This is a genomic window from Nostoc sp., from assembly GCF_036918015.1.
Lineage (GTDB): Bacteria > Cyanobacteriota > Cyanobacteriia > Cyanobacteriales > Nostocaceae > Nostoc.
The window spans coordinates 115,343-173,013 of record NZ_JBALEO010000063.1; the positions used below are offsets into that span (position 1 = coordinate 115,343).

Annotated in this window: 40 protein-coding genes and 2 pseudogenes (2 of these 42 running past the window's edge); 30 read left to right on the plus strand and 12 right to left on the minus strand. The window is 40.4% G+C overall.

Going from position 1 to position 57,671, the window contains the following annotated elements:
* Positions 1–3,102, minus strand: partial view of an AAA family ATPase gene (locus V7K61_RS15545; protein WP_335054383.1) — the 5' portion only. It extends 2,907 nt beyond the left edge of the window; only the first 3,102 of its 6,009 coding nucleotides appear in the window; the start codon lies at positions 3,100–3,102; the stop codon falls past the left edge of the window.
* Between the two features lie 95 nt (positions 3,103–3,197).
* Between V7K61_RS15545 and V7K61_RS15550 the strand changes: the two are divergent.
* Positions 3,198–3,332: pseudogene (locus tag V7K61_RS15550) on the plus strand (IS5-like element ISMra2 family transposase); the annotation flags it as partial.
* Between the two features lie 26 nt (positions 3,333–3,358).
* On the opposite strand, the gene V7K61_RS15555 reads toward V7K61_RS15550, so the two are convergent.
* The 11 genes and pseudogenes from V7K61_RS15555 to tnpC all read right to left on the minus strand — a co-directional run bounded on the left by V7K61_RS15555 (position 3,359) and on the right by tnpC (position 18,275).
* Positions 3,359–3,817 (minus strand): hypothetical protein, encoded by a 459-nt coding sequence (locus tag V7K61_RS15555; protein WP_335054385.1) that lies wholly within the window; start codon positions 3,815–3,817, stop codon positions 3,359–3,361.
* Positions 3,818–4,952: 1,135 nt separating this feature from the next.
* Entirely contained in the window at positions 4,953–6,809 is a 1,857-nt protein-coding gene (locus V7K61_RS15560; protein ID WP_335054387.1) for an ABC transporter ATP-binding protein, read from the minus strand.
* A gap of 72 nt (positions 6,810–6,881) precedes the next feature.
* A complete protein-coding gene (locus V7K61_RS15565) occupies positions 6,882–8,642 on the minus strand; it encodes an ABC transporter ATP-binding protein (RefSeq protein ID WP_335054477.1) in 1,761 nt (586 codons plus the stop codon).
* Positions 8,642–9,637: a sucrase ferredoxin gene (locus V7K61_RS15570; RefSeq protein ID WP_335054389.1), complete on the minus strand. Its 996-nt coding sequence runs from the start codon at positions 9,635–9,637 to the stop codon at positions 8,642–8,644. The genes V7K61_RS15565 and V7K61_RS15570 overlap by 1 nt, the downstream gene beginning before the upstream one ends.
* A 109-nt stretch (positions 9,638–9,746) precedes the next feature.
* Positions 9,747–10,706 (minus strand): iron-siderophore ABC transporter substrate-binding protein, encoded by a 960-nt coding sequence (locus V7K61_RS15575; RefSeq protein WP_335054391.1) that lies wholly within the window; start codon positions 10,704–10,706, stop codon positions 9,747–9,749.
* A 41-nt stretch (positions 10,707–10,747) separates the two neighbouring features.
* Positions 10,748–13,318 carry a TonB-dependent receptor gene (locus V7K61_RS15580; protein ID WP_335054393.1) on the minus strand — a complete coding sequence of 857 codons (2,571 nt, stop codon included), beginning with the start codon at positions 13,316–13,318 and terminating at the stop codon, positions 10,748–10,750.
* A 163-nt stretch (positions 13,319–13,481) separates the two neighbouring features.
* Complete coding sequence (locus tag V7K61_RS15585) at positions 13,482–14,462, minus strand: helix-turn-helix transcriptional regulator (RefSeq protein ID WP_335054395.1); 981 nt, start codon at positions 14,460–14,462, stop codon at positions 13,482–13,484.
* A 502-nt stretch (positions 14,463–14,964) separates the two neighbouring features.
* Positions 14,965–15,390 (minus strand): class I SAM-dependent methyltransferase, encoded by a 426-nt coding sequence (locus tag V7K61_RS15590; RefSeq protein ID WP_335054397.1) that lies wholly within the window; start codon positions 15,388–15,390, stop codon positions 14,965–14,967.
* Between the two features lie 63 nt (positions 15,391–15,453).
* Positions 15,454–16,893: an aspartate aminotransferase family protein gene (locus V7K61_RS15595; protein ID WP_335054398.1), complete on the minus strand. Its 1,440-nt coding sequence runs from the start codon at positions 16,891–16,893 to the stop codon at positions 15,454–15,456.
* Positions 16,894–17,018: 125 nt separating this feature from the next.
* Positions 17,019–17,462, minus strand: coding sequence for an SDR family oxidoreductase (locus V7K61_RS15600; RefSeq protein WP_335054479.1), 444 nt, complete (start codon positions 17,460–17,462; stop codon positions 17,019–17,021).
* Positions 17,456–18,275 (minus strand): annotated as a pseudogene (gene tnpC / locus V7K61_RS15605) (IS66 family transposase). The gene V7K61_RS15600 and the pseudogene tnpC overlap by 7 nt, the downstream one beginning before the upstream one ends.
* A gap of 234 nt (positions 18,276–18,509) precedes the next feature.
* On the opposite strand from tnpC, the gene V7K61_RS15610 reads away from it, so the two are divergent.
* From V7K61_RS15610 to V7K61_RS15750, 29 genes are all read left to right on the plus strand, one after another.
* Positions 18,510–20,816, plus strand: a complete 2,307-nt coding sequence (locus tag V7K61_RS15610; protein ID WP_335054400.1) for a TOMM precursor leader peptide-binding protein — start codon at positions 18,510–18,512, stop codon at positions 20,814–20,816.
* Positions 20,817–21,187: 371 nt separating this feature from the next.
* Positions 21,188–21,451 carry a hypothetical protein gene (locus V7K61_RS15615; RefSeq protein WP_335054402.1) on the plus strand — a complete coding sequence of 88 codons (264 nt, stop codon included), beginning with the start codon at positions 21,188–21,190 and terminating at the stop codon, positions 21,449–21,451.
* A 130-nt stretch (positions 21,452–21,581) separates the two neighbouring features.
* Entirely contained in the window at positions 21,582–22,520 is a 939-nt protein-coding gene (locus tag V7K61_RS15620; protein ID WP_335054404.1) for a glycoside hydrolase family 25 protein, read from the plus strand.
* Between the two features lie 81 nt (positions 22,521–22,601).
* A complete protein-coding gene (locus V7K61_RS15625; RefSeq protein ID WP_335054406.1) occupies positions 22,602–23,522 on the plus strand; it encodes a peptidoglycan-binding domain-containing protein in 921 nt (306 codons plus the stop codon).
* A 29-nt stretch (positions 23,523–23,551) separates the two neighbouring features.
* The gene (locus V7K61_RS15630; RefSeq protein WP_335054408.1) at positions 23,552–24,640 is read left to right on the plus strand and encodes an amidohydrolase family protein; all 1,089 of its coding nucleotides are present in this window, start codon (positions 23,552–23,554) and stop codon (positions 24,638–24,640) included.
* A gap of 28 nt (positions 24,641–24,668) precedes the next feature.
* Positions 24,669–25,829 carry a hypothetical protein gene (locus tag V7K61_RS15635; RefSeq protein WP_335054410.1) on the plus strand — a complete coding sequence of 387 codons (1,161 nt, stop codon included), beginning with the start codon at positions 24,669–24,671 and terminating at the stop codon, positions 25,827–25,829.
* 126 nt (positions 25,830–25,955) lie between these two features.
* Positions 25,956–31,757 (plus strand): AAA family ATPase, encoded by a 5,802-nt coding sequence (locus V7K61_RS15640; protein ID WP_335054412.1) that lies wholly within the window; start codon positions 25,956–25,958, stop codon positions 31,755–31,757.
* 172 nt (positions 31,758–31,929) lie between these two features.
* A complete protein-coding gene (locus V7K61_RS15645) occupies positions 31,930–33,312 on the plus strand; it encodes an AAA-like domain-containing protein (protein WP_335054414.1) in 1,383 nt (460 codons plus the stop codon).
* Between the two features lie 489 nt (positions 33,313–33,801).
* Positions 33,802–34,182, plus strand: a complete 381-nt coding sequence (locus V7K61_RS15650) for a hypothetical protein (RefSeq protein ID WP_335054416.1) — start codon at positions 33,802–33,804, stop codon at positions 34,180–34,182.
* A 158-nt stretch (positions 34,183–34,340) separates the two neighbouring features.
* Positions 34,341–34,907, plus strand: coding sequence for a ferric reductase-like transmembrane domain-containing protein (locus V7K61_RS15655; RefSeq protein ID WP_335054418.1), 567 nt, complete (start codon positions 34,341–34,343; stop codon positions 34,905–34,907).
* Positions 34,908–34,984: 77 nt separating this feature from the next.
* Positions 34,985–36,010: a WD40 repeat domain-containing protein gene (locus tag V7K61_RS15660; RefSeq protein ID WP_335054420.1), complete on the plus strand. Its 1,026-nt coding sequence runs from the start codon at positions 34,985–34,987 to the stop codon at positions 36,008–36,010.
* Positions 36,011–36,432: 422 nt separating this feature from the next.
* Entirely contained in the window at positions 36,433–38,046 is a 1,614-nt protein-coding gene (locus V7K61_RS15665) for a phage tail sheath family protein (RefSeq protein WP_335054422.1), read from the plus strand.
* Between the two features lie 10 nt (positions 38,047–38,056).
* The gene (locus V7K61_RS15670; protein WP_334841267.1) at positions 38,057–38,524 is read left to right on the plus strand and encodes a phage tail protein; all 468 of its coding nucleotides are present in this window, start codon (positions 38,057–38,059) and stop codon (positions 38,522–38,524) included.
* A 257-nt stretch (positions 38,525–38,781) separates the two neighbouring features.
* Positions 38,782–39,594: a hypothetical protein gene (locus V7K61_RS15675; RefSeq protein WP_335054424.1), complete on the plus strand. Its 813-nt coding sequence runs from the start codon at positions 38,782–38,784 to the stop codon at positions 39,592–39,594.
* A 120-nt stretch (positions 39,595–39,714) separates the two neighbouring features.
* Positions 39,715–40,452 (plus strand): T4 family baseplate hub assembly chaperone, encoded by a 738-nt coding sequence (locus V7K61_RS15680; protein ID WP_335054426.1) that lies wholly within the window; start codon positions 39,715–39,717, stop codon positions 40,450–40,452.
* Positions 40,452–44,003, plus strand: coding sequence for a hypothetical protein (locus tag V7K61_RS15685; protein WP_335054428.1), 3,552 nt, complete (start codon positions 40,452–40,454; stop codon positions 44,001–44,003). The genes V7K61_RS15680 and V7K61_RS15685 overlap by 1 nt, the downstream gene beginning before the upstream one ends.
* Before the next feature lie 3 nt (positions 44,004–44,006).
* Positions 44,007–45,254, plus strand: a complete 1,248-nt coding sequence (locus tag V7K61_RS15690; RefSeq protein ID WP_335054430.1) for a DUF4255 domain-containing protein — start codon at positions 44,007–44,009, stop codon at positions 45,252–45,254.
* Positions 45,251–47,353, plus strand: a complete 2,103-nt coding sequence (locus V7K61_RS15695) for an ATP-binding protein (protein ID WP_335054432.1) — start codon at positions 45,251–45,253, stop codon at positions 47,351–47,353. The genes V7K61_RS15690 and V7K61_RS15695 overlap by 4 nt, the downstream gene beginning before the upstream one ends.
* Complete coding sequence (locus V7K61_RS15700; protein WP_335054434.1) at positions 47,350–47,607, plus strand: hypothetical protein; 258 nt, start codon at positions 47,350–47,352, stop codon at positions 47,605–47,607. Before V7K61_RS15695 ends, V7K61_RS15700 begins: the two co-directional genes overlap by 4 nt.
* Entirely contained in the window at positions 47,604–48,080 is a 477-nt protein-coding gene (locus V7K61_RS15705; protein WP_335054436.1) for an N-acetylmuramoyl-L-alanine amidase, read from the plus strand. Before V7K61_RS15700 ends, V7K61_RS15705 begins: the two co-directional genes overlap by 4 nt.
* Before the next feature lie 72 nt (positions 48,081–48,152).
* On the plus strand, positions 48,153–49,805 hold the full coding sequence (locus tag V7K61_RS15710; protein WP_335054438.1) for an eCIS core domain-containing protein: 1,653 nt from the start codon (positions 48,153–48,155) through the stop codon (positions 49,803–49,805).
* Between the two features lie 543 nt (positions 49,806–50,348).
* Positions 50,349–50,774 (plus strand): hypothetical protein, encoded by a 426-nt coding sequence (locus V7K61_RS15715; protein WP_335054440.1) that lies wholly within the window; start codon positions 50,349–50,351, stop codon positions 50,772–50,774.
* A gap of 129 nt (positions 50,775–50,903) precedes the next feature.
* A complete protein-coding gene (locus tag V7K61_RS15720) occupies positions 50,904–51,560 on the plus strand; it encodes a hypothetical protein (protein WP_335054442.1) in 657 nt (218 codons plus the stop codon).
* A 97-nt stretch (positions 51,561–51,657) separates the two neighbouring features.
* Positions 51,658–51,942, plus strand: coding sequence for a LysM domain-containing protein (locus V7K61_RS15725; RefSeq protein ID WP_335054444.1), 285 nt, complete (start codon positions 51,658–51,660; stop codon positions 51,940–51,942).
* A 12-nt stretch (positions 51,943–51,954) separates the two neighbouring features.
* On the plus strand, positions 51,955–53,115 hold the full coding sequence (locus V7K61_RS15730; protein WP_335054446.1) for a phage late control D family protein: 1,161 nt from the start codon (positions 51,955–51,957) through the stop codon (positions 53,113–53,115).
* Complete coding sequence (locus tag V7K61_RS15735) at positions 53,112–53,663, plus strand: phage baseplate assembly protein V (protein WP_335054448.1); 552 nt, start codon at positions 53,112–53,114, stop codon at positions 53,661–53,663. The genes V7K61_RS15730 and V7K61_RS15735 overlap by 4 nt, the downstream gene beginning before the upstream one ends.
* Complete coding sequence (locus tag V7K61_RS15740) at positions 53,663–54,067, plus strand: GPW/gp25 family protein (protein WP_335054450.1); 405 nt, start codon at positions 53,663–53,665, stop codon at positions 54,065–54,067. Before V7K61_RS15735 ends, V7K61_RS15740 begins: the two co-directional genes overlap by 1 nt.
* Positions 54,064–56,598 carry a putative baseplate assembly protein gene (locus V7K61_RS15745; RefSeq protein WP_335054452.1) on the plus strand — a complete coding sequence of 845 codons (2,535 nt, stop codon included), beginning with the start codon at positions 54,064–54,066 and terminating at the stop codon, positions 56,596–56,598. The genes V7K61_RS15740 and V7K61_RS15745 overlap by 4 nt, the downstream gene beginning before the upstream one ends.
* A protein-coding gene (locus V7K61_RS15750; RefSeq protein ID WP_335054454.1) for a putative baseplate assembly protein crosses the window boundary here: on the plus strand, positions 56,595–57,671 show its 5' end (the start). It continues 1,806 nt past the right edge of the window; the window shows 1,077 of its 2,883 coding nt (coding positions 1–1,077); it begins with the start codon at positions 56,595–56,597; the stop codon falls past the right edge of the window. The genes V7K61_RS15745 and V7K61_RS15750 overlap by 4 nt, the downstream gene beginning before the upstream one ends.

A 57,671-nucleotide genomic window follows, 5' to 3' on the forward strand; every position in this document is an offset into this window, starting at 1 on the left:
AGGGAACGTCTCTTTCAGGTGGTCTTTCCAGTGAATGATATGAAAATTCACCATCAGCAATGCTTTGCAGTTACCTTTCTTATTACTTAATCTTTTCGCTAAATTTAAGGATAGTTTGCCAAATCGATAGCCCAGTTCAATATTTTGTACAACTCCACATAGCATCATGCCATAAGCAGCATAACCGAGAAGTGACCAGATAGCGTTTCCATTGGCGATCGATAAATTCACCATCTTGCACACAATCAGCACCATCAGAGCCGGTGACACATTAAAAGCCGCACCCACTGTGCTTACTAAAATGTGGATTGCCGCCAGTGGTACAGGTTCAGTCATCTCTGGTAGATCGATCAAATCTTCGATTTCCCGCCCAGCGAATTGTGAAGCTGTTTCCTCTAATCCTGCTTGAACATCTAACTGACTTGGAGCTTCCACTAAACTAATTCCCAAGAGTTGCAGCACTTCCAAGCCAGTTTTAAGTGCTTCTTTAGGGTCGCCCTGCGACAGCCATGCTTGAATTCTGCTATCGTAAGCTTTCACTTTATCGAGCGCTGTCTTCGCACAGTTAAGCACTTCTTCTACAAGCCGCTCCATTTCGTCAAAGTGACCACTGAGGTATGCTGCCTCTGCTGCCTCTGAATGCAACACCAAAGTTAGGTCATACTCACGCTGCCAACTTTCCACATCAAGGAGTTTAAGCCCTGCATTGTAATACTTGAAAGCTGCTTCATAAGCCGTCGCTGCCAACGCTTTCTGACCTGCTTGCAAATTCAGTTTGGCAATCTCATTCCGTTCAGATTGCTCACTGATTAACTCAGTTCCATAATTCAGTTGGTCAACAATTTCAAACAACCGCTCTGCTAGATGCTCCGGCGAAGTCTTTTGGAGTAAATTGCGACCGATTTGCAGATGTACCCCAAGTTTTTGCGACTCATCGATTAAGGTGTATGCTGCTTGCTGTACGCGATCGTGCAAAAACTTATATTCTTGAACTAATAGGTTTTCGTCTAATTCAGATATAGGTTGAATTAATCCAGCTTGAATGGCTACTAGTAAATCTAGAGAAATTGCTTTAGGAGATTGTTCGCAAACGATCGCTAACGTATTTAAATTAAATTCAGCACCGATACAAGCTGCTAACTGGAGAATTTGTTGTGTGTTTTCTGGTAATTTATTTAACTGGATCAGTAGCAACTCCACCACATTATCAGTGATATTTTGAGCTTGAATATCAGCTATGTTCCATTGCCAGCATAAGTTTTGTGCATCAAAGGTCAGTAGATTTTCGCTATGCAGCATTCTCAAAAATTCACCGACAAAGAACGGATTGCCCTCAGTTTTACGCAAAACTAACTCAGTTAAGGGACGAACGATGTCTGCATTCTGATGTAGCGTCTCGGCAATCAACTGATTCAACGGGCCCAGCGTTAATGGTGCTAAAATGATTTCTTGAAGCACTGCCCCTTGTTTTCGCAGTCTTTCTAGCGTTAACATCAACGGATGAGTTGGATTTACCTCATTATCTCGATAGGCTCCAATTAAAAATAGGAATTGGGTTTGTTCATCAAGCAACATCAGCTCGATTAACTTCAGCGTTGCTGAGTCTATCCATTGCAAATCATCTAAAAAGATCACAAGCGGGTGTGACTCTGAACAAAACACCCGTACAAACTTCTGAAAAATTAGATTGAAGCGATTTTGAGCTTCAGTTGCTCCAACTTCTGATACAGGCGGCTGCTTGCCGATAATTAATTCAACTTCCGGGATAATATCAATGATAATTTGTCCGTTGGTTCCCAAAGCCGTTAACAAGCGCGATCGCCATTGTTGAAGTTGCTCATCCGGTTCACCCAGCAATTGTTGTACCAATTTTTGCAGGGCATCTGCGATCGCGCTGTAGGGAATATTACGCTGAAATTGATCGAATTTACCCCAAATAAAATAGCCGCGCTTTACGGTGATTGGTTTATAAAGTTCCTGCACTAATGCTGATTTTCCAATTCCCGCATAGCCAGAAACCAGCATCATTTCGACTTTGAAGGCTTGATTGTCTGTTAGTTTCTGTTCTGAAGTTTGTTGTACAATATTTTCTAAAGCAACGCGACTGTCCTTTTCTGCGGGAGGCTGCGCCAACGGACACGCTACGCGCTCAAAAGCCGCTAGTAACATTGCAACTTCCTGATCTCGTCCATAAAGTTTTTGGGGAATTTGAAACTGATTCCAAACATCTAATACACCCAGTTGAATGCTATTAATTTGCCCGATTTTTTTTAATTGGTCAGCACAAACTTCTAAATCTGCTTTGATACCCCAAGCACTCTGATAGCGATCCTCCGCATTTTTGGCCATTAGTTTCAAAACGATATCTGAAACTGCTTTGGGAATTGTTGCGTTCAGTTCATGAGGCGGAACAGGTGATTTGGCAAGATGACAATGGACAAGTTCAAGAATATCTCTTGTGGCAAACGGTAACTGTCCAGTGAGCAGTTCGTAGAACGTTACGCCAAGGGAGTAAAAATCAGTACGATAATCAAGCAAACGGTTCATCCGCCCGGTTTGCTCTGGAGATAAGTATGCAAGAGTGCCTTCTAGAACATGAGGGTTTTTGAAGGTTGGATTGGTGCGGTTAAATCGAGTAGCAATTCCGAAATCAATAAATTTAACGACCCCAGTATCTAGATTGAAGACAATATTGCTAGGGTTGATATCTTTATGAATGACACCAGCAGCATGAATTCTGCCCAGAATACCTGTGAGTTTAATGGCAAGGGATAGAAAAGCTGATAAGGGCATAGGGCAGAAATCTGGACGCTGCTGTATCCATCTCTCCAGAGACTCTCCACCGAAATCTTCTAAAAGAATAATGAGTGTGCGCTGATATTCCTGCTGACTATATGCCTCGATCGCGCCTTCTAAGTTAAGCGATCGCGTAATTTCATATTCCTGCCTGTAGCGGATGATTTCCGATGCCGTAGGATAGTCCTGTTTGAGAATTTTGAGAATAACAGGCGTGCGATCTGACAGCTTGATGCCACGATACACCACAGAATTCTTGCTGGAATATATCTGAGCATCAACCGCAACGTCAGGTAGCGTAATCATTCTTATCACCTTGTCAAAGCATAAAAAGAACCGCAAGCCCAAATAGAATTAATGCTTATTATTCAAGTTCTACTTTGAGAAGTCAATCTACCTATTATCGCCAAAGTAATCAGGTCGAGAGATGTTTCAACCGTTTAAATCAATTTCGTCGCATTGCTACACGGTATGACAAAAAAGCTGATAACTATCTTGCAATGCTAACACTCGCTTCTATCATCCTGCGGCTCTAGTTTTAAAACAGACCCTAATAATCCCCTCACTCCAGACGAAATCCTGCATCAACTTCTATTTCTGCCTTAGCAATTGGGTCATCCTCCTCATCATTAAAGAACCCATCATCTTCGGAATCTTCTCCCAAAACATTTGATCCGACTGGTTCTGTCGCAACAGCTAACGACACAGAACTTGGCTCAGTGGCATCAAAAAAAGAAACCGAAGGAGGAACTAAATTAGCTGAAACAGGAGTTATTCCTACTCCGTTAGTTCCAATTGTTGGTTGTAAGCCAATTGCACCTTGCGAGAAAACTCCACTATGAGGATTAACAAGAACTATCTGGGGCAACCCCTCCATCCCAAACGTCCGTTTCATCTTAATGATCTGAACTTCAAGTTGCGCGATCGCATCATGGAGGGCTGACTGCAATTCAACACCAGATACCCCCGCAGCAGATAGCGCAAACGGTAGGTAATACGCCCGCAGCGCCTCATATCTCATATACTAACTCAGTTTGCCCTCGCTTCTTTGACTGGAGATAGCTAATTACTATACCGTCCTCCATATCTTTATTCCGCATGATACGCGCCAACTCAACCGAATCAGCTGGCTTACTCGCTCTCGCCATAACTTCTTTTCTATATAACGTGCAAATCAAGCTTCTCAGTAAGCTATTTGTCAATACTCTTACTTTAACCATACGGTGGGAGAACTCACCCCCGTATTTACTCCTAACTACCCCAATTTATACACTAATTACCCCAATTAAGTGAAATTGGGTTTGATTTTTGTCAATCAAAATAAATAATTAACTGAAAAATAAACTCTAACAATCCCCATAATTGAGGTATTCTGAGGGCAAATTAACCCAATTATTTCAGCATTACGTCGAAGTTAATCAACTTAGGATAGAACCCCACAATCCGCTCTGTATCTGATTTACTACAGTTGCACTCCACAACAGACTATTGCTGTCACCGTACAGTCCTGTAACTAAGACAAGGTATGTTTAGTAGGGTCATTTTATTACTAAGGCTATTATCAATAAACTAGATTAATTGACAGTGCCTTTAATACCAATCGTCTTATCTTGTATCACAAAATACTACCTTTGTAATATATCTACTGTTTGATAAATAAACAGATTGAAAAATAATACCTATAAATAATTGTAATTACGTATAATTTAATTCACGATAATGGATACCACCCACTACGCGATAGCGAAGCGCCGACCTGTCGGTTCGCACGCTGGCGACATAACCATACAATCTCTACAACCCAACAATTGCATCATTAAAAACAAGGTTTACGGCTTCAGTGTCAGTTACAAGACGAACCATAAGATATTACCTTGTATTAAGCTGTCGCGCATTTAAATTTGATAATTTAGCGCCAGAAAACGTTTCCTGTATTAGATTGTCTTGTAAAACTAGATGCCGAACAACTTATGAGCAATAATACTAACCATAATTCATGTCTTCGTCCCCGGATATGCCTATAGTCTGGGACTTGCTGCAATTGTTCGACGAGATTCATACTTGTTAGCTATCCATTTTTCTCCACCCTCTACAAATCATTATTATTTTTCTCTCGCTGTATGAAACCACCCTGATCCTGCACCTGGGGCGATCGCTTAAAAAATCCAATTAGCTTCCCTACGACTGAGAATTTCATCTAACTTCCCTTGCGCTTCTACTCTCCCTGCTTTCAAAACAATCACTTGGTCAGCGCGACGCAAAACTGAATTCCGATGAGAAACCACAAGACAGGTCGGTGTCCAATTATCTTGATCTGATTTTGTACTGTTAACAAATATCCGCGACCACAACGCCAATTCTGTTTCCACATCCAAGGCGCTGGAAAGGTCATCAAAAACCAACAATTCCGATTGACGCACAAACATCCGTGCTGCTGCTACCCGTTGTATTTGTCCACCAGAAAGCCGCACACCTTTAGAACCAACCAAAGTTTCTAGCCCTTCATTCATAATCGCTAAATCTTGCTCAAACACAGCCATTTTTAAAGCTGTGGCGATATCTTGATCATCTTTAGACAAACCCAACAAAATATTTTCTCGCAGGGTGTAGCTAAACAATTGAGGAATTTGGGGAGTATAAGCACTGCGAGGCGGAACAAAGAAATTAGCAGGATTTTCAACTATACGCCCATTCCAGTAAATTGCCCCGCTTTGCATAGGTAATAATCCTAACAATAGCCGCAGCAATGTAGTTTTACCACAACCAATCTGACCAGTAATCACAGTCAAACTACCGCGCTGCATTTCAAAGCTAATATCTGTAATTCCTTGAGTTGTACCAGGATAATAATAAGTTAAATTAGATACTCTCAATGATTGCAAACGGTAAGCGCTAGCCATACCTTCAGGCTTATCGCTCTCATTCTTCAAAGCTTGTTTTAATGGTGGCAAGGATTTCTTGCGAACATTTAGGTCATTAAGATAAAGACGATTAGGAGTCACCAAAGTCTCTGCTGATACACCAGACAGTAAGCTAGCCATACGTTCAAAAGAAACTTCTGTGTGTTTATACAACGTCATGAAGTTGCCTAGAAAATTAAAAAAGCTAGTTACAAAAGAGAGGTTATAGACAAACAAGGCAAAGTCACCCACTGTCAATTTACCAACCTTATTTTGCATTAATTGAGAAGCTAGCAACAGAATTATCCCTGTTCCCAGACTTACCATATTTTGAAAGGAAGAATTGAGAATAGCATTGAACAGGCTATCCTTAATCATCATCTGGCGGCGTTTATCATTCAGTGTGCGAAAATAATCCAGCACATTTTCTTCTGCTCCAGCTACCTTAATCGCTTGTACTGAGCCAAATATTTCACCTAAAATTCCTGTTACTTTTTCAGTAGCTTCGCGGCTGGCTTTTCTATATTTTTTAATCCGAGTTTCTGCTCGTTGAACAATCACTACCATCCCCACCACAGGCAGAAACACAAACAATGTCATTTGGACATTGATACTTAATAAAATTATTAAACAAATAACAGAAAATATTCCTTGTCCTAAAATCTCTGATATCAATGCTACATTTTCTTCTACTTGTTCGGCATCATCACGAAAGTAGCTAATTATTTCACCCTGAGATACAGTTGTTTCACCATCTTTACTAACAACCATCGGCTGTGCTGTAGGGTTTTTGAAAAGGCGGTCTAACAAATTATGTCGTACTAATGACCGCATAATGAAACGGTGCTGAGTTTTGGTAACACGCCCTGCAAATATAACTGCGATGTGTCCCAAGTTCAGAGCTAGTAATAATTCAATTAAAGTCAAAGGTGATAATCCGAATTTTGCCTCGTTAGTCAAACTGTTGAAGAATTCCCGAATAATTAATCCAGGTAAGGCAGGCAAGCCCATAATGAGAATCCAGAAGCAGCTATCAATTATGTATAATTTTGGTTTGTAACAAATAAGTTGCCATAATAATTCCCAACCTCTGAGCTTTTTTGGTGACACCATGATATTTTATAATGGGGTACGCCCCGCTACGCTAACGTAATTCGTAATTCGTAATTTACAAAGAGAAGAGTATTAGTTTAATAAATCGGTCAAACCAGTTTGTAATAATTGTGAAAAACGCGATTTAGGATTTTTAATTAATTCTTGTCGTTGACCATATTCACTAACTTGACCTTGTTCTAAAATTAAAATTTGATTTGCTCTTTCTATAGTGGCTAAACGATGGGCAATAATAATCCCTGTACGCCCAGTTAATAACTTCTCTACAGCCTTTTCAATCAGTTTTTCTGTCATGGGATCGAGGCGAGAAGAGGCTTCGTCTAGAATTACTAAACCAGGGTCTTTGAGAAACACGCGAGTAAATGCTAGTAACTGTGCTTGTCCCGCAGATAAGCCGCTACTATCTGTCCCCAAATTTGTATCTAAGCCTTGGGGTAATGAATGCAACCATGCTGATAATCCCAATGTTTCTAAGGTTTCATATATGCGTTCATCACTGATATTCTGGTTAAAAAAGGTGAGATTGTTACGGACTGTAGTTTGAAACAGTTGGACATCTTGAGTAACTAATCCCACTTTTTGAGGCAAATCTGTTAAAGAAGTTTGGTTAATCGGGACTCCTCCCAAGCAAATTGAGCCTGATTGGGGATCATATAACCTCAGTAATAAACGTGCCAGGGAAGACTTACCGCTACCTGTACGTCCCAGTAAACCCAGTAAATGACCAGCAGGTAAATTAAAAGATATATCTTGCAGTACCAAATCCCCAGTCCCTGATTCTCGTTCATTGTAGCCAAATGAGACATTCTCAAAAGTTACGGAAAGTGCGCTTTGAGGAAGTTGCTGTTCGCCTCCTGTACTGAGTTGAGATTTAACTTGGAGTAAATCTTGAATGCGGTAAATACTGGCTTCTGCTTGTTGCAGGTCTTCAAATTGGTTGCGAATTTGCTCAATCGGTTCACTGAGTAAATTGGTGTAATAGTACAGTAGATATACTGTGCCGATGGTAATAATATTTTGACTCCAAAGGTAAGCACCGACGCTTAAAGCGATCGCAGTCCCTAAAGTAAAGATACCGTTTGTTGTACCCCAAAGAATAGTACTGGCAAAACGCGCTTTGTGAAAGATGGGCAACCAGCCTTGCAAAATTTGGTGGAAGCGTTGCATAACATAGCTTCTAGCTCCATTCGCCCGCACATCTTCTATTCCCGCTAATTGTTCACCGACGAAACCAAAAAAATCGGCACTAATTTGGCGGTAACTTCCCCAATGGGGAACGGCAATGGAACGTAGGCGAATTAAAGTGGATAATGCCGTTAGGGTAAAAAATCCGATCGCTATTCCTGCACGCCAATCTTCTGCAAACAAAATTACAATTACACCCAACATCAGCAGCAAATTGCCCAAGATGTAAACGGTGAAATTGGAGAAGAATTGCGAAAGAGTCTGAACGTCTCCATCTACCCTCTCCAATAATTCACCAGGTGTGGATAATTTATGAAAGGATAAATCTAGTCTCAAACAATGCTCAACCAAGTCAGCACGTAAGGCATTGGTGGCTCTCCAGGCAAGGTTTTCACCGTAGTAAGTAGCAGCAATTGTGATCAGTTGAGTGATTAAAGCTACACCTATAAATAGTAAGGCGGCGAAGAGTAAATTTTTTCCAGAACCACCGACTGCGGCTGTGTCAATGAAATAGCGGAGAATTTGGGGGTTGATTAATTGTAGTCCGATGCTGGCAAGGAGGGCGATCGCAAACTTAACAACCCGCCATTTTTGGGGCTGGAGATAGTCTACAAGTAAATTCCAGTATTGCTGTAGTCCAATTTTTATCATACCAATTTCACTAGACTACTGACGTAATACTGCTTGACTTCCTCTAAAGATGGTTGTTCTCCTGAGTTAAACGCTGTGATTACGGAGCCTTTAACCTCTACCCTGGCTTGATATGCACTGCTGATATTTCCATCTGCTGTGGTGAAATCAATGCGAACATCAGCCCATTCTTGATTAATTTCATCACTTGCTAAAACTTGACCTGCTTTCTGATATTCGAGCCAGTTCCAACCTTCAAGCATCCAAATCTCTCGTTCGGCGATTTGTTCAAAGAAGGATAAACCACCCCAGCCTCGATAGTATGGATACAGTTCCTTTACTGAACCATTGCGTTGTACTAACAAATCTAAAATTTCTGGCTGTAAATGACCCCAGTATTGTCCTTGAGGTAAATCAACTAAGGTTGGTGCAAACTGGTGTCCACCAAAATGACTACATCGCCAAAAACGCAAGTTACTGTTAGTTGCAGCAGCGTATTCAGAACGCAATTTTTGATAAATCGGATAACCAAATCTGCTACAAGCTGCATCAACATTGCCGTGGGTGCAAACGAGTAATTCTCGAATGTGGTTTGTTTGTTGGCGATATTGGGTAAAATTTGGTAGTTCTTCTGGGTGTTTGAGTAAAGCTAATGCCAAAGAGCCAAGTAAAGCATGAGGTACGATAAACTCATGTTTCTCAAATTGGGCAAAAAATTTGGTCGGTCGGTGATAGTAGAATACACGAGTGTAATCTGGATGGGAGTATTCTTTGTCTGGTGCGATCGCTAGTGATCGAATTTTTCTACCACTTTCCCAAACAAAGTTTAATGCTTCTAATACACCCTGTGGTATGGGGTCAGGTTCCATCCAAATGTGATCCGGCCAGGGTTGTGCAGCTTCAATAATGAAGTATTGTTCTAATGTTACAGCAGAACCAATGGGGTCTTCACCGTTAGCTTGGGAAATCTCTGAACAAAAACGGCAATTGTTGCGAGTCTTGTTGATTGACATATTCATGATTACTTCACTAGATATATACAAATCATCAATAACGGTATGAGCAGCAAACAAATTTAAGCCGACCCATGCCTCATTATCTCAGTGTGTTGGGACATGGGTATTACTGTTCCTCTACTAAATATTTAAACAGGTCATCAAGAACGAGATTGGCGGCAATGTAGCCGCTTCCTCTCCAGTAACTATCTTCAACCTTGTACACTTTTTCAGCCTGTACTGCTCTCAGTTGTTTCCATAGAGGATGATTAATAATTTGCTGATAAAGTTTTGCTTCGGGATCTTGTGCGAGTAGAAAAATGATGTCGCCATCAGCATCCATAATACTTTCGAGGGAGATATCTACTCCCTCTTCCTGAGAAGGTGGGCGAGGAAAGCCGATGTCTTCTAGAATAGTGCTACTGATTGACTTGGTTTTCCCAAATAGGCGAATTCTATCAGGATAAATGGCAATAATTGAAATCACAGTATTTTGGAGGCGATCGCCCATTTGCTGCTGTAATTCTGCAATCCTTTGATTATAGGTATTGACGATTTCTTTAGCTTCGGATGTTTTACCAAATGCTTCAGCAAATAATTGGAAGCATTCTTTCCAGCGAATACTGTGGCCATCCCACCACTTTGCAATAACGGTAGGGGCGATTCGTGATAGCCGATTGTATAATTCCTGCTGTTCTCCGTAATCATCTGTAGCCAAGATTAAATCTGGTTTGAGGGTGAGAATTTTCTCTAAACTTAGTTGTCGTGATTCCAGACCAACACTGGCAGAAGTTTCAAACCTTTTTCTCAAGTAATAGCTCTTTTGCGCGTAAGTAGTTGTGCCTGTCGGCTTCAAGCCTAGTATTAAAGTAGCCTCCAGAGCAGATTCACCCGTAGCTATAATTCGCTGTGGGTTATTAGGAACACAGGTTTCGCCCATGATATGTTTAGCTATTCTGCACTCCGAAGACAATAACTCAGCAGAGTTAGTTAAGTTTCGTGAAAAATTATTAGCACAAGCAGAAAACAGCAGAATTGCCAGGAACGTCAACCCAAATAACCCAATCACACGACGAATTTTATGCATTTTGAAAAGTTGATTTGGTTCAACTTGAAGTACGAGAAAATCTAAAACTCCACCGACAGAGTTCCTCTCACCGTCAGCGGCGCACCAGGATCAATATTATTTCTGCGCTGGCCAGTACCTTCGATATAATCGACATTGAAAAGGTTATTAACATTAATGCCAACCCGCCAGTTATCACGTCGATAAAACATACTGGCATCAGTACGCACATAGCTAGGTACTTGAAAAGAATTATTCAAATCACCTTGGCGTTCACCAACATAAAACAAACCCAAACCAAATCCTAAGCCTCGCAAATCACCTGTTTGAATCTCATAAGTTGACCACAAACTGGCTGAGTTAAACGGCACACCATCAAGTAAATTACCAGGCTGTAGGTTGTCATCTTTGGTAACTCTGGCATCGGTATAAGCGTAGGAAGCAATAATATTCCAGCCAGGAAGAATTTCTCCTGTTACATCCAACTCAATGCCCAGGCTTCTTTGTTCTCCAACAGGAATGAAAAAATCTAGATTATCTGGATCAGTTACGCCAATATTACTCTTGGTGATTTCGTATGCAGCCAGGTTTGTGGTCAGTCTACCATTGAGAAACTCACCTCTAACGCCAACTTCGTACTGCGTGCCGCGAACTGGTTCAAGCAGCGAGCCATCTACACGAGTTCCTGAGTTAGGTTGAAATGATCTACTAAAACTGGCATAAAGGGAAATTGGCGGTAGGGGTTGATAGACGATGCCAATGCGCGGTGTAAAGGCATCGTCTTGTAGTTCACTGGATTCAGAGGTTTGATTAACAATGTCAAATCGTCCTCCTATTAACAGTTTTAAGTTTTCAGATAGTGTAATTTGATCTTGCAGAAAAAAGCCAAGAGAATTTGTTTCAGTCCTAAAAGAAAAACTATCTGGAAACTGACCTCTGCTAGGTCGGGAAACATTTCCGTAAACAGGATTAAAGATATTAATACTGGAAGTAGGAGCAGATGGAACAAAAAAATCTTCTGTTCGCCAGGATAAATCAACACCAAATAAAAGTGTATGCTCGACTGATCCAGTAGCAAACTTTCCTAGCAGATCGGTTTGTAATTCATAGTTTTTCTGTTCAAACTCAGTACCAAAAAAGGTTCTAGATAGTTCCCCAGTCTCTTCATTCAGACTACCAGATTGAGCGAAAGAGGAAATGCTGTCAACGGAAGAGAATCGAAAGCGATTGCGAATTCTCCAGTTGTCGTTGAAACGATGCTCAAATCGATATCCTGCCCTTAATTCTGTACTTTCGCTAAAATCGTCTGGTTCACCCAGAACTCGATCAAAGGGAATATTAGCAACGCCCGTACCAAAAGCAACCAATCCCCGATCAAATGGTCGCTGATCATTTACGTACTCAAATTCAAATGTTATGTCAGTGCGATCGCTAATATTCCAAGTAATTACAGGCGAGATGAAAAATCGCTCAACCTCCTGGTTAAAATCCCGAAAATTTCCTCCTCTCTCATAAGCCGCATTCAACCGATAAAGCAGTGTACGCTCTGAGTTTAAAGGGCCTGATAAATCAAAGGTTGGTCGCACTAAACCAAAACTCCCAGCTTGCAAACCAACAGAATAAAAAGGCTCTGAGAGTGGTTGTTTCGTGACGTAGTTAACAACACCACCAGGATCTAAATTCCCATAGAGTACAGAAGCTGGTCCTTTGAGTACTTCTATCCGTTCCAAATTGGCGGTTTCTACAAGAGGGAAATTGTCTCTAAAGCCATCGCGGAAATTCCCTCCAAATTGTTGAAAACCGCGAATATTAAATACCTCAGATGCACCACCAGATGTATTTCCCCGTTGGACACCACTGACATTACGCAGTGCCTCTGATGCTCGAATGGCCTGTTGATCCTCTAACACCTGTCGGGGAACCACTTGAATTGATTGGGGAATGTCACGCAGAGGTGTGTCTGTCCTGGTAGCACTTGTGGCATTGGGTACACTGTATCCGTCTTGCTCACCCGTTACTACCAATTCAATCGGCTGATCACCTTGAGTTGATGGTTGTTCTGGCTGAGTTTCACTTTCTGATTCTTGTGCTGGTGATTGTGTAGTCTGAGCAGAAGATACAACTGGGGTAAAGCCCAAAATCAGACCCTCGTCACTGTCAAACAACTCCGCAGTGGGTAATCCCGCCTCACCTATCACTGTTACTCGGATAGTATTAGCATCAAAGTTAGTAACTGTTATTTCTGTAATTCCTTCAACTGGTTTTTCGGAACGGAATGTGAACCCATCACCACTGGGTAAACGCAGTTGAGCATTGGGAATATCAGCGATAAAGTTATTATTGGCACTGCGATTTGTGATTTGTAACTGTTGTCCTTGAGTCGTCTGTAAAATCAACTCTATGCCTTTCTCCGTGGGAGTAGCTTTGACTCCCGTCACTTCTAGCAGTGTTGGGGAATTAGGGACTTGAGAAAGAAATTCTGTCGTAGTTATGGGATGTTTACGTAATCTCCTTTGCGTAATATCTTGCAAAGAACTGGATTGAGTCAAAGCAACTTGAGCAGACGCAGGTTGCACAATCAACGCAGATACAATGCCTGTCAAGCAAATGCTATAAAAAAGTTGTCGATTCACAGTACTCACACCAAAACCACAATTACATGACACCAAAAAGCAAATTACAACTAGAGTTTTAACCTGCTAGTTAAGAATATTTTTCAACTATCTTTCAAATATCTTTATGGTTATGTAGGTACTGAGTCTATCCCTTTACGGACTTTGTTTATCCATAGAAGGACTATTTTTGTCTATAAGCACTGGGATTCACCCCAAATTTTTTTCTAAAGGCAGCAGCAAAGTGACTCAGGTGAGAATAGCCAACAGCATGGGCAACTTGGGCAACAGTCAATTTTTGCTCCGTCAAGATTTGTTTAGCTTGTTCCATGCGATAATCATTCAGGTAGCCAAAAACTGTAGTCCCAAATATCTGACGAAAACCCTCCTTCAGTTTTCGTTCATTAACAGCAACTCGACGTGCGAGTTCTAGCAATGTTGGCGGATGAAGCAAATTAGTAATGAGAATATCTTTAGCATAGTAAATACGTTCTATATCATCTGGGGAAAGTTTGACTTTGGATTGATTCACCTGACGATAGTCTAGTTCTTGCGCCAGCCACAATGCCACAAGTTCCAGTGCCTTACTTTGTAGATAAATCTCTCGGATAAAATTTCGGTAGGGACAATTGAGAATCTGGTATAACACCGACTGCATTACAGGTGTAGTGGTTCGCAGTTCGTAGTTGGGTGCATTTTTAGCCCCGAAAAGAGGAAGTTGCTGGTGTGGAGATAAGTATTCTAAGTGTTGATTAATCAACATGGCCCACATTTCCGGCGTGAGGTTGATATCAACCTTCAGGTGTCGTTGATTACCAGCCCACTCTGTTCTACCTCCGCAACCGACATCCGACAAGCACAAGAAGTTTTGACCACCTTGCATCACCTCACCTGTATACAATTTACGGTTTCCCGATAGGCGAAAACCTATTTCCGGCCATCCCTCTTCAGGTGGTTCCTCCACGATAATATGGTCTAAAAATTTACTATTTTCAATATCTATAGAAATGCCATCAGGCAGGAAAGTTCGCTGCCAATATCCTTTACCAATAGACTCAGAATAGTTCAAAATGATATCATTTTCAGCTTGATGATGCAGATTCTCATTGATAGCTGTCTCTTCAAACATTTTATCCATATTTTTGATTGATAAGATACCAGCCATCTCTAGTTGCACACTTTTAAAGTAATCTTTCTCACTAGATTAGCAGCTATTAGATAATTTTCTCAAAAAGGATTTAATGAGAGGTGCAACTAAAACCTGACTTTTCTCGTTAAGTCTCTCTATCAACCTGCCAACCTTCTCTACGAGGCGCTACGCGACACACCGAGGTCGTGCAATAACCAGGCGTGCCACAAAGACCTGGATGCCAATTGGTGTTTTGCTTTGATGTTCTAAAGCCGCCAAGACGAGCAACAGCTTCCACGGACAGGGCGAACGCATCTTATTTACTCAGAACTAGCCCTTTCAGACAAACGAAGATACGTTGTTTCAGTGCTATCATCCTGAGTTCTCCACCCAGATTTTGGTTTTTGTGAAGGTTGAAATAACCAATTTTCGTGCCAAATTTCACCACCTTGAAAGGGCTATACTCAGAACTTATGCATTGATAGGAATTTGACTATGTGTATTCAAGCCTACCTGGCTTAGGCATCCACATAATCTATCAACCTAAGAATTCCACTAACTTGGTTGGCTGTTTGCACCCAATAAAGTAAGCTTTGCCTGGTCCCCAATCATGTATATCAAAGTCAAGTTCTGCGTCGTAGACCTTTATATCTCTAAACCCTACACTTTCTAAAGCCGCTTGAATTTCTGTTCTGGAATAACAATCTGGTGCATTCTTTTGGGCATAGTCTAACATGCCTTCCGAAATGTCAATTCCAGTAACTTTGTAGCCTTTCAAGTTTAGCTGTTGTGCTAATTGCCCTGTCCCACAACAGAGGTCAAGAATATGTGCTCCTGGGGAAAGATGTGGGAGCAATAATTTTTCTAAAGGCTGTAATGCCATCTCGCACAAACTTTGACCATTGCGCTCGTTGTATATCCGAGCATAAACATCGTAATTCAAATGCAGTTTTGTTGCAGACATAAGGATTAATCCAAGAAAATATGCAAACCTATTGAAGTTATTTACTATTAATTGAAGCTACTTTCATGCTTTGGCTAATTTGTCAGCAGGAACAGGTAAAAAACCACCTATTTGTAATTCTTCAACACTATCCTTGACTGCTTGAATTATGTAATTAATATCATCATCTGTATGGGCTGTTGATAGAAAACCACCTCCCCGCGAAAGGAGATAAACTCCTCTGTCAAACAGGTGATATAGTAACAAAGCCATGCTATCTGAGGCTGAAGAGTTTTCTGAAGGTGTAGAATCTTCTGAATAAGCAGGCCCGAAGAGTGAGCCGAAATTAGCCATCCTAATAGGTATTTCTTGTTCTGCAAAGTAAGTATTCAAGGCTTGAATAAATTGCGATGTGCGTTGATTTAACTCCTCGTAGAGAACTGCTCCCTGAGTCTTTAAATGCTTCAGTACAGCTCGTGCAGCAGCGATCGCCAATGGATGTTTACAGAATGTGCCTGCAAAAACTGTTGTTTTTGCTTGCGGGTAAGATTCATCTCCATAATTCCACATTCCGCCGTCGATACCATCCATATAAGCAGCCTTACCAGCAATAATTCCAATGGGCATACCACCGCCAACAATCTTGCCATAAGTTGCTATGTCTGCTTTAACATCAAACCAAGCCTGTGCGCCACCTGGATGAATACGAAAACCCGTAACCATTTCATCAAAAATTAGCACTATTCCTGTTTCTTTTGTCAATTGCCGTAATTGTTGAAGAAATATTTTAGGTTGTAAATTAGGTCGCGTTGTTTGCACAGGTACAACTAAAACAGCTGCTAATTCATGCTGATGAGCTTTTATCACATCTAGTGATTCTGGCTTGCCGTAATCTAGAACCAAAATATCTTCTACAATATTTGGCGAAATTCCTGGAGCAATTGGCACTGTAATTGGATTGCCGTCTACTATTTGTGCCTCAACTAAAGCGCTATCAAAATGACCATGATAAGAGCCAGAAAATAAGACAATCTTGTTGCGACCTGTTGCTGTTCGTGCAAGGCGAATCGCCGTCATCACTGCCTCTGTACCTGTATTGCTAAAGGTTACTCGCTGCATCTTTGTTAGTTCACAAATCAACTCGGCTACCTCACCAGCAAACTCAGATTGCGGTCCTAGTTGTATGCCTAGCTCCAGTTGTTCCTCCAAAGCTTTTTTGATAAAAAGTGGGTTATGACCAAAAAGATTTACTCCCAGCCCCATCGTGAGATATATATATTCGTTGTCATCAATATCCCAAATTCTTGAGCCTAAAGAGCGCTTACCTACAATGGGATAAAACATCTCTTTTAGAGGAAAACTGAACCCTCCTGAAACTCTGTTATCTGCCATAACAGAGCGGTAGGCTTGGGTCATTTGTTTTGATGTCTTTGTGTGTTTGGTATAGCGTACTATTAATTCATGTAGATACTTTTGTTGACGGGAAATCTGATTTTCTGTTGCTTCTTTATTTAGAGTTTCCATGTAATTTCCTCCTTTTTTAATTGTTTAAAACTAGGTTGTCACTTACTCATCAATACAAAACTAGCTTTTAGGTTCGGGCAATTGTCGCACTTAATAATTCCTCTTTCTCGTTAGCATTTTCGTTGCTAGCGAAAAAAAGGTATAAGTGGATACAATGGATTGTCCAAGGAAAGCTCAGCAGCATTGAGTAGCTCTGTTTGCCATTGGTTGTTGGACATTAGCTGGAGTGGATAACCAAACTCACGGATAAAATTAAACAGTTGGAATGAGCGACTAGGATTAGGATTAGATAAATGAAATATCTGATTGAGTGATTTTTTCTGCTTTGATATATGAACGATCGCCTGACTCACATAATCCACTGGAGTCATGTCTACTATAGTGTTTACATTTGGCACACATCCAAGTTGGATAAAGCCTTTAATCATTCTGTATAAACGGTCATTAGTGTTACAAACACCAGTTTTGCTATGTCCTGAAATCCGTCCCAGTCTGTAAATACTAACAGGAATTCCTCGTTGATATGCAGTAGTAACTGATTTTTCAGCGTAAGGATTCAGGTCTAATATTTAGGAAGCAGGGATGGGACAGACAGATAATTATTGGAATTAGCCAGTAGTGCTTGTGCAAAAAAATCAATCACAGACCGACTTTGACGACGGCAGGTTTGCACCACCGTCAACAGATAGGCAGTGTGTTTAAACCTCTCCATTGAACGAGAGCCACCACTAACTTTACGTTTTGTTACAGCCAAACGAAGCGAGCGTTCGGCTTGATTATTGTCAGGAGGGACTTCAGGGTTGTCAAGGAAATACCACCATTGGCTGGCTTTATCCCGTAAAGAACGTAAAAGGTTTCCTGCTGTAGCTCCGGCTAAGTCAATCCACTGATTGAGTGTTTGTTGCAACTTGGATTTGAATTGATTGACCCAATCGTTATAGCTGTTGGAGTCAAGAGTCTCGAACCCGAAGAGCGTAATTTCTAAATGCTTCATCAATTAAATCAACAAACGCTTCGCCAATAGCTTGGTTGTGAAGACCTGGAAGTATAATTAGTTTTTTGAAGTGACGGCGTAAATGAGCCAAGCATTTTTGTTGGTCATTCACTGCATAACCATTGTAGACACTAAAATCGTCGCTGCTGAGTACCCCTGTATATCTAGTCCCTAAAATTGTTTCTAATTCAGATCGTGAACGAGTGTCAGCAGCAGTAAACAAGCAGAAATCAGAATTTGCAACTACCCACAACCATTCTTTGATCCCTTTCACTGACCAAGGCGTTTCATCCACATGAACATTCGGTTGTGTCTGTTTTTGGTTCAAGCTTTCTCGGTCTAATTCTTGAGGCAGGTTTTCCTTCATATCTGTGATGATCCTCCTCAAGTGTTCCCTTTGTCAATACTCTGCCACCTGAATCCTTACGCTTTTTTATAAGAAGTTATGAGTTTTTATATGAGTTTTTATATTAGCTTTTAAAATGATTTTAATAAGAAATTATGTAAAAATAATTTAGATAGGCTAGAACCAATTAATCAAACTAAAAAAATAAAAATTAACTACAAGGTAACTCTGCTAAAATGACATTTTAATTAGTAAATAAATAATTAATAAAGCTCAATGCAACTTCAAATCCAATTCAACCCTTGTTATTCTGTTAAAACTATAGAAGTAGACAATGTATTTTTGTTGTCCGAAAGAGAAAAGGTCTGGTTAAGCGATCGCGTTTCTTGTAGTTTAGCTACTTTAATCGATGGCGATCGCAATATTGACGAAATTATTGATACCATTCAACAGTCGCTACTGCAAGACCTAAAATCTTTACAGTCAGCTACCACCTTCTTTCAAGAAGCTCTCAATGTGAGTATTAAAGCCCAATATGCTTTATTACAAATGCAACAAAAGGGCTATGTTGTTCAAGAAGATAACTCTCTGGCATCGCACTTAGACATATTCTGCCATCATCTCAATATTTCTCCCACAGTAGCCCATCAAAGATTGCAATCGACTAAAGTAGCAGTCAAAACATTAGGTTCGGTTGCTGCATCTGACTTGATTGCTGTGCTTGAGTCTCTCCAAATTCAAGTAGCAGACGAAGGTGATTTGACAGTAGTTTTAACCGATGATTATCTCAATGTTGAGCTAGAGAAGTTTAATCAACAAGCCTTAAAATCCCAAACTCCTTGGATACTTGTTAAGCCGTTAGGGACAATAGTCTGGATCGGCCCTTTATTTAATCCTCAGAAAACAGGTTGTTGGAACTGTTTAGCCCAGCGTTTGCGAGAGAATAGACCGATTGAAGGGTTTATTGAGAGACAGAAGCAAATTTCTTCCCCTTTAATTCCTCCTTTAGGATTTTTGCCATCTACAGTACAAACCGCTTTAGGAATGGTAGCCACAGAGGTGTTTAAGTGGATTGTCCAAGGGGAAAATCAACAATTAGAAAGCAATTTGATTGCTTACGATGCGATCGCACTGCAAACTCAAAATCATGGTTGGGTGAAGCGTCCTCAATGTTCTAGTTGTGGAGAGATGGTAAATGGGTTAACCAACAATCCCCTACCTGTTGTTTTAGAACACCGCCAGAAAACCTTTACTGTCGATGGAGGACACCGTATTTGTTCGCCACAAGAAACTCTCAGGAAATATCAGCATCATATTAGCCCCATTACTGGCGTTGTGCGAGAACTAAATAAAATTCCTGGGAATGGATTAACTCATAATTACATCGCTAAACATCATTTTCTCAGTTTTTTCGACGATTGCGCTAGTTTGCGCCAAAATTTGGGGGGTAGAAGTGCGGGGAAAGGTAGGACTGACTCTCAAGCGATGGCTAGTGGTTTTTGCGAAGCAATTGAGCGATATTCTGGGGTGTTTCAAGGGTATGAAATTAGAGAAAAAGGCATTTACCAACAAATGGGAGAGAAGGCGATCCATCCCAATGTTTGTATGAACTTCAGCCAACAGCAATATCAGAATAGAGAGCAATGGAATGTTGAGTGTCAAGGTTGGTTTCAAAAAGTCCCCGAACCTTTTGATGAACAAAGAGAAATTGACTGGACTCCTGTTTGGTCTTTAACCCATCAGGAATTTAAGTATCTGCCAACGGCTTACTGCTATTATGGCTATCGACCGGACTATAAACCTGACTGTTGGGCTGATTCTAATGGATGTGCGGCGGGTAATACTCTTGAAGAAGCTATTCTGCAAGGGTTTATGGAGTTAGTAGAACGGGATGCTGTGGCGTTGTGGTGGTATAACTCTCTGCAAAAGCCGCAAGTGGATTTAGATAGTTTCGACGAGCCTTATTTTCAAAGCCTGAAGCAATATTATCAAACTATTAATCGGGAACTTTGGGTTTTAGATATTACCAGCGATCTGAATATTCCTGTGTTTGCTGCTGTGACTCGAAGAAGCGATCGCTCTGTAGAAGATATTGTTTTGGGTTATGGCGCTCATTTCGATGCCAAGATTGCTATTAGTCGAGCCTTGACTGAAGTTAACCAAATTTTACCTAACGTTTTATTTGCCAAAGCTGATGGAAGTACTCAATATCCCCCGTCAGCAGATGGCTTGGCTCTAGATTGGTGGAAAACCGTAACTTTAAGCGATCAACCTTATTTAGTTCCAAGCCAGAGAATTGCTGCTAAAGTCAGTGGCGATTATTGCGAAGTTGCAAGTGACGATTTACTCGAAGATGTCAAGCTCTGTCAACAAATCGTTAAGAACAACGGTTTAGAAATGCTGGTTTTAGATCAGACTCGTCCCGATATTGGACTGAGAGTTGCCAAAGTCATCGTTCCGGGAATGCGCCATATGTGGAAAAGGTTAGCACCCGGACGGCTTTATGAAGTTCCGGTGAAAATGGGTTGGTTGCAAAAACCACTGACACAAGAGCAACTCAACTCTTTTCCTATGTGGATGTGAGGTTCTCCTTACTGAATAATGTTATTTTTGATGAGTTTTTCTATGAGTTCTGGGATGAGTTTTATGAGTTTCACAGCTAAGAGAAAAACTAATATTAAATTAAATCAGGTGGAAATAAACGCGAAGAAGAAAACTTTGCTCAAGGCATAATTTCTCAACCTATTTAATGACAACTTTCTTTCAACAACACCTTCTAAACAACAAAAATCACATTCTGAAAGGAGAAAATCATGACAACCTACACAGTCGAAGCTCTGGAACAATTTACTCCAGTAGAGGCAGAGGGTCTGGAATTTGAATCAGCAGAGATGGAAAGTATTGAAGCTGAGGCAATGTATAACTAAAAAATGAATTACAACAGGAAGTAAAACGTGTCACAATCACCAAAATCACCATCACTCCAAGATTCAATCGAAAATTCGACATCTTCATCCATTCAAGTAGCATTCATTAAAAATTGGAAAACCACAGCGATTGCAATAATCGTCTCCTTCAGTGGCTTTGTAGTATTCTCACCTAAAACCTTTGGTGGCGAACAAGCACCTTTCGTTCAGGTCTGTAAATATGTGACAGCTGGAGGACTCGCTGCTTTTGGTATTGTTTCTAAAGATTTCAATGTAACAGGTCGAGGTTGAGAAACGTTGTAAAGTAAAAAACTTACTCATAGGATTACTGTTAGATGTAGTTACTACAGACGTAATCAAAAAAGATATTGGCTTTGATTCCTCACTCATTACGCATCAAGACATCTATTGGAGAAATCTTATGTCTATTAAGTTCACACTCCCAACTAATCTTTCTCACATAAAACTCGGTGAAGCGATCGCATTTCAAGGTATATCTGATAATGGAGTCACTAAAGTCGAGTTACTCGCAGATGATAAGTTTAAACTAGGAGAAACAGGAGTTTATGACGGTACTTGGACAATTAGTTATCCCTTCAATCGTGCGGGTAAACGTCGGATAGTTGCTAATGGGTTAGATGCGAATCAACAACAAATTAGCAGTGATGCAGTTGATGTTTTCTTGGTTGGTGCGAGACAGAATGAACTCGGTATCGATATTTACAGCAATAATGGCGACTCAATTGATTGGCAAACAGTCAAAAACAGCGATATTTCCTTTGCATTTGCCAAAGCAACTGAAGGTGAAACCTTCGTAGATAGTCAATTTGCAAAACATTGGAAAAGTATGAAAGCTGCCGGATTAATTCGGGGTGCATATCATTTCTTTCGACCACTAAAAGACCCCAAATTACAAGCAGACAACTTTTTGAAACAAATCCAAGATTTGGAAATAGGTGATTTACCGCCCGTTTTAGATATCGAACATTATCCAGAAAAAATTGCCTCAGAATGGCAACAAGTTAGTCTGAATCAGCGAATTGATATTGTCCAACAATGGTTAGATAAAGTCGAGTCAGCCACTGGTCGCAAACCGATAATCTACAGCAGTCCTAGCTTTTGGAATGAATATATGAAAGAATCGCAAGCTTTTATCAATTATCCTTTGTGGTTAGCTCACTATACAGATAAACCCGAACCAACTGTTCCAGCTAACAATTGGGGTGGAAAAGGATGGACTATTTGGCAGTATACAGAAAGTGGTACTGTCGCAGGTGTCAATGGCTTTGTTGACAGAAATCGCTTTAATAGCTCGTTTGACGATTTAGTTGCATTCGTTAAAGGTTCGTTGATTGCATAAACTTATAATTTTTACCTAGCCACTAAATCATCCTAGATATATGTACATAATCTACCAACTTATTAACTAGGTTTTTTAATTATGAAACTCCAATACTTTGCTACCCTCGACCAGAAATATGGCTTCGATGCGATCGCAGCTGACAAAGAATTAGCCCAAGATATCCAAAAGGTGCTAATTTCGTTGAAATTTTTGGAACCACCTGCTGACGGCAGCTTTGGCCCCCTTTCCACGGATGCATTAATCGAATTTGAAGAAACTTTCAATTGCCCAGAGAAAAACTTTTTGGGTAAAGAAGCAGCCAGCAAATTACTACAAATATCACCCAATGACTTACCTCAACCTAAATTAAATCTAAGTAATGACTTAGCTAGTAGTATTATTAAATATATGCAATCAAAAGGATACCGGATTGCTACTGAAGCGAATAAATACAACATTGTCTATGTTGAAGGCTTAGATCCCGATGGTAAGTTAAACAATGATGCTCCGAACTGTTTCAATGATTTGCGGATGATACTAGAAATTATTGATGGTAAACCGATTATTAGAGGTAAATGGGAAGGAACAACCGAACCAGGTACTTACTACACGGAAAATACAATGAGTTCGAGTGGAGGTGGAGCAGCACGTATTGCTTTTGGACAGTATAAATCTTGGCAAGTAGGCACTCATTACGGTAGTGGTTCAGACCCTCATGAAGCACTAGTTCAGGTACAACCAATTACAGTCTATCGAGACAAAAACAAAGATTATATCCGCACTGGCGATAAAACCGAGACGGGAATATTTGAAATTGACCAACATTGGGGATTCGACTATCGTCGTAATGATATTTCCTATGCAAGTGCAGGCTGTCTTGTTGGACGTACTCGCGCAGGTCATAGGGAATTTATGCAGATTCTCAAGCAGGATAAGCGCTATCTGAGAAATAATAAGTACACCTTCCAGACAACAATTATTCCTGGGGATGAATTAAGGAAACTATTTCAGTGGGAGTGAGAGTTTTAAAGCAACTGAGATAGCAGATTATGCTCGAAGGATATTTGATTATTGATGCGGATTCCCACGTTATTGAACCTCCAAGTATGTGGGCTGAGTATCTCGAACCAGAATTTAAACAGTTTGCTCCCTCAGCAGACATGAAAATTCAAGGGGAAGACATTGTAAAAAAAGTCTCTAGGAAAGTTCGAGATAAGGCGAATAAGCAAATGATGCAAGCTCATCCTAATGCTTATTTCCAAAGCTACAATGTCGAGTCTCACGTTCAAGAGATGGTGCTGATGGGGATCGATCTGGCATTCCTTTATCCAACTTATGGATTGTGGCTTTGGGCGATTGATACTATGCAACCGGAAGTTGCTGGCGCTTTTACCCGCGCTTATAACAATTGGTTAAAAGACTTTTGCAGCTACAATCCAGATAGATTGAAGGGTGTAGGAGCAATTAATCTGCACGCACCAGAGTCAATGGTGCATGAATTGCATAGAATTGTCGATTTTGGCTGGAAAGCGGTGTTTTTACGCCCTAACCCCGTCAAAGGAAGACTATTGAGCGACTCTGCTTACGAGCCTTTTTGGACAGAATGCGAACAATTAGGCATAGCAGTAGGCATTCATGAAGGGACTCACAGTCGTTTGCCAACTACAGGTACAGAAAGGTTTAACACTCGTTTTGCTACCCACGCTTGCTCTCATCCGATGGAACAGATGATGGCTTTATTAGCCTTGATTGAAGGAGGGGTATTAGAACGTCATCCAAAACTAAAAGTGGCTTTTCTGGAGTCCGGTTGTGGCTGGCTTCCTTACTGGCTATGGCGACTAGATGAAGAGTATGAAAATTTAGCTTGGGAGGATACAATTCATGATAATGTCAAAATCAAGCCATCAGAGTATTTTCGTCGCCAGTGCTTTATTGCCATAGAGCCTTCAGAACCATTACTGGCTCAGGTGATTGAATATATTGGCACGGACAATTTAATCTTTGGTTCGGATTATCCCCATATGGATCATAAGCCGAACATCATTACAGAAATGATAGAGCTTGAGAAAACTTTATCGAAAGAAACTGTGCAAAATATTCTTTGGGATAATCCTCGCCGTTTTTACAATTTGTCTTGAATTATAGATTATATAGGAGGAAAAGATAATGTCGCAAGGATCAACTGATTTAACTGATGCAATGAAGGGGTCGAATACAGTAAAACTACCAATTGATATTGATCCTCAAACAGCCCCTAATCCAGAACAATCAATAGAAGGACAGTGGTATAAAGCCAATACTGTTTACCAGATATTAGAAGTAAGGAAGCCTGGTGAAGAAAAGAGAGAAGGTAAAAATATAGTTACAACTATAGTAGCGAAAGAAAGAGGTGATGGATCTGAAAATACTCAATCAGAGAATTTTAATAAGTATTCCCTTGACCAGCAGACAATAGACAAGCTTCAAGATTATCCAAAAAAAGGCGATGGCAAGAGTATTTCTTCATATTTGCCTTCATCAGGAGTCATTTTTTCAAAAGGTTTTTTCGATGCATTATCTAGCCTTCAAACTAAAAAAGTTGAACAAAATGAAATAACTAATTTTTATCATCCGATACGAACTCTATTATATAGCCGAAAAATCTCTCAGCTGATTTCTAAAACTTGGTGGTCTTATTTAGAAGCAAAAGAGAATAAATTATGGGATAAATTTATTGCTGGTGAATGGGAAGACATTATTAACTATAAAAAGGATATTAATAACCCTAACTATGGTTTTGATATTTTAGATGGTCTTATAGCTAGAGAGATTTTTATGTATGGTGGGGCAGAACCTCCTGACTACCCCGATCCGGGAAACTCCTTTTACTCTCCTTTAAAGGATTATTCAGAAAAACGGGATCAAGCAAGATTTTTAATTTTACCTAGCAGCAGAAGTTGGCAAGGAATTAGTTTATCACTCTTATTAGCTGGACAAGCGTATTACCAAACAGTAGATAAGAAATACCACCAAATTTCCCAACCTATTTTCAGTACAGGTGAAATAACTATGCTGCATAGTTTAGAGGTAGATTGGGGTAAGTTTCAGGGTGACATCAAAGAACTTATAATCAACCATGAAAAACCTTGGGTAGGTTATCATATTGTTATCCCCTATCCTCCAATACCTTCTGGTGCTGATATAGAAGCTATAAAAACATGGGCGGGCGCTGAAGAAGAGCCAGGGAAAAGTAAATTTCCCTTTTATAGAAAGGCCAATGACAAATATTTAATAGATGTGGACTATTTTAAGCCTCCCTATCCCTATATTCCACTCAGTTGCACTTAATTTAGAAAGTTACTTCCTGAAATAACTACTCAAGTAGATACTTTTCTGTGACCTAAAATTGAGAGGTTATGATAAAATCCTGGAAAACCTGTATAAAAAGTATTCCGGGACTTTATCAAGCTTCATATGAACCGACAGCCAGATAACATTAAAGCAGATTATCAGATTAGCCAAAAAATCTATGAAAGTGCTAATTCATTAGTCTATCGAGCTATTCTCAAGCCTGATAATCAACCCGTTATTTTAAAGATTCTCAAGGAAAACTACCCAACTCCTTCAGAATTAACTCGATACAAGCAAGAATATGAAGTTACCCGCTCCTTAAATACCGAAGGAGTTATTAACGCATATGATTTGCAGCGGTATAAAAATAGTCTAATCATGTTTTTAGAAGACTTTGGCGGTGAATCTTTAAAACTATTAATAGCCAATCAACGTCAATTTACTCTCAAAGAATTTATCTCTATTGCTATTAAAATTACTGAAAGTTTGGCTGCTATTCACGCAGCCAATATTATCCACAAAGATATTAACCCCTCTAATATTGTCTATAACCCAGAAACAGAACAACTGAAAATCATCGACTTTGGCATTTCTACTCGTTTATCTCGGGAAATTCAGACAGTTGGCAATATTGAACGATTAGAAGGAACTTTAGCTTATATTGCCCCAGAGCAAACTGGAAGAATGAACCGAGGAATAGATTACCGCAGCGATTTTTATTCCTTAGGTGCTACCTTTTACGAATTGCTAACTAATCAACTACCTTTTGCTATCAGTGATTCTATAGAATTAGTTCATTGTCATATTGCTCAACAACCTGTTCCTCCAGATAAACTTCTAGAAACGTTAAACTTACCGTCTCAACCAATACCTAAAGCCGTTTCAGACATTGTGATGAAATTGTTGGCAAAAACCCCAGAAGAACGATACCAAAGTGCTTGGGGAATCAAAGCTGACTTGGAAATCTGTCGCGATCGCTTAGAGAGTTTAGGGCAAATTGACGAGTTTGATTTAGCAACTCAAGATATTTGCGATCGCTTTGTTATTCCCGAAAAACTTTACGGTAGAGAAGAAGAAATCACACAACTATTAACTACTTTTGAGCGAGTCAGTCAAGGCAGCAGTGAGATGATGCTGGTTTCTGGTTATTCAGGAATTGGTAAATCTGCTTTGGTTAATGAAGTTCATAAACCAATATTACGCCAGCGAGGGTACTTTATTAGCGGAAAATTTGACCAGTTGCAGCGAGACATTCCTTATGCAGCGATTACTTTAGCGTTTCAAGACTTAATACGACAGTTACTTACCGAAACTGAAGCGAGACTACAAACTTGGAAACAGCAACTTTTAGCAGCCTTGGAGCCTAATGCTCAGATTATCATCGATGTAATCCCTGAATTGGAACAGATTATTGGTAAACAGCAGCCAGTCGAGCAATTAGGAGCAACTGAAGCTCAAAATCGATTTAATTTATTTTTTCAAAGATTTATTCGCGTCTTCACTAAAAAAGAACACCCTTTAGTTATCTTTCTAGACGATCTACAGTGGGCAGATTTAGCATCTCTGAAGTTAATTGAGTTATTAATAACTGATGCTGACAGCCAATATATATTGCTCATTGGGGCTTACCGAGATAATGAAGTCGATGCGACTCATCCTTTAATACAAATCTTAGATCAAATTAAAAAAGACAGTACTACTGTCAATAATATCTTACTGCAACCATTAGAAATTCCATATATCAACCAATTAATTGCCGATATTTTCAATTTATCGATAGATAAATCAAAAGCTCTAGCAGAGTTAGTGAGTAATAAAACTCAAGGAAATCCTTTTTTCTTAACTCAATTACTCCATCTTTTGTATCGAGAAAACCTTTTGTTATTTGACTATAATCAAAAATGTTGGCACTGGAATATTGAGGATATCAAAAAGGTAGAAAATACTGACAATGTTGTTGATTTAACTATTGCTAAAATTGCAAAATTAGATGAAAGAAATCAGAAAGTTTTGCAATTAGCTGCCTGTATTGGCAATCAATTTAACTTAGAAGTTCTTTCCGTGGTTAATAATAAATCTCAAATAACTACAGCTAGAGAACTTCAAGCAGCACTAGAGGCAGGTTTGATTTTACCTTTGAGTAATGACTATAAAATACCTTTGCTTTGGAATCAGGAAGAACTATCAAGGGAGACTTCTGAAATATTTGATGGCTTTATTCCCAAAATTCCCAAATATATCCCCTATAAATTTTTGCACGATAGAGTTCAGCAAGCTTCCTATACTTTAATTCCAGAAGAAGAGAAGAAAGTAGTTCATCTGCAAATAGGTCGTCTCCTACTCGAAAATACTCAAAAAAATAAATTAGAGGAAAATATTTTTGATATTGTCAATCAACTAAACGAAGGAGTTGAATTAATTACTGAGCGTTCGGAAAGAGATGATTTAGCCAAATTAAATCTTAAAGCTGGGAAAAAGGCGAAAGCATCAACAGCTTATCAACCGGCTCTAAGATATTTAGAAACTTGCTTAGGATTATTAGCAGCAAATAGCTGGGAACAACAGTATAAATTAACTTTAGAAATCTATGTAGAAACTTTAGAATTACTCTACTTAAATAATAAGTTTGAACAAATTGAAGATTTTTCAGAAGCTATTATAAAACAAGCTAAAAATATTCTCGATTTAGTCGAAGTTTATAGAATAAAGATACTGTATTATTTTGCCATATTAGATAGTAATCGCGCAATAAATAGTGCTCTTACAATTTTATCAAAACTAGGAATAGATATCTCTAATCAACCTGTTGATATATATGAAAAAATTGAACAACAACAGAAAAGTATTAAATCATTCTTTCAAGATAAGAATAATGAAGATTTAGCAAATTTACCTGTAATAGTAGACAAATACAAACTAGCAGCTATACAAATATTACAGCAGATGATAGCGCCTACGTTTACTACAAACTTTTCGTTATTGGTTCAAGTAATATTAACTCTACTTAATATTTGTGTTAAATATGGAAATTATCCCCAAGTTGCTGTTACCTATAGTTTTTATGGACTACTTCTGTGTGGAGTAATAAAAGATATCAATTATGGATATAAGTTTGGAGAGTTGTCTATCAAGTTGCTAAATAAATTTGATATACCTCAAACAGAATCTCTAACTATTCATGTATATTATGGATTTATTTGGCATTGGAAAATATTTCTTAAAGAACAAATAGCACGAAATAAATTGCTAAGTACTTTTCAGAAAGGAATTAATAAAGGAGAATATGATTATTCTGGTTATGTATGTCTAGATTACTGCTTAACAAAGTTTTTTGGAGGAGATGATTTAAAACAAGTTGAGAATGATGAAATCAAATATAGCAATTTTCTAAAAAAAAGTAATCAAAAATACTTAATTGATTATATAGAAATATATCAAAAAATAATTACTATTTTTACAGTAAAATCTAATAATAAAGAATTTGTATTGATTGGATATTCTCGACAACAAGAAGAAAACAATATCAAAAAGTATATTGAAACTTGCAACGTGTGGCTACTATTCACTTTCTATTTAAACAAAACAATAGCTCACTATCTTTTCCAAAATTTATACCAAGCTTTTGATAATACAGTTAATGCAGAAAAATATATTGAAAATATTGGCTCACATGTAACTTTACCACAACATAATTTCTACTCTTCTCTTTCCTTTCTCGCTCACTATCATAATTCCAATTCAGAGTCACAAAAAAATATTTTAGAAAAAGTAGAAAAAAACCAGCAGGATATGAAAATATGGGCTGGTCATTGCCCCGCTAATTTTCAAAATAAATACGATTTAGTCGAAGCAGAGAAAGCACGAATATTAGGACAAAATTGGCAAGCTCAAGAACTTTATGAAAAAGCAATTAAAGGCGCTAAAAAATCAGAATTTATTCATGAAGAAGCCATAGCTTACGAACGCGCATCAGAATTTTATCTTTTTCTGGGTAGAGAAGAGATAGGACGACTTTATCTAAAAAATGCCTATCATTGTTACAGTCGCTGGGGTGCAAAAGCCAAAGCTGAAGCCCTAGAATTAGAGTACCCACAGTTTCTAATGGATATAAACGACCGAAAAGAAAATCAAAGCATTAATACAACTGAATCTACTGCTAGTACAAATCCTCAAGCCCTTGATATCGTCACAGTTACTAAAGCCTCTCAAATATTAGCTAGCGAAATTAAACTAGACCAGCTGCTGGCTAAGTTAATGAAAACAGTAATTGAAAATGGCGGTGCCCAAAAAGGTTTTCTGATACTGGAAAAAGATCATAAATGGGTAATCGCAGCTGAAAGTACAGTAGATTCTGATGATGTGACTCTACTACGATCGCTTCCCATTGACTCTGTAGATAGCGATCGCCAGACACCTATCCTACCAACTGCGATCGTGAACTATGTTGTCCGTACTCAAGAAAATGTAGTACTTAATAACGCAACCGTTGAAGAACAGTTTATCCGCGATCCATACATCGTCGCCACTCAACCAAAATCGATTCTCTGTACTCCTTTGTTAAATCAAGGCAAACTAAGTGGTATTTTATATCTAGAAAACAATTTAACCACAGATGCATTTACCAGCGATCGCATTGAAGTTTTAAGAATTCTTTCGGCTCAAGCTGCTATCTCCATTGAAAATGCTCGTCTCTACGGACAGTTAGAAGATTATAACCGAAATCTAGAGATGAGAGTAGAAGAGCGCACTCAAGAACTCTCACAAACCCTAGAAATTCTCAAAGCCACCCAAGCCGAACTGCTCTTTGAAAACGAGTTACTCAAAAGTGGCGAACAACCCTCTACCTTTGACTATCAAGTGGGAGGAAGTTTGCCGATGGATGCTCCCACTTATGTTGTGCGTTCAGCAGACCGTTATCTCTACAAGGCGTTGAAGCGCGGGGAATTTTGTTACATTCTCAATCCTCGGCAGATGGGCAAGTCAAGTCTGATGGTACGCATGATACATCACTTCCGGCATGAAGGATTTAGCTGCGGGGCGATCGATCTGACCCGCATTGGTAGCGAAAACGTCACGCCTGAGCAATGGTACAAAGGCTTAACAGTAGAGCTATGGCGAAGTTTTGGTTTGTTAAAAAAGGTTAATCTAAAAACTTGGTGGCAAGAGCAAGGAGATATTTCTCCGGTTCAGAGGTTGAGTCAATTTATTGAAGAAGTTTTGCTAGTTGAAGTTGCTCAAGAAAATGATACTATACCTAAGAACTTGATAGTTTTTATCGATGAAATTGATAGTTTCTTAAGTTTAAAATTCCCAGTTAATGACTTTTTTGCGCTAATTCGCTCTTGCTATAATCAGCGTAGTATTAATCCAGAGTATCGACGTTTAACCTTTGCTCTTTTTGGAGTAACTACCCCTGGTGACTTAATTAATGACCACCAAAGAACGCCTTTTAACATCGGTCAGACCATTCAATTAGAAGGGTTTAAAGAGCATGAAGCGCAACCTCTACTTCAAGGATTGACTGAGAAAGTGAGCAATCCTCAAATAGTCTTAAAAGAAGTGTTAGCGTGGACTAATGGCCAGCCCTTTTTGACTCAAAAGCTCTGTAAATTTATCCGCAATTCTTCATCTCCTATTTATACCAATAGAGAAGCCGAATGGATTGAAAATTTGGTGCGAGGGTCGATAATAGACAATTGGGAATCACAGGATGAACCAGAGCATTTAAGAACCATTCGCGATCGCCTTCTCAAAAGTAAACAATCCGTTCGGCTACTAGAACTCTATCGGCAAATTTTGCACCAAGGAGAAATTATTGCAGTTGATAGTTCAGAGGAAAGAGAATTGCTTTTGTCAGGGCTAGTAGTCAAGCAACAGGGAAAATTGAGAGTTCAGAACCGTATTTATGAATCTATTTTTGTTTGATTTACGAAACTTTTGTTTAATCTGGAAAGTGAAAGAAGAGGTCTATCCTTCTGGATAATTTAATTTGTCTAAACAATACTATTGTACTAATAAATGGCAGATATTGTGTTACTTGCGTAACTCCTGTTGTCTTTACTGTTATCTTTATTAGTAGCATTTGTCTGTAATCTCTATGAACCTTGACAGTCTGTTTGAGATTGTTGATCGCCTGCTAATTGAGAGCCACAATCGCCCCCTTAATTCCACCGAAAATCTGATTCTGCGTGGGATTTGGCAGTATAAAACTTATAACCAAATAGCTATAGAGGCAGGTTATAGTCCTGGGTACTTTACCAATGTTGTTGCTCCAGAGTTATTTGGGCGACTTTCTGAGGTCATTGGCCAGCGCGTGACCAAGAAAAACTGTCAGGTGCTGCTGGAATCTTATGCCATCGTTGAAGCAGCTCCAAATACAAAACTTTTGAAAGAAGACCTGACGCAATTTCCCCCCACAGTTAATCAGGATACGTCACCTTCCTACCCCAGCGGCTCAGTTGCTCTCGCCTCTCCCTTTTACCTCAAACGTTCTTACCTTGAGGAGCAAATCTATCAAGAAATTAAGAAACCAGGAGCGTTAATCAGGATCAAAGCTCCCAGAGAAATGGGCAAAACTTCACTGTCGCTGAGGATTCTTGACTATGCCAAGCACCAGGGTTACTGCACTATCAGCTTGAATCTAGAACAAGTCGAGCAGACAATTCTGAGCGACTTGAATCAACTTTTGCGCTGGTTGTGTGCCAATATCGCCCGCCAGCTTCAGCTCCAACCAATGTTAGACGAGTATTGGGATGAAGATTTGGGAAGTAAAGTTAGCTGCACCGTCTACTTTCAAGAATATCTACTAGAGTCAATTAATACTCCCCTGATCTTGGCGTTGGATGAAGTGAACCATATTTTCGAGCATCCCCAAGTAGCGAAGGATTTTCTGCCTCTGTTGCGTTCTTGGTACGAAGAAGCGAAAAGACTGCCCATTTGGCAAAAGCTTCGTTTAGTCGTTGTTCACTCAACAGATATTTATGTTCCTCTTGAACTTAATCAGTCTCCTTTCAATGTAGGATTACCGATTCAGTTAGACAACTTTAGCCAAGAAGAGGTACAACAGTTAGCCCAACGCTATGGACTCAATTGGACAGATGGAGAAGGAGCTAGACAATTAATGGCAATGGTCGGGGGACATCCGGCACTAGTAAATTTAGCTCTCTATCATCTGAGTCGAAACGAGGTAACTCTGTCGCAACTACTAGAAACTGCTCCCACTGCTAGCAAAATTTATTCTTATCACTTGCAGCGTCACTGGGCAACCTTGCAAAAACAGCCTGAGTTAGCACAAGCTTTTGATAACGTTCTGAATGCTAATGAAGCTATTCTCTTAGATCCCATCCTTACTCACAAGTTAAGCAGTATGGGGTTGATTAAACTTTCTGGATCTAAAGCGATCGCAAGTTGTGAATTGTATCGGCGATTTTTTAGGAAAAAAGAGCAGCATTTGGTGTTGCAGAATAAAAATATGAACTAGTGCAATTGCTATAGAATATCCAAGATGTGCATTAATCCGCATTGGCAAAAATAGTAAACAAAATAACTACTTTGTATTGTTGGACACAATAGTGATAAATCCTTGAGATGTACCACAGTTAATTTCCATGCTTGGGAATAATACTTAGTTTACCTGACTTTCAGGCTTAATTGAAGTATTGATTTATGAGTAACAGTATTGAGAGCGCCTACTTAATAACCTGAAGAAAAAAGCTCAAGCCTTTGGTTTAGAACTCACTCCTATTTCTGAACCTACGCAATTGTTGAGAGTACAGGTGCTTAATTACAAGTTATTTTAGTACCATTCCTATTTAGGGATGTTATTTTTCATGAGTTTTTTTATGAGTTATGGAATGACTTTTATGAGTTTGAGAGTCTATAAGACAACTAATATTAAAAGTAATTCACTGCAATGTTATATCTAATGCGAATTTAGCTTTTTTAAATAAGTAGAACAGGAGAAGCTTAAATGTTTAATTCACTTGGTGTATTTGAAGAAGGTTTTCGCTTATCTCAAAAAGCAATTGATTATTTAAAAGAATGGAATACTGAAGCGGAAATTGCTTCAAGTATTTCTCAAACAGCCCAAAAGGTTGTTGAAATGTTGGTGAATGTGGCTGGTATGACTATGGCTCATAGTAGAGATTTTCAAAGAGCAACACCTTTTTTTACACTGAAAGATAAAACGGTAGTTAAAATTTTTATAAATCCAGCACAGGTAAAACACATATTCTTAGCAGATGACAATAACAAGATGATATTTGGAGGCTACGTAGGTTGGATTCATACAAAAGAAATGAATAAAGCTATAGATAAAATCAAGCAAGAATTTACTGAAGAGACTATGTAAAATTTAGAAAGTTTATTACTTAAAGGTTTAAGAAGTGGAGTTAGATAAATATACCAGTCTTACGCTGGCAAGCTTTGACCTTCTTCGCTGATGTGGGTGTAGTAAATATTTAACTTATAAAAAAGTGGTTTTTATTGAAAAATTCACGAGGATTGGTCATGGCAGCAATCGATACAGCACCGTTAGAAAACAGCCTGGGATTTCTAGCTTTAGGAGCTTATATTCTCACCTTAATGCCCACGAATCTCAGAATCATTTTTCCTCAAACTAAACAAGCGAAGCTTCCCAAATGGCTGTTAAAATATCGACGACTTATCGGTATTCTGGCTTTCTGCTTGGCTTTGCTTCACGCTTTCCTCTTAGTGAAAAAGAGAGACCTTGATTTTTTAGATCCCAATACCTATTGGATTTATATCCAAGGTATATCTACCTTCATAATTTTTACCCTATTGGCAATTACTTCTAATGAGTGGAGTGTCAAAAGACTGAAAAAAAATTGGAAGCGATTACATACCCTGACTTACTTAGCTATGTTCCTGCTCACTTGGCACGTTTGGGACAAAATGTCAGAGCATTGGAGCTATTTAACGCCGATTGCGCTAGTAGGGATTGTTACGACAACCCTTTTATTTCTGATGCGACGCTGGATTGAACATCGGAATAAACAACAAAAAGGGAAAGGAAAAGCGTTCTCATCTCAAATTCCGGAAAAAATTACTCTATAGTACCCCTAGTCTCCGACACGGTTACGCAGTGGGTGCAAGTCAGATTATTTTCCCACTCGCACAAGGAATGTTCTGTTATGAGATCGAAACCAATTACCTGGAAATCTTCAGCAGCATTGGCAATCAGCACCCTAACGATCTTGGTTGGTAGTAGCAGTTGTGCTAGCCTATTCTTCCACTTCCGAAACGCTAGTGTTGCTACTATCTCTGTTGCAACCACTCAACCCTTACGTTCTCTCCAAGGAAATTCAACTTGGGTTTACGCTCTTGCAATCAGCCCTGATGGACGCTTCCTCGCTAGTGGCAGTTACGATAAAAAAATTAGAATTTGGGATCTGCCTAGTAACACCTTACTCTATACTTTAGAAGGACACGGCGATGCAGTGGTAAGCCTTGCCATCAGTCCCAATAGCAAGCTGCTCGCTAGTGGCAGTTGGGATAACCGTATTAAACTCTGGAATTTAGAGACGGGGCAACTACTTAGTACCCTAGATGGCCATACAGATGATGTAGAAGCCGTTGCCATCAGCCCCAACGGAAAGTGGTTAGCCAGTGGTAGTGCTGACACAACCATCCGCATCTGGAACGTGCAGACTGGCGTACAAGTTCATCAGTTATCGGATGGAAAGTGGGTAAGAACTGTTGCTTTTAGTCCGGATGGGCAGACCTTAGCTAGTGGCAATGAGGCTGGTACACTCAAAATTTGGCGGCTGATGGATGGTGCTGTTCTAAAAACCCTGAATGCTCATTCACAAGCCGTGCGTTCAGTGACTTTTAGCCCTGATGGACGGACTTTAGCGAGTGGCAGTGCTGATAGAACAGTCAAACTCTGGCAAATGCCCACTGGTAAATTGTTGCACTCCCTAATTGGACATGATGGAGTTGTGTGGTCAGTGGCTTTCAGTCCCGATGGCAAGAGATTAGCTAGTGGTAGCAATGATAGCACTATCAAGTTATGGGGGTTGCCTGAAGGCAAACTCTTGGAGAATTTGATCGGGCATGAGCGAGGCGTGCGGTCAGTAGTTTTCAGACCGTATGGAAACATGATAGCCAGCAGCAGTGCCGACAAAACCATCAAACTCTGGTCAGTTCCTAAAGAGTGACAATAAGCTTTTAGAAAGTAAACAAATCTTTATGAGTAACAGTATTGAGAGCGCCTACTTAATAACCTGAAGAAAAAAGCTCAAGCTTTTGGTTTAGAACTCACTCTTATTTCTGACCCTATGCAATTGTTGAGAATCAAGGTACTTGGTTACAAGTTATTTTAGTAACATTCCTATTTAAAAATGTTATTTTTCATGAGTTTTACTATGAGTTATGGGATGAGTTTTATGAGTTTCAGAGCCGATGAGACAACTAATATTAAAAGTAATTCACTGCAATGTTATATCTAATACGAATTTGGCTTACTTGCTCAAATAAGTTATTACTGGTATTAAAATTTACGATCTATCTTAATTTTTTTATTTAAAAGTTGACTATTTTGTCAATTTGTAGGTTTTAATTCTTAATCAGAGAACGAACAATGCCCATACAACCAACTTATCCAGGCGTTTACGTAGAAGAAATCAAGAGTGGAGTACGCACGATTACAGGCGTATCTACCTCTATTACTGCCTTTATTGGTCGCGCCTTACGAGGCCCTGTAGACGAGCCGATTACTATTAACAGTTATGGCGACTTTGAACGCATTTTTGGCGGATTGTGGCTGAATAGTACTCTTGGCTATGCTCTACGAGATTTTTACCTCAACGGTGGTAGCCAAGCAATTATTGTCCGACTCACTCACTCCAAGTTGAAACAGGCAGAAGGTCAAACTCCAGGGGAAACTGAACCCACAGCTAAGAAAGCACAACTAAATGTGAATGGTCTTAACTTAGAAGCAGCGAATGAAGGCAGTTGGGGAAATGCTTTGAAAGTGCGGATTGAATATGTAGATACTAATGTCAGACGTGACGCAAATGAGCAAAAACTATTCAACATTACAGTTCTGGATCAAAATACAAGTCAATTAGAAGTATTTCGCAACGTATCGGTGCTGCCAAATCATCCAAGACGAGTAGATAAAGTTTTGTTGAATGAATCTTATTTCGTTCGATTTAGAGATGAATCTCTGCCAACAGACAGACCAGCTGCTCATGCTCAACCCGCACCTGATAAAAGATTGTGGGATGATAATAACGATACAAATACCAAAGCGGAACCAAACAGCGGTGCGGATGGTGACGATCTAGATGTGAACGACTTCACAGGGACAAATAAGGAAGCAAATAAACAGGGTCTTTACGCTTTAAATAAAGCCGACCTGTTTAATATGCTTTGTATTCCGCCTTATAAAAATGATGGCAATATAGATTATGACTCTTTAGTTGATTCAGCAGCAAAATTTTGCCAAACCCGACGAGCGTTTTTTATCATCGATCCGCCCAGTACTTGGACTGATAAGGATAAGGCCAAAGCTGGTATTCAGAACGACCTTGGTGAACCAACTAGTTATGCTGGTGTTTTCTTTCCTCGAATCAAGCAGCCAAATCCTTTACGGGAAAATCAAATAGAAGAATTTGTTCCTTGTGGTGCGATCGCTGGTGTATTTGCTCGTACTGATGTTCAACGCGGTGTATGGAAGGCTCCAGCAGGTACAGAAGCAACATTGACAGGTGTACCACAATTGAGTGTACCTCTAACAGATCCAGACAATGGGGAATTGAATCCTCTAGGAATCAATTGTTTGCGAACTCTACCAGCTTATGGTCGTGTGATTTGGGGATCGCGGACGCGGAATGGAGATGACCGTCTGACGGATGAATGGAAGTATATTCCGGTTCGTCGTTTTGCACTTTTCTTAGAAGAAAGTCTTTATCGCGGTACGCAATGGGTTGTCTTTGAGCCAAATGACGAGCCGTTGTGGGCGCAAATTCGCTTGAATCTTGGAGCTTTTATGCACACTCTCTTCCTTCAAGGAGCCTTTCAAGGTCGTAAGCCGGAAGATGCTTACTTTGTGAAGTGTGATAAGGAAACAACAATCCAAAACGATATTAACTTAGGAATTGTCAATATCATTGTTGGTTTTGCTCCTCTCAAACCTGCTGAATTTGTCATTCTCAAGATTCAGCAAATAGCCGGACAAATAGCAGTTTAAGGAGAAATATATGCCTTCTATTTCAGGTAAACGTTTAGACCTCTACAAAAACTTTAAGTTTGTTGTGAAATTCGCTGGTAAAGACGTGGCTGGGGTAAGTAAAGTCAGTGGTTTGAAGCGAACCACTGAGGTCATAGAACACCGTACAGGTGGCGACCCTAGCACTGTCTACAAGTCTCCAGGACAAAGCAAGTACGATGCCATCACCTTAGAACGAGGTGTTAGCAAAGATCCTGATTTTGAACAATGGGCAAACAAAGTCTGGGCGCTTGGTGGTAGTCCAGAAGTGTCTCTGGCAGATTTCCGTAAAGATATCACTATTGAGGTTCGTGATGAAGCTGGTCAGAAAGCGACTTCATATAACGTTTTTGGTTGCTGGGTTTCAGAATATCAAGCTTTACCAGACCTGGATGCTAGTGCTAATGCTGTCGCTATCGAATACATAAAGATAGAAAACGAAGGTTGGGAACGTGCTTGATGATTAACTCGGCTGAGTTAATCAAGATGTTAATTATTCAATCACTAGGAAATCAACTATAGAACTCCTATTTGATTTTTCAAACAGCTAAGTATACTTACCCGTATACTTAGCAAAATTTAAATAGGATTTTTATGGATTACTGAACTTAACTTGCTAACTTCTGCTAATCAATTTGGCTTGAAGCAAACCTTTGTTAATTGGGTCTTGCAGAAATTGCCTAGACAAGGCGGTTAGATTAATGAGGTACATCAGCTATGAATTTAGAAAATAAGCAGAACATTGATGAAATTATTAATCACTTCATTGTGAGTAATAATGGCAAAATTGATGATACTGTTTTGAATAATTTAATTGAAATTAAAAAACTAGCATTAGAAGAACAGAAAAATCAAAATGAGCAGGAAATCAAAAGAGAAGAAAATCTCATCAAAGCTAAACAGAATAGATTTCCCAACAGTATTTTGAGTAATCCAACAACTACGGCTGTTGTTGCTGCTTTAGCTGGATTTTTGACATCGAGTATTGTAGCATTTATTCAGGGAAGTTCTAATCTTCAACTTGAAGAACTTAAGTTTCAATCCGAACTTATAACCAATGCAACTAAACCAGATGATAAGAACAAAAGAATTGAACTACTGCAATTTAATATTGATGCTGGCTTAATCAAAGATCCTTATATTATCTCAAAGTTGGATCATATAATAAAAAGTGGTAATGTTCCACAGTCCTCTGTAACTACAATTGATCCCAATCAGTACATTCTCCCTAATGATTTTTCTATACCTACAGTTAACGATTTTATCGGCTCTCCAGGTTGCTATATTGCTGCCTATTCACATCAAAAGGAAATGAGCGCTAGTTCAGTTGGGGGCGATATTTATGTTATGGGTCAAGTCAGGGTTCCTGGACATTATGAGGGAAGAATTTGTCAGCCAAAAGGTTATGAAGGACAGGATATCAGTAGTTTAGATTACTTTAAAGAATTATTTGACCAAAAACTACCTAAAGTCTGTATAAACAAAAGTTGTTGGGCAGGTGGTGACACTGGTGGTTTTGTTGGTAGGTAATTAAATCAATGAAAGATTTAAACCTTTTATGGAACTCCGATTTGATTTTTGAAAATACAAAAATCTGCCATATAAAGGTTCAGTTCTTAATATACTCAGCAAGATTCAAGTAGGATTTTTATGCGATCGCTATCAGCCTCGGAACTGTTAAATATCTGGGAGTGGGGACTTAATCAGCCATCTTGGTCTAAAGCAATCAAGCTACTAGCTAGTGCTTGTCCTGAAACCTCCATAGATATGCTTACTCAACTCAGCCTCGGTCAGCGTGATGCCATGCTGCTGACATTGCGGGAGTGGACATTTGGTTCACAACTGGTTAGTCAAGTCACCTGTCCAAGCTGTGGTGAAGTCTTGGAACTCAATTTTGATATTGCAGATATGCGTGTAGCATCACTGTCACTTGAACCAGTTGAGAAATATTGTCTTGAGCTTGGTGATTATCAGGTGAGTTTTCGTCTACCAAACAGTTTAGATATGATAGCGATCGCTGAACACAAACAGCCAGAGATTGCTCAAGAGATTTTATTAGAACGCTGTATTTTGCAAGCAGTGTGTAACGGTGAATATCTGCTGTTTCAGCAATTACCATCTCATACCAGAGATGCAATTATTACCCAAATGGCTGAAGCAGATCCTCAAGCAAATGTGCCAATTGATATTTCCTGTTCCGCTTGTAACCACCAATGGCAATTATTATTTGACATTGTGTCGTTCTTCTGGGCTGAGATTAACGCTTGGGGATTTCGAGTGTTGCGAGAGGTACATACTTTAGCTGCTGCTTACAGTTGGCGTGAAGCTGATATTTTGGCGATGAGTCCCAGACGGCGACAATTGTACTTAGAGATGGTGACGGACTGATGAGCAATTATCTCTTTCATTTGGTAGCTAAAAGCTTTAACTTAATCGATACAGTTCAACCTCTTGTCTTATCAGTCTTTGAACCGTTACCAGAGCCTACCCTTGACTGGGAGTCATCGACTTTTACCACAGAATCAACTGAGTTAGAAACAACATCAGAAGCGGAAAAATTTCCCAATTTTGACATTGTGCAGTTGTTGGAGAAGCGATGCCTGCGGCGAGCTTCGCTAACGCCTGCAACAATAGGGCAAATATCTGAAGAGATAACTAACCCCCTGTTAACTAATTTAACTTCAACACCTGTTCAATCTTCCCAACCAATACTAAAGTCAATTCCTAATTTGACACAAAAGCCTGACTTAGAATTATCCTCCAATTGGAATTTTTCAGATTCAGTTCTGACTCAAATCAGTACTGATAATCAGCAATTGACTTCAAACCCAGAGCAAAAAAAAAGTAGTACTCCACCAACTTTTGCTCCTGCTCAATTATCACAGAAACAAGTAAGTAAAATTAATCCTGTTGTTTCTTCTGTCCAACCTTCAAACCCAGAGCAAAAAACAAGCACTACCACACTAAATTTGGTTCCTGGTCAGTTATCACAGAAACAAGTAAGTAAAATTAATCCTGTTGTTTCTTCTGTCCAAACTTCAAATATAGTAAACTGGGAACGATTGATAACTCAACGTTTTGTAGAATTAGAAAGATTTTCATCGACTACAAATCAAATAGTACCTAATCCTAACACAGAGCTATTGAAGTCTGCACTTGTACCACAAACAAAGACTTTCCTATCGAATCATCTCGTTTCTGTACACAACACAGAATCAAATACTTCTCTCTCTAACCCCATCTTTGAACAGAGGCAGATTCCACTTAAATCTTTCCCCCAGCAACTAATTACAATCAATCGTCTGGGTTTATCTTTGCAATCACCTTTAAAGTCAGATTTGCAAACATATTTCTCCGAAAACCCAACAAAGACAGTAATGTTTTCCTTTACTCCTCAAGAAAAAATATTTTCTTTACAAAATCTAAATCCCGCAATTTCAAGGACTGCGATCGCAAACGAAAATAATCCTCCTGTCTCAAAGTTAGTTGGTAAAAAATTAGGAAAACTTACAACTCAATCATTAAAAAACCAATCAATTGAAATTAATCAAGAAGTTTCTCCTAATCTCTTAGCAAAGGTATTGTCTTTGAAGCAATATCTCCCGCAAATACAAGCAGAAGCCAGCACTATTCTATCAATTCCTAGCGTTCTACAACAGGGAAAATCTGCAACTGAAAACTTACATAAGCAACCTACAGAAATTAATCCAGTCTTTATCCATTCTCAGTTACCACAAGTCGAAAATTCTGAGGACTTTCTTCCTCAACTTCAATCAGAATCAACAGCCATGTCTACGATGGTAAACTCTTGGAAAGGCTACACCAACGTCTACGCACCTGCTATTTCTCAAGTTTTGCCTTTAACACCTATGCTAGCAGTGGAAACTAGCGCTCCTGCCTCAAGTTCTGTAATTCAACACCAGAAAAAAGCTGTAACTGAATTGTCATCAACGCAATCACTACAAAGAAGTGGGAATGTTTCATCTACTCAAGTGCAAAAGCTGATAAGTTTACAGCCATCTATTCCAGAAAAACCTGTAGACAGCGCACCTGTTGCTAATCAAATATTGCCCACAAATCAAAAATCATTAACACCTGGGTTGACGCTAGAAACTAGCACTCCCAGCTTCAGTCCTGTAATTCAACACCAAAAACAGTCTGCAAGTGAATTAGTACAACAGCAATTACCGCAAATAATTGGGAATGAAAATGTTTTATCTTTGCAAGTAAAAAAGCTCATTAATCCACAACTAGATTCCAACCAGTTTTTAGAAGAACCTGTGGCGATGTCTACGACGGGTAACTCTTGGAGAGGCTACGCCAACGCCAACGCATCTGCAAGCGAGCGGGTACTATCTTTAACACCTGTGCCAACTATGGACACTAGCATTTCCACCTTAAGTCCTGTAATTCAACCACAAGTACAACATGGAGCGATACCTTCTCTTCTCTACGAGAGGCTGCGCCAACGAGACGCTACGCCTAGCTTGCTTCCCCGTAGGGGTACGGTAAGCTCCGCTAACGCATCTACTATTGATAGTACTTTAGCGAATTCACACAAACAGACCTTAACACCTACAATTGCTACAGAAACAATTGCCGAACCCCAGGAAAAACTTACGTCTAATGTGCCAGAAAATCAGCAGAGGTTTGTCCAAAAAAATGTTTCATCAATACAGCCACTTCTCGCAGATACTTCTTCTAAACTATCTTCGCTTCAGACAAACAGTTCTATTGCACCATTCGTAAATAATCTATCATTATCTGTCGCTTCACAACCGATAATTCAGCTAACTGCTATTAATTCAGATATAATACCAACTCCTGCTTTACATCCTTCAACCCCAGGAATTGACATACAATCACAAGTCAACTTTTCTGACTCTCACTTGTCTGATTTCCGTGGGGAAAAAGCTTCTACTCAGGAAGTCGGCTCACAAAACTATAATACGAGCGATCGCAAACATATTGCTATCCAGAAAATTGGCGTTGTCGAACAGCGGGATGAATTGGGGCAAGCTGGGGCAGAGATGAACGTTAATTACGCCCATCATCCCGCAAATATGCAACGCCAGCAAATTAATCGTAATCAAGGTATATTGACCAACCCAGTTGAAAACTTAATATTACCCCAGAACCCATCCCCTAACTTATCTATGTCTGCGGATAGATTTAAAAAGCGCCAACATATTGCTATCCAGAAAATTGGCGTTGTCGAACAGTGGGATGAATTGGGGCAAGTTGGGGGAGAGATGAACGTTAATTACGCCCATCATCCTGCAAATATGCAACGCCAGCAAATTAATCGTAATCAAGGTGTATTGACCAGCCCAGTTGAAAACTTAATATTACCCCAGAACCCATCCCCTAACCTCTCTATGTCTGCGGATAGATTTAAAAAGCGCCAACATATTGGTAGCCAGAAAATTGGTGTTGTCGAACAGTGGGATGAATTGAGACAAGGTGAGGCAGAGATGAACGTTAACTACGCCCATCATCCCGCAAATATGCAACGCCAGAAAATTAATCCCAATGAAGGTATATTCACCAGCCCAGTTGAAAATTCAATATTACCTCAGAATACATCCCCTAACTTGTCTATGTCTGCGGATAGAGGTAAAGATGAAGTGAAGTCTTTGTACTTTACGCAACTAGAGGAATCTGATTTCAGACCGCTATCTCAGCCTATCAATGACCTCACTGTAAAAAATTTGTCAGTCGTTGCAGCTAGTAGCAAAAAAGCCCAGAAGCGTTGGCGAAGCCCGTCGCAGACATCGCCAGTGGGTTTGGATACACCACCTAAGATTCAAGTCACAATTGGTCGGCTAGAAATTCGCAGCGCAGCCCCAGCACCACCTCCGTCTCGACCAAAGCCCCGGACAGCAACATCTGTGATGGGTTTGAATGAATACTTGCAGCGACGTGCCAGAAGGAGGTAAGCGATGAGCAACGCTTTAGCTATTGCGGCTGTCACAATTACATTGCGTCACTTGCTCCAGCAAAGGTTTGATGTTGAGAGTTCGGGGGGAATCACTGTGACGACACGACCATTGGATAAGGTACGAGATAATACTGTTAGTAGTGGCGATCAAGTTAATTTATTTCTCTACGATACTCAAATAAACCCAGCTTGGCGGAATATGGATATTCCTTCTCAAGTAAAGCCTGGTGAAACAGGACACCAGCTTTTGCCGTTGAACCTCTACTACCTACTGACTGCTTACGCCCAAAATGATGACTTCCCAGAACCTACGAGTCATCGGTTGTTGGGTGTGGCGATGAGTGTTTTTAATGACCATCCTATGATTACTTCTGCGGATATTAGGGCAGCTTTGCCTACTACCGATCCTCAAGAGTACGACCTTGACTTACAAGAAGAACAGTTGCGAATTGATTATCAACCGCTATCTGTGGAAGAGGTGTTTAACCTCTGGTCAACTTTTCAAGTACCCTATCGAGTTTCTGCTGCTTATGAAGTGTCAGTAGTGCTGATTGAGAGTAGCTTACCTGCAAAAACTCCGCTACCAATTATCAAGCGTCAGTCTAGCGATCGCGGCTCAATTCTGCAATCAAACCTATCGTCACCCTTACCCACACTGGTTTCTCTGCAATTGCCTAACCAGCAAGCTAGCGCCAGATTGGGCGATATTCTGATTCTTAATGGTTTTCACTTAGATGCTGAAAATCTAGTTATATCTTTGACAAATATTCGTTTAGAAATTTCTCTGGAATTATCACCTTTAGCAGAGAGGACGGCAACGGATATTAGAGTTCAATTACCTGATGAGCCTGAAAACTGGGCAGCAGGTTTATATACCGTGGTAGCCAAAGTAACGCGAACTGGCGAACCAAGTCGGACTACCAATGAATTATCTTTTGCCTTAGCACCTAAAATCTTGGATATTATACCACCAGAGGCAACAGCAGACGCTAATGGCGAAGTAAGCCTCACTCTGATTTTAAGCCCTCAAGTGCGACCAAGACAAAGGGTAGCGTTATTGTTAGGCGATCGCGAAGTGCTGGCTCAACCACATCCAAATCAAACAGATAGGCTAGAGTTTCGGATTGCAGGTGTTACATCGGGTGAGTATTTTGTACGAGTGCGGATTGATGGAGTAGATAGTTTGCTGGTGGATCGCACAGTGACACCGCCTGTTTTCGACCAAAATCAGAAGGTGGTGATTTTATGAACAACCTCGATTCTTGGAGAGCAAACAATGAAGAATACCTAGCAAATGAACTGGCTTGGCTACGCTGGCGTTTGTCTGAGTTTGCACAGTTACCTGATATTGAAAAGCCTAAAGTCACAGAAATGGCAATAGTGGAAGGGATGAATCCATCCACAGCACTAGTTCTATTAAGCCAAAAGTTAGATTTATCTGACTTTGAACAACAGGTCTTACTGTTATGCATTGCAATGGAATTAGATCCAGGTATAGCGCGTCTTTGCGCCAAAGCTTCAGATAATTCTCACCAGCCTTATCCTACCTTTGCCTTAGCTTTATCATTATTCGATGAACCTACTTGGGATGCCCTTTGTTGGGAACGACCTTTGCGTTACTGGCAATTAATTGAAATTCATCAGTCAGGAGTTCAACCGCTGACTACGAGTGGTTTACGGGTAGATGAACGGATATTAAATTATGTTAAAGGATTAAATTCTTTAGACGATCGCTTGGTATCACTACTGATGCCGATGGAAACAGCAGAATGGAATGTAAAATTACCCCCATCTCAAAACGCTGTTGTCGAAACAATTATTCAGCAACTGCACCAAACGCATAGAGAACAACGTTTACCTATTATTCAGCTAGTGGGGGCAGATTCTCTCAGCAAGCAACTAATAGCCCAACATGTAGCAGCCCAACTAGATAAATATGTCTATCGTTTGGCAGTGGAATTATTGCCCACTCAGGCGAGAGAATTAGAGACAATTGCTCGTTTGTGGCATCGGGAAAGCTTGCTATTGCCGCTGGCGCTGTATTTAGATGCCCAAGAGGTTGACGGTAAACCCACTACAGAAGGACAAGCACTTCCTTTGCATCGGTTTCTTACCCGCAGTGGTGGTCTACTTTTCCTTAGCACTCGTGAAGTTAAGCAATTGGGTCTGCCGACAATTGTCGTGGATGTTGAAAAGCCAACACTCACGGAACAAAAAGCAACTTGGACTGAGGCATTAGGAGGAGTAGCAGATAGTAGTCCGCAGGTTCTGGCGACTCAGTTTAACCTAAATTTAGTTAAGATTGAGCAGATTGCCCAGCAAGTGTTGGGGGAAATGCCGTCGCAGGAAGAAGACCTAACCCCCCCAGCCCCCCTTCCCTTGCAGGGAAGGGGGGAGAAAGAGGAGGACTCCCGTCTCCTTGTAGGAGAGGGGTTGGGGGAGAGGTTCAACGAATCGGCTTGGAGAAAAACCTTGCGTGGTAAGCTTTGGTCGGCTTGTCTTGCTAGTACTCGTCCGCAGTTAGATACTTTAGCTCAACGCCTCGACCCGAAAGCAACTTGGGATAATATTGTCCTACCAGCAGAGGAGACAAACTTGCTGCATCAAATTGCTGATCAAATCAGACAGCGCAGCCTAGTTTATCAACAGTGGGGTTTTCACAACCGCATGAATCGGGGCATGGGGATTAGTGCCTTGTTTGCCGGGGAAAGCGGCACAGGAAAGACAATGGCGGCGGAGGTGATAGCCAATGATTTGCAGCTAAATCTTTACCGGATTGACCTTTCATCTGTGGTTAACAAATATATTGGAGAAACGGAGAAAAACCTGCGGCGTTTGTTTGACGCGGCGGAAGATGGCGGGGCAATTCTGTTTTTTGATGAAGCGGATGCCTTATTTGGCAAACGTTCTGAGGTGAAGGATAGCCATGACCGCTACGCCAATATTGAGGTGAATTATCTGTTACAGAGGTTAGAAAATTATCGCGGTTTGGCAATTCTAGCAACCAATCTTAAGAGTTCGTTAGATCATGCCTTTATGCGTCGCTTGCGGTTTATTGTGAATTTTCCTTTTCCGGGTGTGGCTGAACGTCAGGTGATGTGGCAAAAGGTGTTTCCAGTAGAGACACCAACACAGGATTTAGATTTTAACCGTTTGGCACGTCTGAATATGACGGGGGGCAGTATTCACAATATTGCTTTGAATGCAGCGTTTCTGGCTGCTGGCACTGGTACGCCTGTGACGATGCAGTTGGTGTTAGCGGCAGCACGGGCTGAGTTTCGCAAATTGGATCGACCAGTGAATGAGACAGATTTTCGGGTTTTAGCACCTACGGGGGTAAGAGTATGAATATCAATATTGATATAGAAAAGCTGATTTTAGAGGGGATGCCGATTTCTCCCAGTCAAGCGCGGTTGTTGCAAGCAGAGGTAGAGAGTGAATTGGCGAAGTTGCTGGCTAATAAAGGTTTACCAGACAACTTGCTCTCAGGTAGCGTAGTGCCTGGTGGTGCAATTCAAGTGAAGCCTGGAATTAACTCTACCCAAATGGGGCAACAAATTGCACAAGAAATAGTTATCAAAATATTAGGAGAAAAATCATGAGTAGACCAGACGTAAAATGGATTCCTGCAAGCTCTAAAAATCAGACTGATTACCGCGAATCGACAATTGATTCTATTGTGTGTCACAACACCGACTGTTCATTGCAAGCTGCTATAGCCACATTCCAAGACCCTGAAGCACAAGTTTCTGCACACTACATTGTTGCTCGTGACGGTACATGCATCCAGATGGTGTTAGAAGATCATACCGCTTGGCACGCAGGTGACAGAGCTATGAATCATCGTTCTATCGGAATCGAACACGTTGCTGACAAAAATAATTTAGGTATGACACAAGAGCAACAACAGTGTTCGTTAAACCTGATTGGATATTTGGTGGATAAATACAAAATTCAGAAATCTCACATTCATACACACCGTACAGTAGATACAATCGCTGGTGGTACTGATTGTCCCAAATGGATTTGGCCTGATGAAGCATCGTTTGAAAAGTTTAAAGAGACAATAGCCTGACATTTGACGAGATATTTCTTAAGCGACTGAGCAGCACAATGAACGGCATGTTGAATATTGAGGAATGAAACCATGACTAGTGAAAGAATTGCCCAAACTAATCAGCAGCAAAAAAGTGAGAAATCCCAGGCGAGTGGAATTTTACAGCGTGCTGCCGTTCGTTCTGTTTCGGATGCAGGGGTGCAATCAACAGAAGATAAAGAAGCACAGCCATCAAATAATTCGGCTTTATCTAAAGACTTTAGCCGAGTGCCTATCAGCACAACTAAATCACAGCAGATTATGACTAAGCTAATGATTGGCGCAGTGGGGGATAAATACGAACAGGAAGCGGATAGGGTAGCGGCACAGGTGGTGCAGCGAATAAATGCACCACCTGTGCAGTCAGGTGAAGATGAAACTGTTCAGCGAGAGACGATGGAGACAAAAGATAATCAAGCAAGAATGATGAGGTCGCCAATATTACAGAGTAAGTCTAGTGATGGTGGGATGGCTGCTACGCTAGACTTAGAAGCCTCCATTAACCGAGCAAGGGGGGGCGGACAAACCCTCACAGACAATATACGCGAAGCGATGGAACAGGCATTTGGCGCTGATTTCAGTGGGGTGAAGGTTCATACGGATACTCAGGCTGACCAATTGAATCAATCAATACAGGCGAAGGCGTTTACGACGGGGCAGGACGTGTTCTTTCGGCAAGGAGCGTATGAGCCTGGGAGTCGGGGAGGGCAGGAGTTGATTGCTCATGAGTTGACCCATGTTGTGCAGCAGAATGGGGGGGCAGTGAGGCGATCGCCCAACCAAATTCTGAGGACAGGGCAACCCTCACTATTATCAGCCATAACGGTGGAGAGTGGTAATCCCGTTATCTGGAGAATGTATGACACCAAAGCGGGTAGAGGTATACTTTGGCGAAATTTCAACAGATCGACGAAAGCATTCGACCTCAACGATTTACCGCCTGAATTAAAGACACGACCCTGGCGGGGAGTAGCAATTCCAGATGAGAATTTCCAGACCTTCTTTAACAGAGGATTTCTATGGGTGGAACTGCCAGATAATTTGGCGAGGGAAGCATATCTAGGACAAGAAGGGCAGGCAGCAAAACCCTTCAGTGCCACGGTAAACGACAGGATGTTTGAAGAGCATTGTGCACTTAGCAACGAAGATGCCAGGGAAAAATCGCTACGCCGATTTAACGAGGCACCGGGGAGTACCAATATTGGTTATAATCGGACATTTAGCTGGGTGATCAGTGGAACTAAAGCACTGTTAGCGAGAAGCGCAGTTAATGCGGTAAAAAACAACGGTAAAGCGCGGGCGAGTATATATTTCGGTGCCCAACAGTTAGGAATAACGATGCCTTCAGTCTCAACGCGGCAGGTGGATGTAGAACGCAAGGAATACAAAACAAGGGACGCGGCAATTTCCGCACATGCAAAGAATATCCTACCAGATCCGGATGGTAGTAAGCGGGTTAGCGGCGTAACGCTAAATGGAGCAGGCGGGGCGGGTAATACAACCATCACAGGTGGATGGAACTGTACAACCAACGTAATGGAGTTGTACCACTACGCTGCTGGGGGACTGGGAGTTGGGGATGCAATGCTAAGGCAGAATAAGCAGGCAAGATTTATATCTAATGCCCATGGTACGCCAGCAACTATGGATCAGGCTTCAACACATATGCCTGTTCGTGGGGTGTTGCCGTTGGTGTTCGGCTAGCCGATAGCGCCATTCCCGATGTGTGTGGATTAGTCCCAGATTTCTCACCACACCCCTCAAAGCCTGCGCTTGTGCAGGGGAGCAGGGGAGCAGAGGAGCAGGGGAGAGTTCAAATACCAGGCTCTTTCCCCTCTGCACCTCTGCCCCTCTGCCCCTCTGCCCCTCTGCTGCATCAAAGCAGGGAAGCTTGTGAGAAATACGGGTAGTGTGCTCGCGGATCTTGTAGGGTGCGTTAATGAAATGTAATGCACCATCTGTATCTGATTTCCGGTGCGTTACGCTGACGCTAACACACCCTACGTGGATTTGCGTAGCACTAGGTGAAAACACTTTTAAAAAACTGAAATTATTCTCATCACTCACTAATAAAATATCCACTCAAATTAAATGCGATCACTTACTTGTAGAGTAAGCATTCCTGTAGAAAATCCTGAAACACTTCTCATCAACTGCCGAGAAAATAGCTAGTCAAATTGAATGCAATCGCTCATTGGAACTTTGAATCAAACTCAGTAATCCAACAAGTCGAATTAAATAAAACCCATGCTTGGCTATATCCTCATCACTGGCGATCGCGCCATATTCAACCCCATCTTTGGTAAAGCAATAGTTGTAGTACGTCCTGGGTTCTTAACTGGTACTGGGAGAGCTACAGTTAACAAAAAGACTATTTGCATCGATGGCGACGAGAAAAAAGTCATTCTTCCTGGGTGTCCTTACACAAGTCCGCCCTTTCTCATCCCAGGTATGGGAATACTTTCTATTCAATCCTTAGCTGGTAATCAAAAATCCCAAAAAGTTAAATCTAAGGGAAAAGCAGTATTGCTCAAAGGTAATACATTCAAAGCAAAATTTCAGGTAATGGTTCCAGCTACCCAACCAACAATACCACCAGAACCAGACACCACTCTCCAATACTCCGGCACGGGAACGTTTATGACTACTAATTTTAGAGCAAAAGCAACTTGACAAAGCTTAGTATATATGCAAAGTATTGTACTCCTATTTAGACTGCGATCGCCAATCTTATCGTTTACATTAATCTATGCAATTACCCAAATTAATACCAGAAAACACAAATAAATTAGGAATAGTCTTATGTCTCACTTTCCCTATGCGCCACGCTTATTAAAAGCAACCATCGCCGTCCTTGATGCTGTTAGCTTTTTCCCCAAAGGATTGATTATACTGCAATACAATCCCGAAACACTCAGACGCACTTTACAGGTAAGAGGTGCGGGTTCTGAAGGAAGCGATCGCCTAGAAGCTTTGCGTCTAGTTGCACCACCGCTAGAGACTATTCAACTAGACGCAGAAATTGATGCTACAGATCAACTGGAGTTTCCTGCAAAAAATCCAGATACAGTGTTGTTTGGCATATACCCTCAATTAGCAGCCCTAGAAACCCTGATCTATCCTAAAAGCAGCCAAATTCAGACAAACAATCAACTCGCCCGCACAGGTGTTTTAGAAATCTTACCAAATGAGGCGGATTTAAGTGTATTTATATGGAGCTTAAATCGTGTAATGCCAGTACGCCTCTCTGAGTTCAGCATTACCGAAGAAGCATTCGATTCTAAACTAAATCCCATTCGTGCCAAAGTCAGTTTAGGTATGCAAGTATTAAGCACAAATGATTTGAGATTTGACCATAAAGGCAGCAGCTTGTTCAGAGTCTATCACAAGCAAAAAGAGCTTCTAGCTAAGGTAAACACGGCTGCGATTGTTATCAAGACAGTTGCTTCTTTCTTATAAACTTGGCTATCTTTAATCATGAATTATTTCATCTGTAAGTTTCTCAAAAACATCTCGGTAAATATAAGTTTTTAGTTGTAAAATAAAAAAGAGTAAAATGTTTACTGAAAGCAGTCGTTACTACGATATAGAAATTGCCAAGTGGCAAACAACATCAAATCAAACTATCAGTTACCTCAGACGCAGATTTTTACCGTCATCACAAAGGTTTGAAATTCTTCAAGAACATCAAGTCAGCGAAGGCGATCGCCTAGATAATATCACTGCAAATTATCTACATGACCCGGAAGTTTTCTGGCATCTATGCGATGCTAACAACGCTATGCACCCTGATGAATTGACTGCCCAAATTGGTCGGCGACTGCGTATTCCTCTGATTTAAAAAGGTTAACTTATGCCTGACTCAGATATTCGTCTAAAACTCATGATTGGTAGCACCATACCAACACCTGCGCCTTATGAAGTAATAGACGCGCTGATAGACTTAGAAGTGACTCAACAAGACCGCGATCGCAGTGCCTTTCAAATGACCTTTAGTCTTAGTAAAGAATTAAAAAACTTTTCAGATTATTGGTTACTTCAAAAAGATATTTTGAATCCTCCGAATCGAATTGTTATTCAAATCATAGTTAATGTAAAAGTCGGTGTAAGCCGTAGTCTTCAAAGCCCTATATTAATTGACGGCATTATTACCGATCATCAAATTGCCCCAAGTAATCAACCAGGGGAATCAAGGCTAATAGTTACTGGTGAAGATATTAGTCTTATGCTCGATCTGGAAGATAAAAATGAAACCTACCTAAACTTATCTGATTCTCAAATTGTTAAGCAAATTTTACAAAAATATAAAGTTAGATATGGGCTGACATTAGATGTACAAGATACTACTAGAGATTTTTCACCCAAAAAAGAAGAACAAATTACCACTCAGCAAAGTACAGACTTACAGTTTATTCAGAAACTAGCTCTACGTAATAGTTTTATTTTTGAAATCAAGCCCGATAAAACTCCTGGAAAAAATATTGCTTATTGGGGTGAGGAAAAAAAGAAAGTTACTCCTTATCAACCAGCATTGTCAATGAACATGGGGGCGTTTACCAATGTAAATTCATCTATAAGTTTCAATTTTAATGCTCTAGAATCTATTAAACCTCAAGCATCAATTAGCGATGAGAAAACTGGAACATCAATTTCGATTCAGGTTCCTAAATCGCCCGGTCAAGCTTTAGCTAACAAGCCTGCTAAATCATTACGAACAGAAGTGCTACGTTCCACCAATAAACTCGAAAAAATCCTAGCTCAAAAGGAAACCGAATTATTGGCTAGCCGTTCGCAGGAAAATGCCGTAACTGCTAGCGGGGAAGTAGATACTGTTCGCTATGGTTATGTCTTAGAAGTGCGTCAATTGGTGGGAGTGCGGGGTGTGGGAAAAACTTACGGCGGTTATTACTACGTCAAACAAGTAACGCATCGCATCAAGCGTGGCGAATATAAACAAAGTTTTACCTTGAAACGTGAGGGACAAGGTGCAACAATTCAGATGTTAAAAGTATGAACCAATCAAAACTTGATACTTATGGAAGTATAAATCAACAAAGACCTTCTTTTTACGGCAAATACCGAGGCGTAGTATCTGACAATAGCGACCCGTGGAAGATTGGTCGCGTGCAAGCAAAAGTGCAAGAAATTTTTGGCAACGATCCTAGCGGTTGGGCATTACCTTGCGTTCCCTATGCTGGGCAAGGAGTTGGGTTATTCCTCATTCCACCCAAAGGTGCTTTAGTGTGGATTGAGTTTGAAAACGGAGATCCAGACTACCCAATTTGGAGTGGCTGCTTTTGGGCAGATGAAAAGGTTCCAAACATAGTACCCGCTAATTCTTATGACCCAGAAACCAAGGTACTTAAAACCGATATTGGCAGGATTGAAATCAATGATAAACAAGGTAAGCAAAGCATAATTATTGAAGCCAAAATCGGGAAGCAAACTATGAAAATAGTGATGAATAGTTCGGGAATTGAAATCAACAATGGAAACAATGCCACTGTGAATCTGAATGGTAATAAGGTATCGATTAACAACTTTGATTTGGAGGTGACTTGATGCCAGAATATCTCGTAAATCTGCCCAGGCAAAGGAATGTCATCAACATCGATTTTCCCTTCCATTTTGATAGAAACTATCACACCGCCAGCACCAGCGATGAAAATCAACACATCCGCGACTTAATTGAACAACTACTGTTTACTACTCCTGGCGAACGAGTCAACCGCCCAGATTTCGGCAGTGGTGTATTGTCTTTAATTTTTGCACCCAATAGCCCGGAACTAGCAACAGCTATGCAAATTACTATTCAAGCATCTATTGAGCAATGGTTGGGCGATTTAATCGATCTGCAAACTTTGGAAGTAACAAACGTTGATTCCAGCCTTTACATAGTGGTGGAGTATTTGGTGCAAAGTTCTGGGGAGACACAAACAGCTACTTTTAGGACGACAGTGCCATGAATAGCCACACCTTAACTTCCCAAAACGAACAGCGCCGCCAAGAAATCCGCAGGCAAAGAAAAAACGGGCTAGATTATGTAGAAGTTAGCGATGATTTGCGATCGCTATATGTCTATTTTTTAGGTTCGATACCAGAAAACCTGAAAAAAGAGAATCTTTTGATTGAAGGCGGCCAGCGCATCCGCCATCTTCATGTGACTAATTTACAGGTAGAAAGTCCTCAAAATTGTGAGAGTTACTTAACAGTTAATCTTGACCAAACTGGCGATTTCTCTGTGTATACTTTGCGCTTGGTGTCATTAGATGAACAGGGCAAACCCACAGATCAACCATATCCCAATTTTGACCCGCGCTACTCCCAAGTAAAATTTAAATTCCGAGATGGGATCTGTAACACTGACATGGATTGCTTGCAACAGCAAACTTCTCCGCCAACACAATTAGTTGAACCAGCTATCAACTATTTGGCTAAAGATTATGCTAGTTTTCGCCAGTTGATTTTAGACCGCCTCTCCCTAGTAATGCCGGATTGGGAAGAACGTCATGTTCCCGATTTAGGAATTACTTTAGTGGAAATCCTCGCTTATGTTGGCGATTATCTCAGCTACTATCAGGACGCTGTAGCCACAGAAGCTTATCTAGAAACTGCCCGCCAACGGATTTCTGTTCGCCGTCATGCCCGTCTGATCGATTATCCCATGCATGAGGGTTGTAATGCACGTACTTGGTTGTGGCTGGAGACAAGTATTGATATTTCCCTGGAAACAAAAAATTTCTACTTTATTACTAATTATAAAAACGCGCCTCCCTTTGGCACTATCTTAGAAGATATTCGCCACCTAGATGATGTTCCTCCTAACAGTTATGAAGTTTTTGAACCGCTAACGCCCTTACCGATTCATCTCTACAACGCTCATAACAAAATCCTATTTTATACTTGGGGCGATGGTTCATGCTGTCTTTCTTATGGTTCCACAAGCGCTACATTAGTAGATGAATTTATACAACCCACACAGCCAGAGTGGGCAAATTCCTCTTCCCAACTTGAACATCAGCGAAAATTGCATCTAAAAATTGGTGACATCCTAATTTTTGAAGAAATTAGAAGTCCGAAAACAGGTATCCCAGAAGATGCAGATATGAAGCATCGCCATGCTGTACGCTTGACAAATGTCAAGGCAAGTGTAGACGAACTTTACAATCAGCCAATTGTAGAAATCGAATGGGCAGAAGAAGACGCATTACCTTTTCCCCTTTGTATTTCGGCAATAGTCCCACCAGATTGTCAGCTAGTTGATATTAGTGTTGCCAGAGGCAATGTGATTCTAGTCGATCATGGACGCACTATTGAACGGGAAGATTTAGGAACTGTACCGGGAAAAGAGATAATTCACGAGTGCGAAGAGGAAGGCGAACCTAGAGAAATTTTAGTAGTTGGCGATCGCTTCCGTCCTACCTTGCAAAAAACGCCTTTAATTTTCAGTCAACCTCTGTCTAGAAAAAACCTCACCCAAGATGCTAAAAGTCTCTTAATTCAAGACCCCCAGCAAGCATTACCCCAAATCCAACTTAGGAGTACTGGAAATCACTCTACTTGGACTCCCCAATACGATCTCATAGACAGCAACAACGAAGATCAACATTTTGTTGTGGAAATGGACAACGATGGACAAGCTCACTTGCGTTTTGGAGACGGTGAATTAGGAATAAAACCAGCACCCAATACTCACTTCCAAGCAACTTACCGGGTAGGTAATGGACTTGCAGGTAATATTAGTGCTGAAGCGATTTCTTATATTGTTTTTCACAATGAACCAATTAGTGGTTCGACATTGCAGCCACACCAGCCCTTAAGCGCTCAAGGTGGGACAGCACCCGAACCTCTATCTCAGGTGAAATTATATGCACCGCACCTATCTCACAAAAAATTAGAGCGTGCCATTACTGCTGATGACTACGCACAATTAGTAATGCAACATTTCCCAACAAAAGTTCAACAAGCAACAGCCACCTTACGCTGGACGGGCAGTGGGTATGAAGTCTGGGTGACAGTAGATCCCTTCAACAAAGAAACGGTAGATCGCAAATTACTGGAAAATATTACCACAGACCTAGAAAAATATCGTCGCATTGGTCATGATGTCATCGTTCAACGAGCAGCATACGTCTGTTTAGATATAGCGATGAGAGTTGATGTCAAATTTGACTATTTGCGCGGTCATGTCAAAGCTGCTTTACTGGATATTTTCAGTAACCGGATTTTAGCTGATGGTCGGCGTGGTTTTTTCCATCCCGATAACTTGACTTTTGGGCAAGGAATTGCATTAAGTCAGATTGTAGCTCAAGCTTATAGTGTTCCAGGCGTTGAAAGCGTCTCTATAACTAAGCTAGAACGTCTTTTTGCAGGTGACAATCACGAGATTGAAGCAGGTTTTTTACCCATTGGTTCTTCGGAAATTGCCCGACTCGACAACAACCCCAACTTTCCCGAAAACGGTAAATTTACACTCGATTTGCGAGGTGGCAGATGAAATTAAGTTGTAGCTGTAACTGTCATAACTATAAACCAAGCGATCGCTCTAGTTGTGGTTGCTGTGAAGGTGTCCAAATTATCACTCCCACATCAGTAGCAAATCAACCTGGTTTTTCTACCCTAGCTTATCGAGTTGGAACCCATGCAAGCTTTTTCGAGACAATGAAAGCGCGTCTGGGTGAGAGCAAGTTTCCCTCACTCAAACATCTAAAAACCCGCGATCCTCAAGACACGTCTTTAGCTCTACTAGATGCTTGGGCTACTGTCGCAGACGTTCTAACATTTTATCAGGAACGCATAGCCAATGAAGGTTACTTACGTACTGCGATTGAGCGACGTTCCTTAGTAGAATTAGCTCGATTAGTAGACTATGCACATAGTCCCGGTGTTAGCGCCAGCGTTTATTTAGCTTTTACCCTAGAAGATGGTTACAATTTGGAAATTCCTGTTGGTTTGAGTAGCCAGAGTATACCTGATTCTAACGAATCGCCGGAATTTTTTGAAACATCCGAAAAACTGCGAGCTTATGCCCAGTTGAATCAACTCAAGCCCCGGATGAGTCAACCACAACAAGTTAATTCAACAACCGTTACCGAAATTGATAAGATTTATTTAGATGGTATAAATGCGAATCTCAAACCTAACGATCCACTTTTACTGATCTTTGGTGATGCTAAACAATTCATTCGCAAAATTAAAATTATTGAGCCTCAAGCAGAGGAAAACCGGACAAAAATGACATTACAATTACTACCAAAAGTTACACAAAAATTAACTAATAAAAATTCAGTAAATACAATAGAAGAAAGAATAAAACAATTAATCAAACTGCCATCCTTACAACCTGCCAATGCTCTAGAACTTGAGCGGACAAAACAACAGATTTTCTCTCCCGAAAATATTGATATGAATTTTCGGTTAATTAATAATACTTTAAATCCCGCTTCAAACACAGCAATATATCAAATTTTAACCAACAATAAAATTAATTTTGCTAATCAGTTAAACCGAATTGAGTTTTTAGGAATCAAAGCTGCACCTTTCGGACATGACGTAGCTTTGAAGCCGATT

Excerpts from the sequence above, each read along its gene's own strand:
- V7K61_RS15620 (WP_335054404.1), top strand. The coding sequence starts at position 21,582 with ATGTCTATTAAGTTCACACTCCCAACTAATCTTTCTCACATAAAACTC.
- V7K61_RS15570 (WP_335054389.1), bottom strand. The coding sequence starts at position 9,637 with ATGTCAATCAACAAGACTCGCAACAATTGCCGTTTTTGTTCAGAGATT.
- V7K61_RS15665 (WP_335054422.1), top strand. The coding sequence starts at position 36,433 with ATGCCCATACAACCAACTTATCCAGGCGTTTACGTAGAAGAAATCAAG.
- V7K61_RS15740 (WP_335054450.1), top strand. The coding sequence starts at position 53,663 with ATGCCAGAATATCTCGTAAATCTGCCCAGGCAAAGGAATGTCATCAAC.
- V7K61_RS15670 (WP_334841267.1), top strand. The coding sequence starts at position 38,057 with ATGCCTTCTATTTCAGGTAAACGTTTAGACCTCTACAAAAACTTTAAG.
- V7K61_RS15690 (WP_335054430.1), top strand. The coding sequence starts at position 44,007 with ATGAGCAACGCTTTAGCTATTGCGGCTGTCACAATTACATTGCGTCAC.
- V7K61_RS15610 (WP_335054400.1), top strand. The coding sequence starts at position 18,510 with ATGCAACTTCAAATCCAATTCAACCCTTGTTATTCTGTTAAAACTATA.
- V7K61_RS15705 (WP_335054436.1), top strand. The coding sequence starts at position 47,604 with ATGAGTAGACCAGACGTAAAATGGATTCCTGCAAGCTCTAAAAATCAG.
- V7K61_RS15595 (WP_335054398.1), bottom strand. The coding sequence starts at position 16,893 with ATGGAAACTCTAAATAAAGAAGCAACAGAAAATCAGATTTCCCGTCAA.
- V7K61_RS15725 (WP_335054444.1), top strand. The coding sequence starts at position 51,658 with ATGTTTACTGAAAGCAGTCGTTACTACGATATAGAAATTGCCAAGTGG.
- V7K61_RS15720 (WP_335054442.1), top strand. The coding sequence starts at position 50,904 with ATGTCTCACTTTCCCTATGCGCCACGCTTATTAAAAGCAACCATCGCC.
- V7K61_RS15730 (WP_335054446.1), top strand. The coding sequence starts at position 51,955 with ATGCCTGACTCAGATATTCGTCTAAAACTCATGATTGGTAGCACCATA.
- V7K61_RS15575 (WP_335054391.1), bottom strand. The coding sequence starts at position 10,706 with ATGCATAAAATTCGTCGTGTGATTGGGTTATTTGGGTTGACGTTCCTG.
- V7K61_RS15680 (WP_335054426.1), top strand. The coding sequence starts at position 39,715 with ATGCGATCGCTATCAGCCTCGGAACTGTTAAATATCTGGGAGTGGGGA.
- V7K61_RS15745 (WP_335054452.1), top strand. The coding sequence starts at position 54,064 with ATGAATAGCCACACCTTAACTTCCCAAAACGAACAGCGCCGCCAAGAA.
- V7K61_RS15735 (WP_335054448.1), top strand. The coding sequence starts at position 53,112 with ATGAACCAATCAAAACTTGATACTTATGGAAGTATAAATCAACAAAGA.
- V7K61_RS15695 (WP_335054432.1), top strand. The coding sequence starts at position 45,251 with ATGAACAACCTCGATTCTTGGAGAGCAAACAATGAAGAATACCTAGCA.
- V7K61_RS15590 (WP_335054397.1), bottom strand. The coding sequence starts at position 15,390 with ATGTCTGCAACAAAACTGCATTTGAATTACGATGTTTATGCTCGGATA.
- V7K61_RS15645 (WP_335054414.1), top strand. The coding sequence starts at position 31,930 with ATGAACCTTGACAGTCTGTTTGAGATTGTTGATCGCCTGCTAATTGAG.
- V7K61_RS15585 (WP_335054395.1), bottom strand. The coding sequence starts at position 14,462 with ATGGCTGGTATCTTATCAATCAAAAATATGGATAAAATGTTTGAAGAG.
- V7K61_RS15715 (WP_335054440.1), top strand. The coding sequence starts at position 50,349 with ATGCTTGGCTATATCCTCATCACTGGCGATCGCGCCATATTCAACCCC.
- V7K61_RS15625 (WP_335054406.1), top strand. The coding sequence starts at position 22,602 with ATGAAACTCCAATACTTTGCTACCCTCGACCAGAAATATGGCTTCGAT.
- V7K61_RS15635 (WP_335054410.1), top strand. The coding sequence starts at position 24,669 with ATGTCGCAAGGATCAACTGATTTAACTGATGCAATGAAGGGGTCGAAT.
- V7K61_RS15560 (WP_335054387.1), bottom strand. The coding sequence starts at position 6,809 with ATGGTGTCACCAAAAAAGCTCAGAGGTTGGGAATTATTATGGCAACTT.
- V7K61_RS15675 (WP_335054424.1), top strand. The coding sequence starts at position 38,782 with ATGAATTTAGAAAATAAGCAGAACATTGATGAAATTATTAATCACTTC.
- V7K61_RS15685 (WP_335054428.1), top strand. The coding sequence starts at position 40,452 with ATGAGCAATTATCTCTTTCATTTGGTAGCTAAAAGCTTTAACTTAATC.
- V7K61_RS15700 (WP_335054434.1), top strand. The coding sequence starts at position 47,350 with ATGAATATCAATATTGATATAGAAAAGCTGATTTTAGAGGGGATGCCG.
- V7K61_RS15650 (WP_335054416.1), top strand. The coding sequence starts at position 33,802 with ATGTTTAATTCACTTGGTGTATTTGAAGAAGGTTTTCGCTTATCTCAA.
- V7K61_RS15710 (WP_335054438.1), top strand. The coding sequence starts at position 48,153 with ATGACTAGTGAAAGAATTGCCCAAACTAATCAGCAGCAAAAAAGTGAG.
- V7K61_RS15640 (WP_335054412.1), top strand. The coding sequence starts at position 25,956 with ATGAACCGACAGCCAGATAACATTAAAGCAGATTATCAGATTAGCCAA.
- V7K61_RS15555 (WP_335054385.1), bottom strand. The coding sequence starts at position 3,817 with ATGAGATATGAGGCGCTGCGGGCGTATTACCTACCGTTTGCGCTATCT.
- V7K61_RS15630 (WP_335054408.1), top strand. The coding sequence starts at position 23,552 with ATGCTCGAAGGATATTTGATTATTGATGCGGATTCCCACGTTATTGAA.
- V7K61_RS15655 (WP_335054418.1), top strand. The coding sequence starts at position 34,341 with ATGGCAGCAATCGATACAGCACCGTTAGAAAACAGCCTGGGATTTCTA.
- V7K61_RS15660 (WP_335054420.1), top strand. The coding sequence starts at position 34,985 with ATGAGATCGAAACCAATTACCTGGAAATCTTCAGCAGCATTGGCAATC.